The 42,566-nt window shown below is 64.6% G+C and carries 34 protein-coding genes; 16 read left to right on the top strand and 18 right to left on the bottom strand.

The annotated features are described in order from the left end of the window. Nucleotides 1–109: 109 nt before the first annotated feature. Entirely contained in the window at nucleotides 110–553 is a 444-nt protein-coding gene (locus tag LB515_RS27040) for a MarR family winged helix-turn-helix transcriptional regulator (RefSeq protein ID WP_224709527.1), read from the bottom strand. A 128-nt stretch (nucleotides 554–681) separates the two neighbouring features. On the opposite strand from LB515_RS27040, the gene hmgA reads away from it, so the two are divergent. Genes hmgA through LB515_RS27020 form a run of 4 tightly spaced genes read left to right on the top strand, consistent with a single transcriptional unit; the run spans nucleotide 682 to nucleotide 4,526 of the window. Further along, complete coding sequence (gene hmgA, locus LB515_RS27035) at nucleotides 682–1,995, top strand: homogentisate 1,2-dioxygenase (RefSeq protein WP_224709526.1); 1,314 nt, start codon at nucleotides 682–684, stop codon at nucleotides 1,993–1,995. Then, the gene (locus LB515_RS27030) at nucleotides 1,992–2,891 is read left to right on the top strand and encodes an MBL fold metallo-hydrolase (RefSeq protein WP_224709525.1); all 900 of its coding nucleotides are present in this window, start codon (nucleotides 1,992–1,994) and stop codon (nucleotides 2,889–2,891) included. Before hmgA ends, LB515_RS27030 begins: the two co-directional genes overlap by 4 nt. Next, nucleotides 2,888–3,901 carry a fumarylacetoacetate hydrolase family protein gene (locus LB515_RS27025; RefSeq protein WP_224709524.1) on the top strand — a complete coding sequence of 338 codons (1,014 nt, stop codon included), beginning with the start codon at nucleotides 2,888–2,890 and terminating at the stop codon, nucleotides 3,899–3,901. The genes LB515_RS27030 and LB515_RS27025 overlap by 4 nt, the downstream gene beginning before the upstream one ends. A gap of 16 nt (nucleotides 3,902–3,917) precedes the next feature. After that, nucleotides 3,918–4,526: a DinB family protein gene (locus tag LB515_RS27020; RefSeq protein ID WP_224709523.1), complete on the top strand. Its 609-nt coding sequence runs from the start codon at nucleotides 3,918–3,920 to the stop codon at nucleotides 4,524–4,526. On the opposite strand, the gene LB515_RS27015 is transcribed toward LB515_RS27020, so the two are convergent. The 3 genes from LB515_RS27015 to hppD form a co-directional block, all read right to left on the bottom strand. Beyond that, the gene (locus LB515_RS27015) at nucleotides 4,457–4,831 is read right to left on the bottom strand and encodes a type II toxin-antitoxin system VapC family toxin (protein WP_224709522.1); all 375 of its coding nucleotides are present in this window, start codon (nucleotides 4,829–4,831) and stop codon (nucleotides 4,457–4,459) included. The two genes, LB515_RS27020 and LB515_RS27015, sit on opposite strands and share 70 nt — an antisense overlap. Further along, nucleotides 4,828–5,055, bottom strand: coding sequence for a type II toxin-antitoxin system Phd/YefM family antitoxin (locus tag LB515_RS27010; RefSeq protein ID WP_095767794.1), 228 nt, complete (start codon nucleotides 5,053–5,055; stop codon nucleotides 4,828–4,830). The genes LB515_RS27015 and LB515_RS27010 overlap by 4 nt, the downstream gene beginning before the upstream one ends. 62 nt (nucleotides 5,056–5,117) lie before the next feature. Further along, nucleotides 5,118–6,233 (bottom strand): 4-hydroxyphenylpyruvate dioxygenase, encoded by a 1,116-nt coding sequence (hppD, locus tag LB515_RS27005; RefSeq protein ID WP_224709521.1) that lies wholly within the window; start codon nucleotides 6,231–6,233, stop codon nucleotides 5,118–5,120. Between the two features lie 138 nt (nucleotides 6,234–6,371). On the opposite strand from hppD, the gene LB515_RS27000 reads away from it, so the two are divergent. Further along, nucleotides 6,372–6,839, top strand: coding sequence for an Lrp/AsnC family transcriptional regulator (locus LB515_RS27000; RefSeq protein ID WP_095767792.1), 468 nt, complete (start codon nucleotides 6,372–6,374; stop codon nucleotides 6,837–6,839). 70 nt (nucleotides 6,840–6,909) lie between these two features. Here the strand turns inward: LB515_RS27000 and LB515_RS26995 are convergent, their stop codons facing one another. The 4 genes from LB515_RS26995 to aztA form a co-directional block, all read right to left on the bottom strand. Next, on the bottom strand, nucleotides 6,910–7,248 hold the full coding sequence (locus tag LB515_RS26995; protein WP_140723942.1) for a TIGR01244 family sulfur transferase: 339 nt from the start codon (nucleotides 7,246–7,248) through the stop codon (nucleotides 6,910–6,912). Between the two features lie 197 nt (nucleotides 7,249–7,445). Further along, nucleotides 7,446–8,387 carry a zinc ABC transporter substrate-binding protein AztC gene (gene aztC / locus LB515_RS26990; protein ID WP_224709520.1) on the bottom strand — a complete coding sequence of 314 codons (942 nt, stop codon included), beginning with the start codon at nucleotides 8,385–8,387 and terminating at the stop codon, nucleotides 7,446–7,448. A gap of 35 nt (nucleotides 8,388–8,422) precedes the next feature. Beyond that, a complete protein-coding gene (gene aztB, locus LB515_RS26985) occupies nucleotides 8,423–9,298 on the bottom strand; it encodes a zinc ABC transporter permease AztB (protein ID WP_140841086.1) in 876 nt (291 codons plus the stop codon). Further along, a complete protein-coding gene (gene aztA, locus LB515_RS26980) occupies nucleotides 9,298–10,125 on the bottom strand; it encodes a zinc ABC transporter ATP-binding protein AztA (RefSeq protein WP_224709519.1) in 828 nt (275 codons plus the stop codon). Before aztA ends, aztB begins: the two co-directional genes overlap by 1 nt. 220 nt (nucleotides 10,126–10,345) lie before the next feature. Here aztA and LB515_RS26975 point away from each other — a divergent pair, with 220 nt between their 5' ends. Continuing rightward, nucleotides 10,346–10,690, top strand: coding sequence for a RidA family protein (locus LB515_RS26975; RefSeq protein WP_140697768.1), 345 nt, complete (start codon nucleotides 10,346–10,348; stop codon nucleotides 10,688–10,690). 165 nt (nucleotides 10,691–10,855) lie between these two features. Here LB515_RS26975 and hutC read toward each other — a convergent pair whose 3' ends face one another. Next, complete coding sequence (gene hutC / locus LB515_RS26970) at nucleotides 10,856–11,602, bottom strand: histidine utilization repressor (RefSeq protein ID WP_224709518.1); 747 nt, start codon at nucleotides 11,600–11,602, stop codon at nucleotides 10,856–10,858. 13 nt (nucleotides 11,603–11,615) lie between these two features. After that, complete coding sequence (locus LB515_RS26965; protein WP_224709517.1) at nucleotides 11,616–12,971, bottom strand: formimidoylglutamate deiminase; 1,356 nt, start codon at nucleotides 12,969–12,971, stop codon at nucleotides 11,616–11,618. Between the two features lie 97 nt (nucleotides 12,972–13,068). Here LB515_RS26965 and hutI point away from each other — a divergent pair, with 97 nt between their 5' ends. The 8 genes from hutI (at nucleotide 13,069) to LB515_RS26925 (ending at nucleotide 31,269) form a co-directional block, all read left to right on the top strand. Further along, nucleotides 13,069–14,298 carry an imidazolonepropionase gene (hutI, locus tag LB515_RS26960; RefSeq protein WP_224709516.1) on the top strand — a complete coding sequence of 410 codons (1,230 nt, stop codon included), beginning with the start codon at nucleotides 13,069–13,071 and terminating at the stop codon, nucleotides 14,296–14,298. Next, complete coding sequence (gene hutH / locus LB515_RS26955; RefSeq protein WP_095767785.1) at nucleotides 14,295–15,830, top strand: histidine ammonia-lyase; 1,536 nt, start codon at nucleotides 14,295–14,297, stop codon at nucleotides 15,828–15,830. The genes hutI and hutH overlap by 4 nt, the downstream gene beginning before the upstream one ends. A 220-nt stretch (nucleotides 15,831–16,050) precedes the next feature. Continuing rightward, the gene (gene hutG, locus LB515_RS26950) at nucleotides 16,051–16,869 is read left to right on the top strand and encodes an N-formylglutamate deformylase (protein ID WP_224709515.1); all 819 of its coding nucleotides are present in this window, start codon (nucleotides 16,051–16,053) and stop codon (nucleotides 16,867–16,869) included. Nucleotides 16,870–16,900: 31 nt separating this feature from the next. Further along, nucleotides 16,901–18,574, top strand: coding sequence for a urocanate hydratase (gene hutU, locus LB515_RS26945; protein WP_181174759.1), 1,674 nt, complete (start codon nucleotides 16,901–16,903; stop codon nucleotides 18,572–18,574). Nucleotides 18,575–18,690: 116 nt separating this feature from the next. Next, nucleotides 18,691–19,278 carry a HutD family protein gene (locus tag LB515_RS26940; RefSeq protein WP_224709514.1) on the top strand — a complete coding sequence of 196 codons (588 nt, stop codon included), beginning with the start codon at nucleotides 18,691–18,693 and terminating at the stop codon, nucleotides 19,276–19,278. A gap of 270 nt (nucleotides 19,279–19,548) precedes the next feature. Next, on the top strand, nucleotides 19,549–28,128 hold the full coding sequence (locus tag LB515_RS26935; RefSeq protein WP_224709513.1) for a GH36-type glycosyl hydrolase domain-containing protein: 8,580 nt from the start codon (nucleotides 19,549–19,551) through the stop codon (nucleotides 28,126–28,128). A gap of 374 nt (nucleotides 28,129–28,502) precedes the next feature. Beyond that, nucleotides 28,503–30,272, top strand: a complete 1,770-nt coding sequence (locus tag LB515_RS26930) for a glucan ABC transporter ATP-binding protein/ permease (protein WP_095767781.1) — start codon at nucleotides 28,503–28,505, stop codon at nucleotides 30,270–30,272. A gap of 217 nt (nucleotides 30,273–30,489) precedes the next feature. Further along, nucleotides 30,490–31,269, top strand: coding sequence for a heme ABC transporter permease (locus LB515_RS26925; protein ID WP_140841026.1), 780 nt, complete (start codon nucleotides 30,490–30,492; stop codon nucleotides 31,267–31,269). A 218-nt stretch (nucleotides 31,270–31,487) separates the two neighbouring features. Here the strand turns inward: LB515_RS26925 and LB515_RS26920 are convergent, their stop codons facing one another. Then, complete coding sequence (locus LB515_RS26920) at nucleotides 31,488–32,546, bottom strand: D-TA family PLP-dependent enzyme (RefSeq protein ID WP_224709512.1); 1,059 nt, start codon at nucleotides 32,544–32,546, stop codon at nucleotides 31,488–31,490. Nucleotides 32,547–32,750: 204 nt separating this feature from the next. On the opposite strand from LB515_RS26920, the gene LB515_RS26915 reads away from it, so the two are divergent. After that, the gene (locus LB515_RS26915; RefSeq protein WP_095767778.1) at nucleotides 32,751–33,437 is read left to right on the top strand and encodes a D-lyxose/D-mannose family sugar isomerase; all 687 of its coding nucleotides are present in this window, start codon (nucleotides 32,751–32,753) and stop codon (nucleotides 33,435–33,437) included. A 15-nt stretch (nucleotides 33,438–33,452) separates the two neighbouring features. On the opposite strand, the gene LB515_RS26910 is transcribed toward LB515_RS26915, so the two are convergent. Genes LB515_RS26910 through LB515_RS26885 form a run of 6 tightly spaced genes read right to left on the bottom strand, consistent with a single transcriptional unit; the run spans nucleotide 33,453 to nucleotide 39,412 of the window. Next, nucleotides 33,453–34,331: an RDD family protein gene (locus tag LB515_RS26910; protein WP_224709511.1), complete on the bottom strand. Its 879-nt coding sequence runs from the start codon at nucleotides 34,329–34,331 to the stop codon at nucleotides 33,453–33,455. Next, nucleotides 34,318–35,334, bottom strand: a complete 1,017-nt coding sequence (locus LB515_RS26905) for a stage II sporulation protein M (protein WP_224709510.1) — start codon at nucleotides 35,332–35,334, stop codon at nucleotides 34,318–34,320. The genes LB515_RS26910 and LB515_RS26905 overlap by 14 nt, the downstream gene beginning before the upstream one ends. Then, nucleotides 35,331–36,635 (bottom strand): DUF58 domain-containing protein, encoded by a 1,305-nt coding sequence (locus LB515_RS26900; RefSeq protein WP_224709509.1) that lies wholly within the window; start codon nucleotides 36,633–36,635, stop codon nucleotides 35,331–35,333. The genes LB515_RS26905 and LB515_RS26900 overlap by 4 nt, the downstream gene beginning before the upstream one ends. Continuing rightward, the gene (locus tag LB515_RS26895) at nucleotides 36,632–37,588 is read right to left on the bottom strand and encodes an AAA family ATPase (protein WP_095767774.1); all 957 of its coding nucleotides are present in this window, start codon (nucleotides 37,586–37,588) and stop codon (nucleotides 36,632–36,634) included. Before LB515_RS26895 ends, LB515_RS26900 begins: the two co-directional genes overlap by 4 nt. Further along, the gene (locus LB515_RS26890) at nucleotides 37,575–38,789 is read right to left on the bottom strand and encodes a DUF4350 domain-containing protein (RefSeq protein ID WP_224709508.1); all 1,215 of its coding nucleotides are present in this window, start codon (nucleotides 38,787–38,789) and stop codon (nucleotides 37,575–37,577) included. Before LB515_RS26890 ends, LB515_RS26895 begins: the two co-directional genes overlap by 14 nt. Beyond that, entirely contained in the window at nucleotides 38,786–39,412 is a 627-nt protein-coding gene (locus LB515_RS26885) for a DUF4129 domain-containing protein (protein WP_224709507.1), read from the bottom strand. The genes LB515_RS26890 and LB515_RS26885 overlap by 4 nt, the downstream gene beginning before the upstream one ends. 149 nt (nucleotides 39,413–39,561) lie before the next feature. Here LB515_RS26885 and LB515_RS26880 point away from each other — a divergent pair, with 149 nt between their 5' ends. Next, complete coding sequence (locus LB515_RS26880; protein WP_224709506.1) at nucleotides 39,562–40,344, top strand: hypothetical protein; 783 nt, start codon at nucleotides 39,562–39,564, stop codon at nucleotides 40,342–40,344. Between the two features lie 329 nt (nucleotides 40,345–40,673). Here LB515_RS26880 and LB515_RS26875 read toward each other — a convergent pair whose 3' ends face one another. After that, nucleotides 40,674–42,314 carry an ABC transporter substrate-binding protein gene (locus LB515_RS26875; protein ID WP_224709505.1) on the bottom strand — a complete coding sequence of 547 codons (1,641 nt, stop codon included), beginning with the start codon at nucleotides 42,312–42,314 and terminating at the stop codon, nucleotides 40,674–40,676. Between the last annotated feature and the right edge of the window lie 252 nt (nucleotides 42,315–42,566).

Below are 42,566 nucleotides of genomic sequence, written 5' to 3'. Positions count from 1 at the left end.
AGGCCTCGCCAATTTCTGACGTTGCATAAATGAGCGAGGCGTTGAAACAGCTAATCTCCCCCCTTGCGGGGGAGATGTCCGGCAGGACAGAGGGGGGTGTGAAGGATCGCTACGTTGCGGATAACGCCCCTTCCAGCGCAGCCACCCCCCTCGCAATCGCCACCCGCTCCTCCACACTCAGCCTCCCCAGCAGCTCCCTTTCAAACGCCTTCGCCAGCGGCACCATCTCGCGATAGGCGGCTAAACCCGTCTTGGTCAGGGCGAGGTGTTCGACGCGGCGATCATTCTCATCCGGCGTGCGCGTCAACCACCGCCGCCGTTCCAACTCCGCCACCGCGCGCGACACCTTGGTCTTGTGCATGGCCGACTGCTCGCCGAGCTCGGTCGCCGTCATCGTGCCCCGCTCGCCAAGCCCCGACAGCGTGCGCCATTCCGGTCGCGTCAGACCGTGGCGCTCTTTGTAGATGCGCGAAAATTCGCGGCTGACGGTGTCGGCAAGCCGGTAGAGCCGGTAGGGCAGGAAGCTTTCCAGTTCAAGGATATCCGGTTCCATGAAGCGCTCCGGGATGCATCGTGGCCGTTGATAGTTACATTTTCAATGGTTACAAATGAAACCAGTTTGGTCAACCTCGCCTGCAGGCCAAATTCTTGAAGCTTGCAAGTCGGATCAGGGAGGATCGGATGGGCTTTTCCTATATGCCGGGTTTCGGCAATGATTTCGAAACTGAGACGCTGCCCGGATCGCTGCCGCAGGGCCGCAACTCGCCGCAGCGGCCGGCCTACGGCCTCTATGCCGAGCAGCTTTCGGGCTCGCCCTTCACCGCGCCGCGCGGCACCAACGAGCGCTCCTGGCTTTATCGAATTCGCCCGAGCGTAAAGCACACCGGCCGATTCAAGGGCGCCAGCTACCCCTTGTGGAAGACCGGGCCTAATATCGGCGACCACGAGCTGGCGCTCGGCCAATACCGCTGGAACCCGACGCCCATGCCGACCGAGCCGACCGACTTCATTTCCGGCATGCGGACCTTCACCACGGCCGGCGATGCGGTCGGCCAGTCGGGCATGGCGGCGCATGTCTATGTCGCCAACCGGTCGATGGTGGACGACCATTTCTTCAACGCCGACGGCGAATTGCTGGTCGTGCCGCAGGAGGGCGCGCTGCGCTTCGTCACCGAGATGGGCGTGATCGAGCTTCGCCCCGGCGAGATCGCGGTGCTGCCGCGCGGCCTCGTCTTCAAGGTCGAGCTCGCCGACAAGGAGGTGCGCGGCTATGTCTGCGAGAATTACGGCGCCAAGTTCACCATGCCCGACCGCGGCCCGATCGGCGCCAATTGCCTGGCCAATCCGCGCGACTTCAAGACGCCCTGCGCCTGGTTCGAGGAGAAGGAGACGCCCTGCCGGCTGATCGTCAAATGGTGCGGCGCCTTCCACGTTACCGAACTCGGCCATTCGCCGCTCGACGTCGTCGCCTGGCATGGCAACTACGCGCCCTACAAATATGATCTGGCGACGTTTTCGCCCGTCGGCGCCATCCTGTTCGATCACCCCGATCCATCGATCTTCACCGTGCTGACAGCGCCGAGCGGCGAGGAGGGCACGGCCAACGTCGACTTTGTCATCTTCCCGCCGCGCTGGCTGGTGGCCGAAAATACGTTCCGGCCGCCCTGGTACCATCGCAACATCATGAGCGAGTTCATGGGCCTGATCCATGGCCAGTACGACGCCAAGGAGGAAGGTTTCGTGCCCGGCGGCATCAGCCTGCACAACCAGATGCTGGCGCATGGCCCGGACGCTTCCGGCTTCGAGAAGGCGACGCGCGCCGACCTGAAGCCGGTCAAGCTCGACAACACCATGGCCTTCATGTTCGAGACGCGCTTTCCTCAGATGCTGACGCGCTACGCCGCTGAGCTCGGCACCTTGCAGGAGAACTACATCGACTGCTGGGCCGACCTGAAGAAGCGTTTCAACGGCACTCCGGAAGGCGATTGGTCTTGAATACCGAAAACGTGGATCGGCTCGTCCTGCTCGGCTCCAAGGGTGGCCCGGCAGTCCGGCCGGGCGGACCCTGGCCGAGTTCGTCGCTGCTTGAAATCGGCGGGCGCACCATCGTCGTCGATTGCGGGCTGGGCGTCACGCGTGCGCTGACTGATGCCGGCGTCAGCCTGAAGGCGCTCGACCTGATCTTCGTCACGCACCTTCATTCGGACCACGTTCTGGAACTCGGGCCGCTGATCCACACCGCCTGGACGGCGGGTCTGGCGACGCCGGTGACCGTTTTTGGCCCACCCGGCACGGGGCATTACTGGCAATGCTTCTGCCAGGCGATGGAGTTCGACATCGAGATCCGCATCATCGACGAAGGCAGGCCGGACATCCGCGACCTGATCACGGTCGAGGAGTTCGGCGAAGGCTCGATTTTGGACGAGCGAGGTCTGACGGTGACTTCGTTGCGTGTCGACCATCCGCCGGTCACCGACTGTTTTGCGCTGCGTTTCGAGCAGGGCGGCAAGAGCGTGGTGTTTTCCGCCGACACTGCCTTCTTTCCGCCACTGGCTGAGTTTGCCAAAGCTGCCGACATCCTCGTCCATGAGGCCATGCTGGAGGAAGGCGTGGAGCGACTGGTCGCTCGGACCGGCAACGGCGCGCGGCTGCGCGAGCATCTCCTAGCGAGCCACAGTTTTGCCGACGAAGCAGGCCGCATCGCCAGCGATGCCGGGGTGAAGCGGCTGGTGCTCAACCATCTCATTCCAGCCGACGATCCGGCGATCGGCGAGGACGACTGGATCGACGCCGTCAGGAAAACTTGGTTCGGCGACTTGACGATTGCCCGCGACGGCCTTGTTGTGGGGCTAGGCGGTCAGAAGGCCGCTTCAGGAGAGGAAACCGCATGAAGCTTGCCACATTGAAGAACGGGACGCGCGACGGAAAACTGGTCGTGGTCTCGCGCGATCTGACGCGGTTCACCGACGCTTCCTTCCTGGTGCCGACGCTGCAGGCTGCGCTCGACGATTGGCGCCGCATTGCGCCGCATCTGGCGGCCATGGCCGAATCGCTTGAGACCAACGCGGTTCCCTCGGCGCGTTTCCATGAGCACGACGCGCATTCCCCGCTGCCGCGCGCCTATCAATGGGCGGACGGCTCCGCCTATGTGAACCATGTCGAGCTGGTGCGGAAGGCACGCGGCGCGGAGATGCCGGCAAGCTTCTGGACCGACCCGCTGATCTATCAGGGCGGCTCGGACTCCTTCATTGCGCCGCGCGACCCGATCCGCATGGCCGACGAGGCCTTCGGCATCGACATGGAGGCCGAGGTCGCGGTCGTCGTCGACGATGTGCCGATGGGCGCCAGTCTGGAACAAGCGAAGGAGGCAATCCGCCTCATTATGCTGGTCAACGACGTCACGCTGCGCGCCATCACCGGGCCGGAACTGGCCAAAGGCTTCGGCTTCTTCCAGTCGAAACCATCGTCGGCCTTCTCTCCGGTTGCCGTCACCCCCGAGGAGTTGGGCGATGCCTGGGACGGCGGCAAGGTCAATCTCTCGCTGCTGGTCGACGTCAACGGCAAGCCGTTCGGCCGCGCCAATGCGGGCGTCGACATGACCTTCGATTTCCCGACGCTGATCGCGCATGCCGCGAAAACCCGACCGCTCGCCGCCGGCAGTATCATCGGCTCGGGGACCGTCTCCAACAAGCTCGACGGCGGCCCTGGCAAGCCGGTTTCGGCGGGCGGCGCCGGCTATTCCTGCGTTGCGGAACTGCGCATGATCGAGACTATCGAGAGCGGCGAGCCGAAGACGCCCTTCCTGCGTTTCGGCGACACGGTGCGCATCGAGATGAAGGACAGAACCGGCCATTCGATCTTCGGCGCCATCGAGCAGAAGGTCGAGAAATACGAGGGGTGAGGGGAGCATTGAGCCGGTGACCATGCTGGAGCACCTGCGCCGCATGGCGCGCAACAATCTCTGGTCGAACGACCGGCTCTATCGTGCAGTGCTGGCGCTTCAGCCCGGCGAGCTCGAGGCCGGGCGCACCGGCTTCTTTCCGTCGATCAGGGAGACGCTCAACCACATCCTCGCGGTCGACCTTCTCTATCTCGACTTCCTGACGGATGGAGGCCGGGGTGCCGCAGTCTACGACGACTACGTGCCGTTCGACGATGCAGTAGGTCTGGCCGAGGCACAGGCCGATTTCGACCGCAGGCTCGTTGCTTTCTGCGATGCACTTTCAGAGACCGATCTCGATCGCAGCGTCATAACCGACCGGCGCGAGGATGGCATGATCCCCGAAAAGATCGGCGACATCCTCGCGCATGTCTTCCTGCACGACATCCACCACCGCGGGCAGGTGCATGCCATGCTTTCCGGCACTTCCGTTCCGCCACCGCAATTGGACGAGTTCCTGCTCGAGTACGACCTGAAGCTGAGGAAAGAAGAGGTCGAACGGTTGGGACTGGATGATCAGACCAAGGCAACGTCGTGGGCTGCGAAGTGCCGATCCGCAGTGACCATCGTCAGATCTTCAATTTGAGCCTGCGCGATGAGTAGACGGTCGAATGGATCACGATGATGAAGCGGCAGATGCTCAAGCCTCGCTGCGTGCAATTCATTGACGCCGAGGATCGGAATGCCGTTCGACTTCAAGATCTCCACGATATTGCCTGTGAGCGTGACTTTGCCGAGCGATTTCTTGATGGCGATCTCCGCCACCGAGATGGCGCTGACGACCACATCCTCACTCGCAAGAAAGATGTCCCGATGATGGTCCGAAAGGCGTGAATCCGCGTTGAGTACCCAGAGTAGAATATGGGTATCGACCAGATATTTGCGGCTCATTTGATGTACTCGTCCCATTCGGGGCCGAGTTCATCAAAATCATCCGATATCCAAATTTGGCCTTTCAGGGCTCCAAACAGACCCTTGCTCCCCGCAGGCCGGGCAGGGGCGCTCAAGGTTGCCACAATCTCCCCGTGCCGGGTCAGATTGATCTTTTCGCCGGCCTGGGCCCGCTTCACCAACTCGGCGAGTTGGGCCTTTGCTTTTGCCATCGGAACGTTCATTGCCAACCTCTTATGACCAGAATTTAGGTCATAATTGGTCCGGCCGCAAGTAAGCTCAGGCGTTACGCCGCCTTGCCGTCCAGCTTGATCACGCCGCGCTTGATCTGGTCCTGCTCGATCGATTCGAAGAGCGCGCGGAAATTGCCTTCGCCAAAACCTTCATCGCCCTTGCGCTGGATGAACTCGAAGAAGATCGGGCCGATCACGGTTTTGGAGAAGATCTGCAGCAGGATCTTGGTCGTACCGCCGTCGACCACGCCTTCGCCGTCGATCAGGATGCCGTGCTTTTTCATGCGCTCGATCGGCTCGTCGTGGCCGTGCACGCGCTCATGCGACATCTCATAATAAGTGTCGGGCGGGCCGGGCATGAATTTCAGCCCGTTGGCGGCGAGCTTGTCGGTGGCCTCGTAGATCGCATCGGTGCCGACCGCGATGTGCTGGATGCCCTCGCCATTGTACTTCTTCAGATACTCGGCGATCTGGCTGGTCTCGTCCTTGGACTCGTTCAGCGGAATGCGGATCTTGCCGCAGGGCGAGGTGATGGCGCGGCTGACCAGGCCGGTGATCTTGCCGTCGATGTCGAAGAAATGGATCTGCTTGAAACCGAACAGGTCGCGATAGAAATCCCACCACTTGTCCATGTTGCCGCGATAGACATTGTGGGTGAGGTGGTCGAGATAATAGAAGCCGACGCCTTCGGGCTTGGGGTCGCGCTCGCCCAGCCATTCGAACTCGGCGTCATAGGCCGAGCCTTTCTCGCCATAGGCTTCGATGAAATAAAGCAGCGAGCCGCCGATGCCGACGATGGCCGGCACGTCCAGTGCCTTGTCGGTGCCTTCATAGGGCGTGGCGCCCTTTGAGACGGCGTGGTCGAAGGCATGTTTGGCATCGACCACGCGCCACGCCATCGAGGCGGCGCAGGGGCCGTGCTTTTCGACGAACTTCATCGCATGCGAGCCGGGCTCGGCATTGACGACATAATTGATGTCGCCCTGGCGCCAGACGGTGATGTCCTTGCTGCGATGCTTGGCCACCGCGACATAGCCCATGCGGGCAAAGAGCTCGGCGAGTTTTGCCGGCTCTGAATGCGCGAACTCGACGAATTCGAAGCCGTCGGTGCCGGCGGGGTTTTGCTTGCTGATCCTGGCGGGCGGGGCGTCGTGCGGGAACGGGCCCATGGCAGTCCTCCGAAAGCTGTTGCGGCCAAGCTTGGCCATCTTTCGCCATAATAGCGCGGAGCAGCCGCACGGTGCTTGCATTCAACCGCCTGAAATGGTCATCATGTGCGCAAATTATGCATGAATGGAGGATTGCTCGTGGATGATACGCGTCTCGATCAATTTGACCGCAAGATAATGGCGCTTCTGCAGGAGGATGCACGCTATACCAACAATGACCTTTCGGAGCGCGTGAACCTCTCGCCCTCGCAATGCTCGCGCCGCCGCCAGCGGCTGGAGGATGATGGCTACATCAAAGGATACCGCGCCGTGCTCGACCGCGATCGTCTGGGCTTTTCGCTGGTCAACGTCATCTCGGTGACTTTAGCCACCCACAACCGCGACAATGCCCGCCGCTTCGGCGAGCTGGTCGCCCGCCTGCCCGAAGTGCAGGAGGCGCACGCGCTGACTGGCGAGATGGACTACATCCTGAAGGTGGTGACGCCCGACCTCAAATCATTGTCCGAATTCGTCAACGGCGTGCTCCTGCCGCACGAATCCGTGCAGCACGTGAAGACGGCGATCGTACTTGAGACGCTGAAGGAAACCGGCGCGCTGCCGATCTAATTACGCTGACTGAAGGGACGGAGCGCGCGGAGAATCGCCGGCCTGTCAGACTGACTGGCTTTCTAATCCGTCACCCCCGCTGCTGCTGGATCAGCCCATAGAGGTTGGTGCAGCGCGCGCCTGAGCGGCAATAGGCGAAGACCGGGCCTTCCAGCTCGTCGAGCGCAGCGGCCTGGTCCTCGACATTGTCCATGGTGATCTGGCCGCTGATGACCGGGATGTAGCGGAAGCCGAGGCCGGCCGCCTCGGCCGCTGCCTTGACGCTATCGGCCGAAGGCTGGCCCGGCTGCTCGTCGTCCGGCCGGTTGCAGATCACGCTTTTGAAGCCTGCGTCCTTGATGGCGGCGATATCCTGCGGCTGGATCTGGCCGGAGACCGAATAGTCGTCGCTGATCTGGCGGTATTCCATGATGTGGTCCTCGCAATCTCTTTGGCGCAGTCATGCCACCCCGGGGCATAAGCGGCAATCCGTACGAGCGGATTTCTCTGCCAAATAGAGAATGTGCGCCGGAAAATCCAACCGGCTCCCGCAGCGCCGCGTCCCTCTTGGATACGCAATGGACGCTGCGGCAACCCAAGATGCCGGCCCGGTTGATGCCTCGCCGCTCAGCTTCCCAGGATCGCGCCTTTGATCTGCGTAATGTTGTTGCGCATCATGTCGACATAGGTCGAGGCCGGTCCATCGGACCCCGACAGCGCGTCCGAATAGAGCGTGCCGCCGACCTTGATGCCGGTCTCGCCGGCGATCTGCTCGATGAGCCGCGGATTGGTGATGTTTTCCACGAAGATCGCCGCCGCCTTGTCCTGCTTCACTTGGCTAACCAGCTTGGCGACATCGGCCGCCGAGGGCTCGGATTCGGTCGAGATGCCTTCCGGCGCGAGGAAGGTCAGCCCGTATTCATGTTCGAAATAGCCGAAGGCATCATGCGAGGTGATGACCACGCGCTTGGCTTCCGGGATCGACTGGATCGCCGCCTTCACTTCGCCCTCCAGCCCATCGAGCTTGGCAATATAGGCGGCGGCATTGGCCGTGTAGCTGTCGCAGCCTGCGCTATCGGCCGTGCAGAACGCGTCGGCGATGTTCTTCACATAGATCTTGGCGTTGGCGATCGACTGGAAGGCATGCGGATCGGTGACGGTCTTGCCGCCGCCGGTGCCAGCACCTTCGGCGGCGTCCGCATCGGCGAATTCCGGCTTGAAGTCGATCGGCGTCACGCCCTTGGTCAGCGTCACGATCGCGGCCTTGGTGGCGCTGGCGTCGACCAGGCGCTGCAGGAAACCCTCGAAATGCAGGCCGTTGACCAGCACGACATCGGCTTTGGCCATCGCCACCGCGTCCGCCGGGCTCGGCTCATAGACATGCGCGTCGCCGTCCGGCCCGACAATGGTGGTGATGTTAACCCGGTCGCCGCCGACATTTTTCGCGAAGTCGGCAATCACAGTGAAGCTCGCCACGACCTTGAGCGGCACCGCGAAGGCTGACGAGGTTGCGAAGGCGCTTAATGTTATAACGCTCAACGCCAGGGCGGCTCGGAAGGATTTCAGCATTGGCAACGTCTCCTTTTAAGGGGTGGGAATGAGGGTCAGGCGGTGCGGTGCCGGTGATGCACGATGCGGGCGCGCAGCACGCCGCGCGTGCCGAACAGGATCGAGCAGAAATAGACGACGCCGGACGAAAGGATGATCGCCGGACCGGAAGGCAACGAGGCGTGATAGGACAAGAGCAGCCCGGCGATGCAGGAGGCGAAGCCGATCAGCACGGCGAGCGCGCACATCGGCTCCACGCGCGCCGTCCAGAAGCGGGCCGCGGCGGCAGGCAGCATCATCAGTCCCACCGACAGCAGCGTGCCCAACGCCTGGAAGCCGCCGACGAGGTTGAGCACGACAAGGCCCAAGAAAATGAAATGCACCGGGCTGCCCATGCGGCTCACCGAGCGCAGGAACAGCGGGTCGAGGCACTCGGCGACAAGCGCGCGCCAGAAGATGGCGAGACAGGCGAGCGTCACCGCCACGATTCCGCCGATCAGGATGAGCGCCTCATCGTTGAGCGCCAGCACCGTGCCGAACAGCACATGCATCAGGTCGACGCTGGAACCGCGGATCGACACCATCAGCACGCCGACGGCCAGCGAGATGAGGTAGAAGGCCGCCATCGAGGCGTCCTCGCGCTGGATGGTGAAGCGAGAGACGGCACCCGCGCCGAGCGCCACGATGATGCCGGCGATCAGCCCGCCGATGGTCATCGGCAGGATTTCGAGGCCATAAAGCAGGAAGCCGGCGGCAGCGCCGGGCAGGATGGCATGCGCCATCGCGTCGCCCGACAGGCTCATGCGCCTGAGCATCAGGAAGACGCCGACCGGGCAGGCTCCGAGCGACAGCATCAGCGAGCCGAACAGCGCCCGCTGCATGAAGGCGAAGTCGGCGAAGGGCGCGATGAACAGGCCGTAGAGGAAATCCATCATGCCGCCCTCGGTCCGGAGCCGTGATGATGGTCGTGTCGGTGGTCACGCCCATGATCATGATCGTGCGCGCGATCATGGCTGTGTTCATGCTCACTCGGCTCGCACCACGGCGCGTTTTCTTCCCACGCCTCGTGGAAGCGCCTTGCCTTGAGCAGATTTTCCGGCCGCAGCGTGTCCTTGGTGTCGCCCCAGGCGACAGGCTGGCGGGCAAGCAGCAGCGTCTCCGGGAAATTCTGCCGCACCAGGTCGAGGTCGTGAATCACGACCATGATCGTGCGCTCCTCGCCATGCCAGCGCTTTATCAACTGGATGAGATCGCCCACGGTCTTGGAGTCGACCGCGTTGAACGGCTCGTCGAGCAGGATGAGGTCGGCGTCCTGCAACAGCACGCGGGCAAACAGCGTGCGCTGCAGCTGTCCGCCGGACAGCGTGTCGATCGGCCGCTTCTCGAAGCCGCCGAGCCCGACCGCCATCAGCGCCTTGCTGACGGATTCTCGGTCCTCTTTGGTGTAGCGCCCGAGCATGCCGCGCTTTGGCCATAGGCCGAGCGAGACCAGATCGACGACGCGCGCCGGAAAGGAGCGGTCGAGCTCCGACTGCTGCGGAAGATAGGCGATGCGGACACCCGGCATGCGGACCACCGCGCCTTCCATCGGCTTCAGCACGCCGACGATGCCCTTCATCAGCGTCGATTTGCCCGAGCCGTTGGCGCCGACCACCGCGGTCAGCGAACCTTTGCGGACGGTGCCGTTCAAATGATGGATGGCCGCGTGGCTGCTGTAGCCCAGCGTCAGGTCGCGGAAAGTCAGGCAGGCATTGGTCATCGGGCGGCGGTCCGCGAAATCGAGTGAGCTGTCGATATGTGATGTTATTACATTAGTCAACACGCCAGGCTGGCGCAATTGTGTCACGACCGGTCAACTCGCCGTGTAGGTGGGCGGCAGAGATCGGACACTTGGCTCAATTGGTTTCGCGTCCGCCGGCCTTGCCCCGCGTCCGCCCGGACTCTAAAGAGCAGCGACCCCCATAACGAAGGAACCTCCAATGAGCATTCGTCGCATCGATGTCGGCCCGCGCATGAGCCAGATCGTCATCCATGGCAACACCGTCTATCTGGCCGGCCAGGTCGGCGAGCCCGGCGGCAACGTCGCCTCGCAGACCCGCGACATCCTCAAGACCATCGACGAATTGCTCGCCAAGGCCGGCACCGACAAGACCAAGATCGTCCAGGCGATCATCTGGCTTGCCGACATGGGCACCTTCGCGGAAATGAATTCGGAATGGGACAAGTGGGTGCCGCAAGGCCATACCCCGGCGCGCGCCACCGGCGAGGCCAAGCTCGCCGCCCCGGAATATCTGGTCGAGATTATTGTGACTGCGGCGATCTGAGGCGCCGACTTTCCCTTCTCCCCTTGTGGGAGAAGGTGGCCGCGAAGCGGCCGGATGAGGGGTGCTCCAGGGAATGCCCGCGTCTCACTCGCTGGAACACCCTTCATCCGTCTCGGCGCTGCGCGCCGATCCACCTTCTCCCGCAGGGGAGAAGCCAGAACCGCGCTACCCCTGCGATGGGGTAAACCGCGCCACCAGCGTGTGGCTCTCCGCCGGATAGATGAACCGTACATGGGTCACCGGATGCTCGGCGCTCCAGGTGCGGCGTTCGACCACCAGGCAGGGCGCGCTCGCGTCGATATCCAGCGCGTCGGCGATTGCTTCGTCCGCGGCCATGGCGCGGATGCGGTGCTCGGCCTCGCTCCACGGCACGCGGCCGATCAGCCACGGGCCTGGCGCGATGTCGAGAAATTCCTCCTCGGCTGCCTCGGCCACCGCAGAAAGATTGATCAGCCGCTGCTCTAGCGCGAACGGACGTTCGCCGGCAAAATGCAGGCCCTCCAGCGCCAGCACCGGACCCGGCGCGGAAAGCCCGAGACGCGCACGGTCCTCGGCGCCACTGCGCCGCTTGAAGCGTTCCAGTCGCTCATAGCGATAGGGCAGGCCGAGCGCCTCGACCTCGATCCTGATGTCGTGCAGCTCCAGCACCGCCGCCTGCGACTGCGGCTGGCGCACGAAACTACCGGAGCGGCGGCGGCGCTCGATCAGCCCGGCCTTGGCCAACTGCGACAGCGCCTTGTTCACCGTCATGCGCGAGCAATTGTAGTGAGCCGTCAGCTCATGCTCGAAGGGGATGCGATGTCCGGGCGCCCAGGCGCCCGACAGGATCTTTTCGCGGATATCCGACAGGATGCGCTGATGCAACGAGAGGATCTCGCCGCCCTCGACATCGTCTGTCTCGACAAGGCTCATCGGATGTTCCTGTTCAGGCCTGCGACAATGCTGTCATGACTTCGCGGAACCGCTTGGCGACCGCCTCGCGCTTCGCATGCCTGCCGCCGCTGACCTGCTTCTTGCCATGCACCCAGACGCAATCGACCTTGCTGCCATTGGCAAAGATCCAGGCGTCGAGGATCGCATCGCCCGTCTTGCCGGCCAGCGAGGGGTGGCCAGCGTCGAGCGAGACGAGATCGGCGGGGCCGCCGGCGGCAATCCGCGACTGGCCGGCGCCGAGCGCCTGGCTGCCGCCGTCGAGCGAGGCGTCGAACAGGGCGCGTCCCGTCGAGCCGCCGGCGCGGGCCAGCACGTTGCGGGCGCGATGGGCAAGGCGCTGCGAATATTCGAGCTGCCGAAGCTCGTCCGGCAGGCCGATCAGCACGTTGGAATCGGAGCCAACGCCAAAGCGGCCGCCATGCTCGATAAACAAAGGTGCCGCAAAAGTGCCGTCACCGAGATTGGCTTCGGTGATCGGACAGAGCCCTGCGACAGCGCCCGTCCGGGCCATCGCGACCGTCTCGGCCTCGGTCATATGGGTGGCGTGAATCAGGCACCAGCGTTTGTCCACCGACGCTTGGCTAAGCAGGAACTCCACCGGCCGCTTGCCCGACCAGGCGACGCAGTCCTCGACTTCCTTCATCTGCTCGGCGACATGGATGTGGATCGGTCCATCCGGTGCCATCGCGGCGACCGCATCGAGCTCGTCCGGCGTCGCGGCGCGCAGGCTGTGCGGCGCGACGCCGACGACGACCTGCTCCAACGAGCGAACGCCCTCGCGGCTTTTCTCAAGCAGGCGCGCGAAGCGCTCGACATCATTGATGAATCGCCGCTGGCCTTCGTTGGGCGCGGCGCCGCCGAAGGCGGAATGGGCATAGAAGACCGGCAACAGTGTCAGGCCAATGCCGGTATCTGCGGCGGCAGCCGCGATCCGCTCCGCCATTTCGGCGATGTTGGCGTAAGGCTTTCCGTCGCGATCATGGTGGAGGTAGTGGAACTCGCCGACGCGCGAAAAGCCGGCCTCCAGCATTTCGACATAGAGCTGCGCCGCCACAGCCTCGACCTGGTCCGGCGTCATCGACAGCGCGAAGCGGTACATCACTTCGCGCCAGCTCCAGAAACTGTCGGCCGAAGGTCCGCGCAATTCGGCCAGACCCGCCATGCCTCGCTGGAAGGCGTGGCTGTGCAAATTGGGCATGCCGGGCATGACGATGGCGTGGCGCTCGTCGCCGGCTTGCGCGGCAGCGCTGGCCTCGACCTTCGAGATGCGGCCATCCTCGAAGACTATCCTGACATTGCTTTGCCAGCTCTCGGGCAGAAGCCCCTGTTCCGCAAAGATCGCCGTCACCTGCGTCTCCAAATCTCGATGCGTGAGCGACGATATTGCTTGCGTCGCGTTTCAATATGTATATACATAATCGCCGTCCTTTCAAATGGAAAAGATGATGGGTGGAGCAAACAACAGGAGCGGCCATCGGGTCTGGCGCAATGCGCGCCTGGCGACCATGGCCGAGGGTGCGGCCGGTCTCGGCATCGTCGAGAAAGGCGCGGTCGCCGCGCGCGACGGGCTGATCGTTTATGCCGGCCCCGAGGCCGATATACCGGGCGCGGCCGGGCAGGGCGCCGAGAATGTCGATTGCGCTGGACGCTGGATCACGCCCGGCCTGATCGATTGCCACACGCACCTCGTCTATGCGGGAAACCGCGCCAACGAATTCGAGATGCGTCTGGCCGGCGCCACTTATGAAGAAGTGGCCCGCGCCGGCGGCGGCATTGTCTCCTCGGTCAAGTCGCTGCGCGCAGCGAGCGAGGATGATCTAGTCGCTGAGACGCTGCCGCGGCTTGACGCGCTGATCGCCGAGGGCGTCACCACTGTCGAGGTCAAGTCCGGCTACGGCCTTGATGCCGATAATGAGAAGAAATCGCTGCGCGCAGCCCGCCGTCTGGCCAATGAGCGTCCGGTGACGATCCGCACGACATGTCTCGCCGCGCACGCGTTACCGCCGGAAGCCAAGGGCGACAAGGATGCCTTCATCGATCTCGTCTCCGGCACGATCCTGCCGCAAGTCGCCGCCGAAAAGCTCGCCGACGCGGTCGATGGGTTCTGCGAGGGCATCGCCTTCTCGCCGGAGCAAATGGCGCGCGTGTTCGATAAGGCCAAGGCGCTCGGCCTGCCGGTAAAACTCCACGCCGACCAACTCTCCAACCTGCATGGCGCAGCGCTTGCCGCCCGCTATGGCGCGTTGTCCGCCGACCACCTCGAATATACGGACGAGGAAGGAGCCGACGCGATGGCCAAGGCCGGCACCGTGGCGACCATCCTGCCCGGCGCTTACTACTTCATCCGCGAGACCAAGAAGCCGCCCGTCGATCTCTTCCGCCGCCACGGCGTGAAGATGGCTGTCGCCACCGACTCCAATCCCGGTACCTCGCCGCTTACTTCGCTGCTGCTCACCATGAACATGGCCGCGACGCTGTTCGGCATGACCGTCGACGAGTGTCTCGCCGGCGTCACCCGCGAGGCCGCGCGGGCGTTGGGCTTGCTTGAACAGACCGGCACGCTGGAAGCCGGCAAATCGGCCGATCTCGCCATCTGGGATATCGAGCGTCCGGCCGAACTCGTCTACCGCATGGGCTTCAACCCGCTCCATGCCCGTATCTGGAGAGGACAATGACGGAACTTACCCTGAAGCCCGGCAACGCGACGCTTGCCGACTGGCGCGCCATCTATCGCGGCGCCGTGCCGCGGCTTGACGCCGCCTGCCGGCTGAAGATCCGGGACAGCGCCGAGGCCGTCGCCCGCATCGTCGCCAAGGGCGAGCCGGTCTATGGCATCAACACCGGCTTCGGCAAGCTGGCCAGCGTCCGCATCCCGGCTGACGACCTCGAAACGCTCCAGCGCAACATCGTGCTCTCGCATGCCGCCGGCGTCGGCGAGCCGATGCCTGTCGCCGTGGTGCGGCTGATGATGGCGCTGAAGCTCGCCAGCCTGGCCCAGGGCGCATCCGGCGTGCGGCCTCAGACCATAGAATTGCTGGAAGCAATGCTCGCCAACGACGTCATTCCGGTGGTGCCCGCGCAAGGCTCGGTCGGCGCTTCCGGCGACCTCGCGCCGCTTTCGCATATGACCGCCGTCATGATCGGCGTCGGCGAATGCTTTACCCCGCATGGCCGGTTCCCGGCCAAGGTGGCCTTCGTCTCGCATGGACTGGAGGCGGTGACATTAGGCGCCAAGGAGGGTCTCGCACTGCTCAACGGCACGCAGTTCTCCACCGCCTTCGCGCTCGCCGGCCTGTTCGAGGCCGAGGTTCTCTACCAGTCGGCGCTGGTCGCCGGCGCGCTGTCGACCGATGCGGCCAAAGGTTCGGACGCACCCTTCGACCCGCGCATCCATCTGTTGCGCAAGCATCGCGGCCAGATCGAGACGGCGGACGCGCTGCGCAACCTCATGGCCGGCAGCGCCATTCGTGAATCGCACCGTGTCGGCGACGAGCGCGTGCAGGATCCGTACTGCCTGCGCTGCCAGCCGCAGGTGATGGGCGCTGCGCTCGACGTACTGCGCAAGGCCGCCGACACGCTCGAGACGGAAGCCAACGGCGTCACCGACAACCCGCTGATCTTCGCCGAGGACGACACCGCGCTCTCGGGCGGCAATTTCCACGCCGAGCCGGTGGCCTTCGCCGCCGACATGATTGCGCTTGCCGTCTGCGAGATCGGCTCGCTGTCGGAGCGTCGCATTGCCATGCTGGTCGACCCGGCATTGTCCGGCATGCCGGCCTTCCTCACGCCGAAGCCCGGTCTGAACTCCGGTTTCATGATCCCGCAGGTGACGGCGGCGGCCCTCGTTTCCGAAAACAAGCAGAAGGCCTACCCGGCGAGCGTCGATTCCATTCCGACGTCGGCCAACCAGGAAGATCATGTCTCGATGGCCGCCCACGGCGCGCGCCGGCTGCTCGGCATGATCGAGAATGCGACCGCCGTCATCGGCATCGAATTATTGGCCGCCGCGCAAGGCTGCGATTTTCACGCGCCGCTTGCATCCAGCGAGGCGCTGGAGGCGGTGCGCAAATTGGTCCGGGCCGAAGTCCCGCATCTCGACAATGACCGCCATTTCCATCCCGACATGGAGAAGGCGATCGCCATGGTCCGCAGCGGCGCCGCAGTGAATGCGGCGGGTGCCGTGAAGCTGCCGGGGATCGCGTCGTGAGGCTTCACGCTATGAGAGGTCGAGTTCCTTCGCGCCCCCCTCTGTCCTGCCGGCCATCTCCCCCTCTAGGGGGGAGATCAGCAGCGGCTTTGGCGCCGCTCTTCCTTCAACGCAGGCGATTGGCGAAAGCCGTCGTGACATCTGATTTCCCCCCAAGAGGGGGAGATGCCCGGCAGGGCAGAGGGGGGCGCCGTAGGGCGCCAACGTGTGGAGGTCTCTCATGACCTCGCCCAATTGGCTCACCGTCACCCAGGGCACCGCGCCGCTGCTGGTTTCGATCCCGCACACCGGCATCGACCTCGCCGGCCTCGACTCGCGCCTCGTCTCGACTTGGCTCGGGCGGCGCGACTGCGACTGGTGGATCGACAAGCTCTATGATTTCGCCGCCGACCTCGGCGCAACCGTCGTGCACACCGCCATCTCGCGTACCGTTATCGACGTCAACCGCGATCCGTCGGGCGTTTCGCTCTATCCCGGGCAGGCGACGACCACCCTTTGCCCGACAGACACGTTTGACGGCGATCCGCTCTACCGCATGGGTGAGGAGCCGAGCCCATCCGAGATCGACCAGCGCCGCGAGACCTATTTCGAGCCTTACCATGCCGCCCTGCAGGCCGAGATCGACCGGCTGCGCGGCATACATGACAAGATCGTGCTCTATGACTGCCATTCGATCCGCTCGGTGCTGCCGCGCCTGTTCGACGGCACGCTGCCGATCTTCAACCTTGGCACCAATGACGGCAAGAGCACCGATCCCGTGCTGCAGGAAAAAGTGGCCGCCATCCTGGCCGCGACCGGCGAGACCTGGGTGGTCAACGGCCGCTTCAAGGGCGGCTGGATCACCAGAAGCTTCGGCCAGCCCGGGAACGGCGTGCATGCGCTGCAGATGGAGCTCTCCAACCGTGGCTACATGCGCGAGCCTGCGGAAAAAGGTTCGCCGGAAAATTGGCCGGTGCCTTACGACCCAAGCTATGCCGCGCCGATCCGCGCCGCGCTGAAAACAATCCTCGAAACCGCCATTGACTGGGCCGGGCGCTGACCCGCGCCGCCCGCCTTGCTTGAAAGGGACAATGATGACCGATCCTCGTCACAACATCCGTGAAGTGCGCGCCCCCCGCGGCGACAAGCTCAACGCCCGCTACTGGACGACGGAAGCGCCGCTGCGCATGCTGATGAACAACCTCGATCCCGAGGTCGCCGAGAACCCGAACGAGCTCGTCGTCTATGGCGGCATCGGCAGGGCGGCGCGCACCTGGAACGATTTCGACCGCATCGTCGCTTCGCTGAAGACGCTGGGCGAGGACGAGACGCTGCTGGTGCAGTCGGGCAAGCCGGTCGGTGTCTTCAAGACCCATTCCAATGCCCCGCGCGTGCTCATCGCCAACTCCAACATCGTGCCGCATTGGGCGACCTGGGAGAAGTTCAACGAGCTCGATAGAAAAGGCCTGATGATGTACGGCCAGATGACGGCCGGCTCCTGGATCTATATCGGCACGCAGGGCATCGTTCAGGGCACCTACGAGACTTTCGTGGAAGCCGGCCGCCAGCACTACAATGGCGACCTCAAGGGCAAGTGGATCCTGACCGGCGGCCTCGGCGGCATGGGTGGCGCCCAGCCCTTGGCGGCAGTCATGGCCGGCGCTTCCTGCCTCGCGATCGAGTGCAACCCGGACTCGATCGACTTCCGCTTGCGCACCCGCTATGTCGACGAGAAGGCCGAGACGCTCGACGAAGCGATGGAGATGATTGATCGCTGGACCAAGGCCGGCGAAGCAAAATCGGTCGGGCTTCTCGGCAACGCCGCCGAGATCGTGCCTGAGATGTTCAAACGCGGCATCCGCCCCGACATTCTTACCGACCAGACCTCGGCGCATGACCCGATCAACGGCTATCTGCCCAAGGGCTGGACGATGGCCGAGTGGCGCGAGAAGCGCATCTCGGATCCGAGGGCCGTCGAAAAGGCCGCCCGCGCTTCGATGCGCGAGCATGTCGAGGCGATGGTGGCGTTCTGGAACGCCGGCGTGCCGACACTCGACTACGGCAACAACATCCGCCAGGTCGCCAAGGATGAGGGTTTCGAGAACGCCTTTGCATTCCCGGGCTTCGTGCCGGCCTATATCCGGCCGCTGTTCTGCCGCGGTATCGGCCCGTTCCGCTGGGCCGCTCTCTCGGGTGATCCGGAAGATATCTACAAGACCGACGCCAAGGTGCGCGAGCTCACTCCCGGTAATACGCATCTCCACAACTGGTTGGACATGGCGCGCGAGCGCATCTCGTTCCAGGGATTGCCGGCGCGCATCTGCTGGGTCGGTCTCGGTGATCGCCATCGCCTCGGCCTCGCCTTCAACGAAATGGTCGCCAAGGGCGAGCTCAAGGCGCCTGTCGTCATCGGCCGCGACCACCTCGATTCCGGCTCGGTCGCCTCGCCGAACCGCGAGACGGAAGCAATGAAGGACGGCTCCGACGCCGTTTCCGACTGGCCGCTGCTCAACGCGCTGCTCAACACCGCGTCGGGCGCGACCTGGGTGTCGCTGCACCATGGCGGTGGCGTCGGCATGGGCTTCTCGCAGCATGCCGGCATGGTCATCGTCGCCGACGGCACGGCTGACGCGGCAAAGCGCCTGGAGCGCGTGCTGTGGAATGACCCGGCGACCGGCGTCATGCGCCATGCCGATGCCGGCTACGACATCGCTATCCAGTGCGCCAAGGAGCACCAACTGAACCTGCCGGGCATTCTGGGCTAGAGCATGATGCCGAAAAGTGTGAAGCGGTTTTCGGGCAACATCATGCTCCTCACCAAAAAGACAGAGCCGGATGATTTCAGGTCGAATCGACTTGAAATGGTCCGGGTCTGAGCCGAATGCGCATCTTTCGTGCCGCCGATTACCGCGTCATGCCGTGGAAGAATGGCGGCGGCACGACGACCGAAATCGCCGTTTCGCCCGACGGCGCCGGGCTCGACGATTTCGACTGGCGCATCTCGATGGCCCGGGTCGAGACGAGCGGGCCGTTCTCAAGCTTCGCAGGCATAGATCGAACACTGTCGGTGCTGGAAGGCGAAGGGATCATTCTCGACATTGCCGGCCAGGCGCCGGCGCGGTTGACCATGGCCTCGGCGCCGCTCGCCTTTCCGGGCGACGTGCCGACTGGCGCGGCGCTGATCGGCGGACCGATAACCGATCTCAACATCATGACCCGCCGTGGCCGCATGGCCCATGAGGTCGAGCGCCGGTCTTTCACCGCCGAGATTCGGATCGCGCCGCGCGCCGACACCACCCTCGTTCTTGCCGTCGGCGCCGGCGCCGCGCTCTTCACGGACGATGCGCCGAGCCTCGGATCGCTCGACACGCTGATCCTCGACCGCGACAGCCCGGAAATGCGGCTTCAGCCCAAGGGGCAGGGCCTGCTTTTCGTGATCGGGCTCCACCGCCTCGCCGCCAACCATTAACGGCTGTTGCCAAACATGATCGCGGCTCGGGCGAATTATCGCTCGGCCCCTTGCATGTATCACGAAAAAGCCCGAATCCTTGCCCTGATCCAACCGGGGGCGGAGAGCGAGGGGCGTTCGCCCACGAGCTGTCGAAAGGGCACGCCCCGGTTGTGGTGCGCAAAACAAACTTTCGGCCGATCAGTGATGCAACCAATTGCAATTGAACCGGTTTTAGGGCCATTGCCGTGGCGGTGACGCCGCATTGCGCCCCCGCTTACGGAATTTTCAATGAACATTCAGACCAATCCCAACAAGATCGAACTGACAAGCGCCGGCTTCCCGACGGCGACGGACGCGCCGATACGCTCCAATTTTCTGCCTGAGGACCGGCTGCGTGCCTTGGGCGTCGCGCTCGCCAAGGGCGAGGTCAAGGAATTGTTCGGCCTCGCTCCGTTCGAGTTTCAGGCCCGCATCCGCGACAGCGCCAAGAAGATTCTCGAAGTCTACCGCTCGACCAATGCGGCGCAGGCCAAGGGCGAGACCATCACGCCGGCCGCACAATGGCTGCTGGACAACAATTACCTGGTCGAGGAGACCATCTTCCAGGTCAAGCGCGACCTGCCGCGCCGCTTCTACCGGCAGTTGCCGACGCTCACGCTCGGCGACGGCACGGTGCTGCCACGCGCCTTCGTCGTCGCCTGGAGCTATGTCGAGCATTCCGACAGCTCCGTGTCGGCCAGCATGTTCAAGGCTATCGTCGAAGGCTTCCAGTCGGTCGAGCCGATGAAGATCGGCGAGCTCTGGGCGCTTCCGTCGCTGCTGCGCTTCGTGCTGATCGAGAACCTGCGCCGCATCGCCGTGCGCGTCGAGCGCACCAGGCAGATGCGCCAGACCGCCAACGAGGTCGCCGACCGGGTTCTGGCGACCGACGACAATGCCGACCGCACCAGGATTCTGTCCAACTACAGCGCGCATGCGCAGGACACCACCTTCGCCACCCAGCTGCTCTACCGCCTGCGCGACGGATCGCAGAACGCCGGCCGCGCGCTGGAATGGCTGGAAGGCGAGCTCGAAAAGACCGGCTCCGACGCCGAGGAGATCATCATCTCCGAGCATCAGACGCTGTCCTCGGGCAATGTCACCACCGGCAACATCATTCGCGGTCTGCGCCTCATCAATGACGTCGACTGGACGGTCTGGTTCGAGGGCGTCAGCCGCATCGACACGCTGCTGCGCGACAAGACCGATTTCGCCAACCTCGATTTCTTCTCGCGCGACCAGTACCGCACCGCGATCGAACAGCTGGCGCGCCGCTCGCATCTCTCCGAGTACCGTGTCGCGGAAAAGGCGATCGAGCTTGCCGGCCACACGCCCGGCCTCACCGATGCGTCCGGCGTGCCGGAAACAGCGGACCCCGCCGTGCACACCGATGTCGGCTTCTTCCTGGTCGGCCCGCGCCGGCAGGAGCTGGAAAGGGCGATCGGCTACCGGCCGCCTTTCTACGTGACCTTCAAGCGAGGTTTTGCCAGCTCCGGCTGGCTTGGCATCGTCGTGCCGGTTTTCCTTTTGACGGCGCTGCTGCTGGTGCTGTCGGGCAAAGCGCTCGCCAATCTCGGCCTGTCGGTGGAATCGATCACGCTGATGCTGGCGCTGTTCGCCGTTCCGGCCAGCGAAGGCGCGCTGGCCTTCTTCAACACCGTGGTGGCGCTGTTCCTGAAACCGACAAGGCTTGTCGGCTACGATTACAACAAGCACGGCATCCCGGCCGAATCGCGCACCTTGGTCGTGGTGCCTTCGCTGATCGGCTCGCGCGACGACGTCGAGGAAAACATCCGCAACATCGAGGTGCATCACCTCGCCAACACGGCGGACGAGATCCGTTTCGCGCTGTTGTCCGACTGGCCGGATTCCAAGACCGAGATCGACGTCGCCGACATCGAGATCCTGCAATATGCCCGCGACGAGATCGCCAGGCTCAATGCCCGCTATCCGTCCGAAGGTTCGCCGCGCTTCTACCTCTTGCATCGCCGCCGGCTCTACAACCAGGCGCAGGGCTGCTGGATGGGCTGGGAGCGCAAGCGCGGCAAGCTGCATGAGCTGAACCTTCTTTTGCGCGGCGACAGCGATACCACCTTCCTGCCGCTCGACGTGCCGCTGCCGGAAAACGTCGTCTATGTGATGACGCTCGACGCCGACACGCGCACCACGCGCGACGCGGTTTCGGACCTTGTCGGCAAGCTCGCCCATCCGCTGAACCGCCCGCATTTCGATCCAGTCAAGCGCATCGTCACCGCCGGCTACACTATCCTGCAGCCGCGCATCACCGCTTCGCTCACCAGCGGCGACGATGCCTCCTTCTTCCAGCGCGTCTTCTCTGCCAATCGCGGCCTCGACCCCTATGTCTTCGCCGTCTCCGACCTCTACCAGGACGTCTTCGGCGACGGCTCCTTCACCGGCAAGGGTCTCTACCATGTCGACGCCTTCGAAGCGGCCCTGAAGAACCGCATCGACGAAAACACCATCCTCAGCCACGATCTGCTCGAAGGCGCGCTGGCACGCGCCGCGCTGGTCACCGACGTCGAGCTGGTCGAAGACTATCCGACCCGCTACTCGGTCGACGCCTCGCGCCACCACCGCTGGGCGCGCGGCGACTGGCAGCTGCTCGGCTACATCTTCGATCCGCGTTCCGGTGTGCCTGCGCTGTCGCGCTGGAAGATGGTCGACAATCTGCGCCGCTCGGTCACCCCGATCTTCTGGGTCATGGCCTGCGTCGCCGGCTGGACGCTGCTGCCCTTCACCCAGGCCGCGCAGTGGCAGGCTCTTATGATCCTCAGCCTGTTCATGGCGCCGACCTTCGACATCGTGAACGGCATCCTGCCGAAGAGCGGCGATCAGACGCCGCGCGGCCATTTCTCCGCTTTGGCCCGCGATACCGTGTTCGGCACCGCGCTCGTGGCGTTAAAGGTGCTTTTGATGGCGCATCTCGCCTGGATGATGGGGGATGCCATCATCCGCACCATCTATCGGCTCTTCGTCAGCCGGCAAAATCTTTTGGAATGGCGTACCGCCTCGCAAGCCGCCAAGGGCGGCAACGATCTCGGCGCCTATTACGGCATGATGTACGGCGCGGTGATCATCGGCGTCGTCGGCCTGGCGATTCCGGTGCTGGCCGATTCCACCGGTGCCTTCGTCGCCTTCTTCTTCGCCATCTTCTGGATCGCTTCGCCCGCCGTCGCCTGCTGGATCAGCCGCTCGGCCGAGACCGAGGACAGGCTGCGTATCTCGACCGCCGACATCCACGCGCTGCGCACCTTCGCGCGCCGCACCTGGCACTATTTCGAGACCTTCGTGACAGCCGAGCAGCATCACCTGCCGCCGGATAATTTCCAGGAAAGCCCGGCGCCGGTTGTGGCGCCGCGCACCTCGCCGACCAATATCGGCGTCTATCTGCTCTCGGTGGTGTCGGCGCGCGATTTCGGCTGGATCAGCCTGTCGGATGCCATCACCCGCATCGACGCCACGATGACGACCATCGAGAACATGCCGCGCGATCGCGGCCATCTCTATAACTGGTATGACACCACGACGCTGAAGCCGCTCTATCCGCTCTACATCTCAGCGGTCGACAGCGGCAATCTCGCTGGACATCTCGTCGCGGTGGCGGCGTCCTGCGCCGAATGGGCCGAGGCGCCTTCCGTGCATCTGCAAGGCGATTTCGAAGGCATCATCGACACCGTCACCATCCTCGACGAGAGCCTGGACGAGCTGCCGGACGACCGCCGGCAACTGCGGCCGCTGCGCCAGCGCCTTGCCGACCGTCTCGACGGCATGCGCCGCGCGGTGGCGACCATCAAGGCGCAGCCTGAGATGGCGTCGATCCGCACCATCAATCTTGCGGTGCTGGCCGGCGAGATCCGCAAGCTCGCCACCGCCATCCACACCGAGGCGGCATCGCCGAAGAGCGATGTCATCGCCGATTGGGCGGCCAGGCTGGAAGCGACCTGCGAGGCGCATGTGCACGACTCGCACAATGACGATAGCGCGGTCGCCGCTCTGCGCGCCAAGCTGCTCGCCTTGCGCGAGCGCTGTCGCCGCTACGCCTTCGAAATGGATTTCTCCTTCCTGATGCGGCAGGAGCGCAAGCTGCTCTCGATCGGTTACCGCGTCGAGGAGCGCCAGCTCGACGAGAGCTGCTATGACCTGCTTGCTTCCGAAGCACGGCTCACCAGCCTGTTCGCCATCGCCAAGGGCGACCTGCCGACCGAGCACTGGTTCCGTCTGGGACGGCCAATCGTCGAGATCGGCTTCCAAGGCGCGCTGATGTCCTGGTCGGGCTCGATGTTCGAGTATCTGATGCCGCCGCTGGTGATGAAGGAGCCGCAGGGCTCGATCCTCAACCAGACCAGCAAGCTCATCATCAAGCGCCAGATCCAGTATGCGCGTTCCAAGAACGTGCCCTGGGGCATTTCGGAAGCGGCCTACAACGCCCGCGACCGCGAGCTCACCTATCAGTACACCAATTTCGGCGTGCCCGGGCTCGGCCTGAAGCGCGGCCTTGGCCAGAACACCGTGATCGCGCCCTATGCGACGATCCTGGCCGCACAGTTCAATCCGCGCGAGGCGGTGCAGAACCTGCAGCGGCTGCGTTCGATCGGCGCGCTTGGCCGTCACGGCTTCTACGACGCGGTCGATTTCACGCCGCAACGCGTGCCCGAAGGCACCGACCACGCTGTGGTGCAGAACTACATGGCGCACCATTCCGGCATGACGATCGCGGCGGTAGCCGACGCTATTTTCGAGGGCCGGCTGCGCGAGCGTTTCCACAGCGACCCGGTGATCGAATCGGCCGAGCTTCTGCTGCAGGAGAAGGCGCCGCGCGACATTCCGACGGCGACCGTCAGGACGGAAGCCGACGAGCGCTCCAAGGACGAGACCGAGGCCGAGAGCCCGGATAGCCGTGTCGTGCTCGACCCGATCAAGGCGCTGCGGGCGACCAACGTCATGTCCAACGGCCGCTATTCAGTCATGGTCACCGCCACCGGGTCCGGCTACAGCCGCTTCGGCGAGCTTGCCGTCACCCGCTGGCAGCCGGATCCGAGCGAGGATCGCCTCGGCTCCTATATCTTCCTGCGCGACGCGGCGACCGGCGACTGGTGGTCCGCCACCGCGGAGCCGAAGCGCGCCGAGGGCGAGCGCGTCCAGACGCTGTTTGGCGACGACAAGGCGAGCTTCACCAAGACGGTGGGTTCGCTGCGTTCGGAAGTCGAATGCATCGTCATTTCAGAAGGCAATGGCGAAGGCCGCCGCATCACGCTCTACAATGACGGCGCCACCGACCGGCACATCGAAGTGACCTCCTTCGCCGAGCTGGTGCTCGGCAACGAGACGTCGGACAACGCGCATCCGGCGTTCTCCAAGATGTTCGTTGAGACCGAGATCGCGCCGAACAACAGCGCGATCTTCGCCACAAGGCGCAAGCGCGACAACAACGATCCCGATCTCACCATGGTGCATTTCGTCACCGACCCGTCCGGCCCGTCGCGCGATGCCGAGGCCGAGACCGACCGGCGCGCCTTCATCGGCCGTGGCCGCACCATCGCCGATGCCGTCGCCTTCGACCCCGGCGTCAGGCTTTCGGGCAGCCAGGGCTTCACGCTCGACCCGGTAGCGGCGCTGCGCCGCCAGGTGCGCGTTCCGGCCAACAAGAAGATATCGCTGACCTTCTGGACCGCCGTCGGCGCCAATCGCGGCGAGCTCGACGAGGCGATCGCCCGTCTCGACCACCAGGAGAGCTTCGCTCGCCAGGCCATGCTTGCCTGGACGCGCAGCCAGGTGCAGACGCGCCATCTGGGGCTCAGCCTCACCGACGCCGCCAATGTGCAGAAGCTGGCGCGCTATTTGATCTATCCCGATCCGTTCCTGCGCCTGCCGGCGGAATCCATAGCGTCGGGCCTCGGCCGCCAGTCGAGCCTGTGGCCGACCAGCATCTCCGGCGATTTCCCGATCTTCCTCGTGCGCATCGGCGACGTCGCCGATCTCGAGATCGTCGCCCAGGCGCTCCGCTTCCAGGAATATATGCGGGCGCGGGGCATGATGATCGACTTCGTCGTCGTCAACGAGCAGGCCTCGTCCTATGTGCAGGACCTGCAGCGCGCGGTGGAGACGCTGTGCGAGAACAGCCGCCTGCGCGGCCGTGAGCTCGGGCCCCGCCAGCATATCTTCGCGGTGCGCCGCGACCTGATGGACGAGCCGACCTATAAGACGTTGCTATCGGTGGCGCGCGTCGTGCTGCACACCCGCAACGGCACGATCTTCGATCAGCTCGAACGTGCCGAGACGGCGGCGCTCCAGGCCCGCGACGCCTTGATGCAGGCCGAGGGCGGCACGCCGCGCGAGCCCGTTCCGCCGCTCCCCGTGCCGGTGCCGGCAAGCCGAAGCGGAGCCGACATCGCCGCCGACGGCAGCGGTCTCAGCCTCTGGAACGGCTTTGGCGGCTTCGACGGCGACGGCCGCCACTATGTCACCCGGCTGACCGGGCGGCGTTCGACGCCGCAGCCTTGGATCAACGTGATATCCAACGCCTCGTTCGGCTTCCATGTCTCGGCCGAAGGCGCCGGCTTCACCTGGAGCCGCAACAGCCGCGACTACCAGCTGACGCCGTGGTCGAACGACCCGGTGTCGAACCGGCCGGGCGAAGGCTTCTATATTTTCGACCAATTGAGCGGCAAGGCCTTCTCGCCGATGGCCGCGACGGTTCGCGATCCATCGATGACCTATGAGACCTGGCACGGCCAGGGCTTCTCGACCTTCCGCTCCAAGCGCGGTTCGCTGTCGATGGACCTGACGCAGGTGGTCGATCCCACCGATCCTGTGAAGATCACCCGGTTGCGCATCCAGAATGCCGGCCCGGCGCCGGCGCGGCTGCGCATTTACGCCTATGCCGAATGGGTGCTGGGCGGCCATCGCTCGCGCACGGCGGCGACCATCGTGCCGTCGCGCGACGCTGCCACCGGCGCTATGCTGGCGCAGAATCCCTATGGCCTCGACTTCGGCGAGCGTGTCGCCTTCCTGGCAGCCAGCCATCCTGTCCATTCGGTAACCGCCGACCGCAGCGAGTTCATCGGCAGGCACGGCACGACCGAATATCCGCAGGCCGTGCTTGGCGGGCTAGCGCTTTCCGGCCGCATCGAGGCGGGCGACGATCCCTGCGCTGTCGTCGCCAGCGACATCGACATTCCCGCCGGCGGCGACGTGACACTGTCCTGGCTGCTTGGCGATGCTGCCACGCCCGCCGAGGCGAGCGCACTGGTGCAGACCCATCGCAGCAAGGATTTCGATCAGCGCCTGGCCGATAACGAGCGCGTCTGGCGCGGCTTCCTCGACACCATTCAGGTCGAGACGCCCGACGAAGCGATGAACGCCATGGTCAACCATTGGCTGCCTTACCAGAGCCTGGCCTGCCGCATCCGCGCGCGCTCGGCCTTCTACCAGGCGAGCGGCGCGTTCGGCTTCCGCGACCAGTTGCAGGACACGCTCTCGCTTCTGGCGCATGACTCGAAGCTGGCGCGCGACCAGATCCTTAATGCGGCGCGCCGGCAATTCCCGGAAGGCGACGTGCAGCATTGGTGGCTGCCGCGCACCGATGCCGGGGTGCGCACGATGATCTCGGACGACGTAGTCTGGCTGGCGCATGCGACGGCCCGCTACATCGAGGTGACGGGCGACGCCGGTATCCTCAAGGAGCAGTTGCCCTTCATCGACGGGCAGCAGCTCGGCGAGGGCGAGCACGACGCGTTCTTCACGCCTGAGATCACCAAGAACACCGCGCCGCTCTATGAACATTGCGCGCGGGCGCTCGATCTCGCGATCAAGCGCAGCAGCCCCGCCGGCCTGCCGCTCATCCTTGGCGGCGACTGGAACGACGGCATGAACCGTGTCGGCGAGGGCGGCAAGGGCGAGAGCGTGTGGCTGGGCTGGTTCCTGCTGAAGACGCTCACCGACTTCGCGCCTGTCGCCAAAGGGCAGGGCGACACCAAGCGGGCGCAGGCCTGGACCAAGCACGCGGACGCGCTGAAACGGGCCCTGGAAAGCACCGCCTGGGACGGCCAGTGGTACCGGCGCGGCAGCTTCGACGACGGTACGCCGCTCGGCTCGCACAATTCGGACGAGTGCAGGATCGATTCGATCGCCCAGTCCTGGAGCGTGCTGTCGGGCGAGGGCGATCCTGCCCGTTCGACGACGGCCATGGAACAGGCGACCAAGATGCTGGTCGATGACGAGCTCAAGATCGTCAAGCTGTTCACGCCGCCCTTCTCGAAAAGCGAGAAGGATCCCGGCTATATCAAGAGCTATCCGCCGGGGGTGCGCGAGAATGGCGGCCAATACACCCATGCCGCGACCTGGTTCGTGATCGCGCTGGCCGAAATGGGCCGCACCGACGAGGCTTATCGCTGCTTCTCGATGCTGAACCCGGTCAACCACGCTTCGGACGAGGCGGCGGCCGAGCACTATCGCGTGGAACCCTATGTCGTGGCCGCCGACATTTATGCCGGCGAAGGCAAGGGCGGCCGCGGCGGCTGGACCTGGTACACGGGCTCGGCCGGCTGGCTTTACCGCGCCGCGGTGGAGGGCATTCTCGGTATCGAGCGGCGCGGCAAGGAGATCACGTTTAGGCCGAAGCTGCCCGGGCACTGGGACGGCTACGCCGCGACGCTCAAGATGTTCGACGGCGAGATCAAGCTTCGTGTTATCCGCGACAAAAAGACCAAGTCGATCTCGCTAGAAGTCGATGGTTCGAAGAAAAAATCGGCCTCTTTCGAGCCGAAAGCCGGCGACAAGACCGAGGTCGTCGTCAGGATACCTGCGTAAAATCAAAGGTTTGGTTCGTTGGCCGCGCATCTTTCGGGGTGCGCGGCCGACGCCCTTTTTACTTGGCGCGGCCTCTCGCGCCCGATCGCGCGCCTTCCTTTAGAGCAGCCTAAGCAAGCAGCTTGTGATTAAAAATGTGGCAGCGCCAGGCAGGTGCCATTATTTTGCCGCAAGCCTGACATTTCACCTTTTATCTCAAACCGTTAGGTGATCACGTCAGATTTCGTACCGTCGTCATCTTTTGTTCGCTAAATGGGAACGGAAGCGATAGACGACGCATTGTTTCGCGACACGTTAACCGATACGTGTCAGAAAATGGTGCGGTGCACAATTCGGGCATTGAGCACAGACAAGAGTTTGGCGGAGTAGCTGAAGTGTCACTTCTGCAGATCTACTTTAGAGCGCTGGGTTATCTGGCGTCCGACAAGAAGCGCGTTGCGCTGATTTGCGGCGCCAACGTCGCGCTCGCGGCGATCGCGATCCTTGAGCCCATCCTGCTGGGCCGGGTGATCGGTGCCATCTCCGAAAAAGGCGCGGTGTTTTCGACGCTCGCCGTCTGGGCCGCTCTTGGTGCCTTCAACGTCGTCGCCTTCGTGCTGGTGGCGCGCGGCGCCGACCGCTTCGCCCATGCCCGCCGCTCCGAAGTGCTGTGCCAGTCCTTTGAGCGCGTCATCACCATGCCGCTTGCCTGGCACCATCAGCGCGGCACATCCAATTCGCTGCACACGCTGCTGCGCGCGGTCGAGACCCTGTTCAGCCTGTGGCTCGAATTCATGCGCGTGCATCTCTCGACGGCCATCGCGCTGGTGCTGCTGGTTCCGACCGCGCTGTCCATGGACATCCGCATGTCCGTCGTGCTGCTTGGCCTGGGCGTGCTCTATGTCGGTATCGGCCGCCTCGTCATGCGCCGCACCAAGTCGGGGCAGACTGCCGTCGAACGCCACTACCACACCGTGTTTGCCCACGTGACCGACAGCGTCAGCAACGTTGCCGTGCTGCAGAGCTACAATCGCATCGGCCACGAGACTGCGACGCTGAAGCGCTATGTGAAGGATCTGCTCGACGCCCAGAACCCGGTGCTCGACTGGTGGGCGATCGCCAATGCGCTGAACCGTCTGTCGTCGACCATCTCGATGATGATCGTGCTCTCGATCGGCGCTTATCTCGTCACCCGTGGCCAGCTCCGCGTCGGCGATGTCGTTGCCTTCACCGGCTTTGCCGGAATGCTGATCGCCCGACTCGACCAGATGTCGGCCTTCACCACCCAGATTTCCGAGGCTCGTGCCAAGCTCGAGGAGTTCTATCGCCTCGAGGATTCGGCTGCCGAGACCGCCGAGCCCGACGGATTGCGCGAGTTGACCAACGTCACCGGCCACGTCCGCTTCGAGGATGTCAGCTTCGAGTTCGCCAATTCGGGCCACGGCATCGAGGACGTCTCCTTCGAGGTCCAGGCCGGCCAGACGGTCGCCATCGTCGGCCCGACCGGCGCCGGCAAGACGACGCTCATCAACCTCTTGCAGCGCGTCTTCACGCCCGCCAGCGGCCGCATCCTGATCGACGGCATCGACACCCGCACGGTGACCCGCAAGTCGCTGCGCCATTCGATCGCTACCGTCTTCCAGGACGCCGGCCTGCTCAACCGCTCGATCGAGGACAACATCCGTGTCGGCCGCGCCGATGCCAGCAATGACGAGGTTCACGCCGCCGCCAATGCCGCCGCCGCCCAGGACTTCATCCTGGCCAAGAGCGGCGGCTACGACACCGTCGTCGGCGAGCGCGGCGGCCAGCTCTCGGGCGGCGAGCGCCAGCGTATCGCCATCGCCCGCGCCGTGCTCAAGGATGCGCCGATCCTGGTGCTCGACGAGGCGACCAGCGCGCTCGACGTCGAAACCGAGGATCGCGTCAAGGAGGCCATCGACGAGCTGCGCCGCAACCGCACGACCTTCATCATCGCCCACCGCCTGACCACGGTCCGCGACGCCGACCTCGTCGTCTTCATGGACAAGGGCAGGGTGGTCGAGATGGGCGGCTTCACCGAGCTGTCGCTGCGCAACGGCCGCTTCGCCGCCCTGCTGCGCGCCGGCGGCCTGCTCAACGACGAGGAAGTCCGCCGCCTCAGCCGTCCGGTGACGGAAGCGGCGTAAGGCAGAACGCTTCTCCCTTCTCCCCTTGTGGGAGAAGGTGGATCGGCCCGATAGCGCCGAGACGGATGAGGGGTGTTCCAGCGGAGTGAGACGCTGGCTTTTCCTGGAACACCCCTCATCCGTCGCCTTCGGCGACACCTTCTCCCACAAGGGGAGAAGGGAAAGCGCGACACTCCCCCGATTGCCCCAGGCCAATCTCCGGTCTATTTAGGTCGGCATGAGCGACACCACCTCACGCTTGAGCGCCTGGGCCGATCTCGCCAATCCGACGCGCTTCGTCGGCTTGGCGGACAAAGTCGTTCCATGGCTGGCGGCGGTCGCGGCGATCCTGCTCGCCGTCGGCCTCTACATGAGCTTCACCGCGCCGGAGGATTTCCAGCAGGGCATCACCGTGCGCATCATGTATATTCACGTGCCTTTCGCCTGGCTCGCCATGATGTGCTACACGATCATGGCGATCTCGGCGCTGGGCACGCTGGTCTGGCGCCATCCGCTGGCCGATGTGGCCCTGAAAGCGGCGGCCCCGATCGGCGCCACCTTCACCGCGCTGGCGCTGATCACCGGCTCCATCTGGGGCAAGCCGATGTGGGGCACCTGGTGGGTATGGGACGCGCGGCTGACCTCGGTCTTCGTGCTTTTCCTGATGTATCTCGGCATCATAGCGCTGACCCGCGCGCTGGATGATGCCGGCCGCGCGGCCTGGGCCGCCGCCATCATCACGCTGGTCGGCTTCATCAACATCCCAATCATCAAATTCTCGGTCGACTGGTGGAACACGCTGCACCAACCGGCCTCCGTGTTCCGGCTCGGCGGCCCGACCATCGATCCCTCGATGCTGTGGCCGTTGGCCGTGATGGCGCTCGGCTTCACCGTGCTGTTCTTCGCGCTGCACCTGATGGCGATGCGCACGGAGATATTCCGCCGCCGCGTGACCGCGATGCGCAGAGTTGCCGCGCGGCAGGCGGAGCGGGCTCCCCCTTCTCCCCCTGTGGGGTGAGAAGCGGTCCGCATTTGCGGACGAAAAGCCAATTGCTTGGCTTTTCGAGCTTCGAACGCCCTGAGCCTGCGAAGGGCCGGGCGGTGTCGCCGAAGGCGACGGATGAGGGGTGTTCCAGGGAAAGCCAGCGTCTCACTCCGCTGGAGCACCCCTCATCCGTCTCGGCGCTAACGCGCCGATCCACCTTCTCCCCAAGGGGGGGAAGGGAAGGGCGCGTTTCACCCCATCCGTCCCCTTGCCGCTACCGGCAGCGTTTCCAGCACCTTGTCGCCGTCGATCAGATGCACCTGGTCGAACAAATTCGTCACCACGCAGCAATGATCGGGAACGACGCGCACGCGTTCGCCGATGCGCAGCTTGGCGCCGTCCGAAAGCGTGACGGTGCCGTGCTCTTCGCTCAAGACCGTGACGCGGGCGCCCGGCACACCGAGCAGCTCGCCGAACTCCAGCAGGCCGAGCGTATCGGACGACAGCGCCTTGCTGCCGCTGTCGAGGATGGCGCGCGTCGCCGTGGGATGGCTGACTACGGTTGCCAGCACGGTCAACGCGCAGTCGTCCAGCGTGCCGACGCCTTTGGCGACCTGGTAGCGGTCGAGATAGATGTAGGTGCCGGGCCGGTATTCGGTGACGACGCTGTCCTCGCCGGAGCGCCACATGTCCGGCGTGCCGCCGCTGGAGATGCGTTCGCATTCGAGCCCGGCCGTGGCAAGCGCGCCGCGCGCTGCCTTCAGCCATGCCTCCGCTTCGGCGGCGCGCCCCGCCGCCGGATAGGTCATCAGCCCGCCGAAGGCGAGACCCTTGGCTTGGTCGATGATCTTCGCCAGCGCCAGCGCTTCGTCGGCGCTCTGCACGCCGCAGCGGCCCATGCCGGTGTCGCACTCGACCAGAACGGACAACGGATGGCCGGCATCGGTGAAAGTGGCGGCAAGCCCTTCCAGCGTCTCGTGGCTGTCCGCCGTCACCGAAAGCGCGACGCGGCCATGCAACGCCTTCAGCCGCCCCAGCTTGGCGCGGCCAAGGATGTTGTAGGGCAGGAAAATATCCTCAAGCCCGGCATCGGCCATCACCTCGGCCTCGCCGATCTTCTGGCAGGTGATGCCGACGGCGCCCGCCGCCACCTGCTTCTTCGCCCAGTAAGGCAGCTTGTGCGTCTTGATATGCGGGCGGAGCTTCAGCCCGTGAGCATCCGCATGGGCCTGCGCTTTCTTGATGTTCGCCTCGGCGCGGGCAGCATCGATGAGGATCGCCGGTGTGTCGAGATCGGCTATGCTTGCCATGAGATCACCCGTCCGAGCATGTCTTCCGCGCGGCGATCCGCTGTGGGACAAAGACATTGCGTTAAAACAAATCAGTTGGGTTATGGCCCCGAACGAAGCCCATGTCACGGAGCCAGATCCGCCGGTTTGCGTCGACAGAGGACCGGCATTGGGCTATTCGGAAGGACGGATTTCAGCAGGCGGCGGCCGGAAGGAAGAGAACCCATGAAGCGCTCCAAGATCAACGACATCATCCGCGAAGCCGACGCCTTCATCCGCTCCTTCGGCTATATCATGCCACCCTTCGCCTATTGGTCGCCGGAAGAGATGAAGGCGCATAAGGGCGACTCCCCGGCCATCTTCACCTCCCGTCTCGGCTGGGACATCACCGACTACGGCCAGGAGAAGTTCGACGAGCTCGGCCTGTTCCTGTTCACAGTGCGCAACGGTCGTTACGAGGACATGAAGCTCGGCATGGGCATGCTTTATGCCGAGAAGATCATGATCTCGCGCAAGGACCAGCTCTCGCCCATGCACCGCCACAACATCAAGGCCGAGGACATCATCAACCGAGGCGGCGGCAAGCTGGTGCTGGAATTATTCATGCACGACCGCGACGGCGGCATTGACCCCAAGGCCGAAGTCTCGGTGCCGGTCGACGGCACCATGACCAGACTGCCGGCAGGCGGGCTGCTGAAGCTCGATCCGGGCCAGAGCGTGACGCTGCTGCCCGGCGTCTGGCACGCCTTCTGGGCCGAGGGCAAGGATGTGCTGATCGGCGAGGTCTCGACGGTCAATGACGACCTCACCGACAATGTCTTCCGCGATCCGATCGGCCGCTTCTCCAACATCGACGAGGACGTCGCCCCGCTGCACCTGCTGGTGTCGGATTACGAGAAATGGGTGGGGTAGGCGAGGGACGCTCCGCTACCGCGCGTACTTATCCGCCTTGCGGTTCCCCAGCAGCAGCTTGCGCTCCAGATGCGCCCGCAGCTCGCCGTAATAGGCGGTGAGAAAGGCTTTTGAATCGACCGGCTCCACCCTGGCGCCGATCTTGCGGGCAATGGTTTCCGCCACCGCCTTCAGCGCCGAATAATCGTCGCGGCGCAGCACTTCCTCCAGCTTCTGCAACTCGGCGATGCCATAGGCGTCGAGCTGCGCGGGGCTGAACTGAAAGCGGGCCGCGACCGGATCCTTGCGCTGCGAAAGGTCTTCGACCAACGCCATTTTCGGCGCCTCGACCACCCAGGTGCCGGCGAGCAGGTCGCCGATCCTCAGCCGGTCGCGGTTGAACAGCGGAAACAGCGAGAACAGCAACGCCCAGACAAGACCGAAGATGGTCGTCAGCGTGTCGGCGACATCGGCGCTGGCGCGCGCGGCGAGGATCGACAGCGGCAGAAAAACTTCGATCTCGCGCATCAGATTGCGCGCGATGACTTGGTCGATGGTGAGGCCGGCGCCGCTGCGCGACGCGACCCTCACGCCAACCATGCGCTTGCCCGGCGTGGCTGCCCGCCGGCCCGCCTCGAAGGCGATGAAATAGACGTTGCGGAGGAAGAAGATGAAGATGATCCAGACGATGAACAGCGGCTGCGCATCCTGGATACCAAGCCCGGCAAGGCCGAAGATCATCACCAGCGAGACGACCACGCCCGTGATGACGATGATCACCACGTCGAGCAGGAACCCGGAAGCGCGGGTGCCGGCATCCGCCAGCTTGACCCGCAGGTCCACGCCTTCCGGCGTCACCAGCGGACGTGTCAGCGCGGCAGGGTTCTTTACCTTGGCTGTCCTAGCGGTCGCCATGCCGCACCATCCGCAACAGGTAGAAATATGAGATCCAGAGCGCCAGCATGCCGCCGCCGATCGAATAGCGGGCGAGGTCGCTGGTGATCGTCTGCCGGCCGATGCCTTCCAACAGTCCGGCGAAAAGCAGCATCACCGTGACGCCGATCATGGCGGTCGCCGCCACGCGCCCGGCTTGGGCGGCGGCGGCCATGCGGGTGAGTTCGCCGGGAAAGGCGATGCTGGTGCCGATGCGCATGCCGGCCGCGCCCGCAATGGCGATGGCGAACAGCTCCGTCGTGCCGTGGATCGAAAGCCAGCCGCCGAGCTCGAAGCCCAGGCCCTTGGCGGCATAGATCTGGAAAATGGCGCCGAGCATGCAGCCATTCATCAGGATGATCAGCACGCTCGGCACGGCGAAGGCGAAGCCCAGCGCGAACGCCAGGATCGAGACCTGCGTGTTGTGCGTGAAGAGATAGGCGGCAAAGCCCGACAGGAAATGATCGCCGCCGCCGTAAAGCACGCTGCGCAGCGTCTCGGCCGACGAATCCGGGTTGCGCCCGCCCGCCAGGCTCGGCGCGATGATGGCGTCGTACCAGCGCTTGTCCGAAGCGACCAGCCAATAGCCGGCAATGGCACCGATGACGGTGAGCCCGACCGATGTCCATACTTCGCGCCAAAGGTCGCGGATCGCCGCCGGCCAGTCGTGCAGGAAGAAGTCGCCGATGCGCGTTCTCAAGCTCCGCCGCGCGCCATAGAGATAGAAATAGCCGCGCAGGCAGAGTGCCTCGAGATAGGCGATCAGCGCGCTGTCGAGCGAGGTCGCGCGCGCCACCGAGAGCGACGACAGCGCCGAACGGTAGAGGAGCGGCAACGACAGTAATTCGTCTTCCGATAGCGCGCGCGGCGCGCGCTTCTCGACGCGCGCAAGCAGCGCCTCGAAGGCTATCCAGTCGGCCTCGCGCTCCTGGCGGAAGCTTGCCAGCGACTGGCGCACGGAATCGGTGCCGGCCGACAGCGTCATAAAAGGTTCTCCTCCTTGAGCTGGATATAGCGCTCGACCAGCGCCGGGCCGAGCCGCTGGTGGTCGGCCTCGATGACATGCGCGCCGAGCAGCCTGAGCCTGCCGATCACCACCTGCCGCTGCCGCAACAGATCGCCGGCGGTGACGGAACGGGCGACATCCTCGGGCGCCGCCGGCGCCATGTCGGCCAGCGTTTCGAGTTCCACATCCTTCATCAGCATGAACAGCACCAGATGCCGCTCGGTCAGCCGGCCGACGGTGCGCAGCATCAATTCGGCGCTGATCGGATCGACGAAATCGGTGAAGACGATGACCAGCGAGCGCCGGTCGAGCTTCGCCGAAAGCGTGGTGAGCGCCAGGGTGAAGTTGGTCTCCTCCGTCGAATAGTCGATCTCGGCGGCGCGCTTCTGGATCATGGTGAAGCTCGGCGAGCCGCGCACCGCGCCGCTCGATACGCGCGGCCTAGCATCGAAGGAAAACAGGCTGACGAGGTCGCCGCCCTTGAGCGCGATGAAGGCCGACAGAAGCGCCGCCGTCACCGCGCGGTCGACCTTCGGTACCCCGTCGACCGGCTCGCACATCAGCCGGCCGCTATCGATGGCCAGAACGATGTTGTTGTTCTCCTCGATCCGGAACTCGCGCGCCAGAAGCTTGCCGTGCCGGGCGCTGCGCTTCCAGTCGATCATGCGCCGCCCCATGCCGGGCTGGTAATCCTTCAGCGCTTCGAACTCGCGGCCCTGGCCGGCACGCTTCTGCGTATGGCCGTCGGCAAGGGCGGAACGCTGCAAGAGCGTGATCGCCTCGTCGCGCGCGCTGTTGACATTGGGCAGCACCGCGACCTTGCGGTCGACCGGCAACACGACCTGATTCCAGATCAGCCCGAATGGACCCTGCCAGCGCAGCCAGAGACGGTCGAAGCCGGCGATGCCGCGGCGGATGGCCTCGAATTCGAGATCGAGCGTGCCGCCATTGGCCGGCAGCGCGCCGCCGGTGCCGGCTAATGGCTGGACCCGCTGGTCGTGCCCGACACGCGCCTGCAGGCGGCGCAGCCTTGCGCCGGCACCGGCCGCGATGTGCAAGGTGAAGCGCCCGCCGATACCCACCTGCGGCGGCGCCGTCAGTGCGGCGTTGAGCGAGGCGCGACCCCTGCCTGCGGCTGCGTCCACCGCCAGGAAGGCAAGCAGCAGGCAGATCCACAACAGGCCGAGATACCAGACATGCGGCAATGCAAGCGCGATCAGGAAGGCGGGGATCGCCCCCGCCGCAGCTGCCCAGACCGCTCGGCCGCTCGGATAGATCAACGCGGCGCTTCCGTATTGTCGACGAGGTCTGAGACGATCTGCTCGACCAGCCGCCCGTCGATCTGCGCGGCCGGCGAGAGAACGACACGGTGACGCAGCGCCGGTACTGCCAGCGCCTTGACGTCGTCGGGGATGACATAGTTGCGGCCGTCGAGCGTCGCCCGGGCGCGCGCGGCTCTCGCCAGCATGGCGCCCGCGCGTGGACTCGCTCCCACTTCCAGGTCAGGGCTTTCGCGCGTGCCGCGCACAAGTGCCGCGATATAGCCGACGACGTCGTCGACCAGCGTGACGTCGCCGACCGTGGCCAGCGCCGCTTCCAGCGTCTCGCGGTCGGTCCGCGCCTTGATGCCGTATTGCTCGATATCGTGCGAGGCCGAGCCGCCGCCGTGATGGACGATGATGGCGCGCTCTTCGGTGAGATCCGGATAGCTCACCCGATGCTTGAACAGGAAGCGGTCGAGCTGCGCTTCGGGCAGCGGATAGACGCCCTGGTGCTCGATGGGGTTCTGCGTCGCCACCACCATGAAATTCCGGCCGAGCGAATGCGTGGTGCCGTCGAAGGTGACGGCATGCTCCTGCATGGCCTCGAGCAGCGCGGCTTGAGTCTTCGGCGGCGTGCGGTTGATTTCGTCGGCGAGCAAAAGGTCGCAGAAGATCGGGCCGCGCGTCAGCGTGAACTGCCCGGTCTGGAAGTTATAGATGTTGGCGCCGACGATATCGCCGGGCATCAAGTCGGGCGTGAACTGGATGCGGCCATAGGCGACGCCAAGCGCCTGCGCGAAGCAGCGCGCCGTCATCGTCTTGGCGGTGCCGGGCGGGCCTTCGAGCAGGATATGCCCGCCGGCAAACAGCGCCGTCAGCATCAGGTCGACCGTGTCGCGCTGGCCGGTGATCGCTTTTGCCACTTCTTCCCTGATCGCGTTCGCCAGGGTCTTCACTTCATCGACGTTCAATGAGCCTCCTTGCCGTCCAGTCATGCAGCTTTTCGGCTGCTTCGTGCATTGCGGCCAGATTGTTGGAATCGTGTACTGCCCTGAAGCGGGCGGTGAAGCCGTGCTGTTCTTCCTTGTCGCGGGAATCGAGCCAGCGGTCGAGCGCCTCGCCCTGCAGCCCGTGCGGCGCGCCGAGCAGGACGGCCGCGCGCTGGCGCATCAGCGTTGCGTAACGGTCGCCAAGCTCCTGCAGCCGTCCGGCGCGCTTCAAAAGCATCGCCGTGGTGTCGACCAGCGCCCGCTTGCCGAAGGCGATGGCGCGCCCTTCGGCGCGCGGCGGACCGAAGCGGCCGAGCCCGTGCAGGAAGGCGAGCGCGGCCGCCACAAGCACCGACAGCGTCAGCGCCAGGAAAGGCGGTTCGATCAGCAGCTTGGCGAGATCGTGGTTGCCGCCGATGCCGTGCAGCGTCAGGTCGAACATGACGGCGCCCTTGGCGGGCTCCAGCATGGCGATGATGTCGAGCGCGGCGACCGCCTTCTGCTCGTCCTTCAGCGCGGCATTGTTGAGGAAATCGGGATCGGTGAGGATGTAGAAGGGTTCGTTGTCGAACTCGGTCAGGATAGCCCTGCCGTCGCCCGCCGCGATCAGCGGATGGTCGTCCGCCACCCATTGCAGTTCCTCCGGCGCGGCCACCATGCGGCCGGCGATGTTGATCTGCGAGAGCGTGTTCTTGGCCTCGCCGAGCTTGGTCTTGGCGATGCGGCCGAGCCAGTCGTTGACGACGTTGTTGGGCAGCCGCTCGACCTTTTCCTCCCAGCCTTCATGGCTGAACAAGGGAAAGGTCTGCCATTTGGGCAGCACGAACAGCGTGTCTTTGCCAGAGCGCAGCTTGATAAGGCGATCGAGCGCGGCCGGGTCGCTGCCCGGCGCGATGGTGACGACGAGCAGGAAGGTCGACGCCAGGGGGGACGCGAGGTCCTTCTCGCCGCGCTCCATCGGCGGCGCCTGTCCGTTGGTGAGCTTCAGCCATTCGACAAGCCCGGCATAGCCGGTGCCGCCCTTCGAGAACGGCGTGGCACCGCCCTGGGGCTGGCGGAAATCCGGCGCATAGGTGGACAGAAGGAAAAATCCGGCCGCCGCCAGCAGGCTGGCGAAAATGCCCCAGAACAGGGTCTTGCGGCTGAACGGTTCTTGCACTGCGCCTGTCATCTGCGCGGTCATGCCCAAGCATCCCGGAAGGCGAACCGCTCATAGGCGCCGCGCGCCTGCTGCCAGCCTTCGACCCCGACGGGTCGGCGGGCAAACAAGGCGGTCTCGACGATGCGGGCGATCTCGCTGAAGGCGGCGCGGGGCCGGGTGGGGATGGAGCCGGCGGCGGCGATGTCGCGTGCGGTGAGCGATGGGCGCAGGAAATCGGGCAGCCGGGTGGCGATGTCGGAGACGCTGCGGCGCAACAGAAGATGCACCGCCTCGTCATACTCGCCGCGCGCGGCGAGCGCATCGGCCTCGGAGAGCAGGACCTGGGCAGCCCCCACGTCAGGGCGCCACTCTTCCTTCGCTTCGGTCTCTCCGCGTTTCCGCCGCCATGGCAGGCGCCAGGCAATGCCTTTCGCCTCGAGGAAAAGCAGAAAAGCAATGATCGCGACGCCGATGATGACCGCGCCCCAGAAGAGATAGATCATATAGGGACCGAGCTTCGCCAAGCCGTCCAGAAGCGGCTTCAGCCACTCCGGCGGCTCGGGCCGCGCATAGGTCGGCAAGGCGAACTGGATCGAATCGTGCCTGAGCAGTTGCTTGTGCAGCTGCGCCAGCCGTCCGGCCTCTTCCGTCCCTGCGGCTGTCACCCGCTCGTTCCCCCTGCAACCTGCGGTTTGGGGCCGACACTGGCAATACGCCATGACAATTGCAAGCGCACTGGACGTAGCCTTTCAATCTTGGCAAATTTACTTTGAAGTCGCCGATGAACGCAGCGGTGACTCGGGGGAAAATTATCATGACGACTGCAACATTGGGACGACCCGGCCGATTCGAGATCGGCAGGGTATTCAGCAACACCTTCGGAGTGATTGGCCGAAACCTCGGACTTTGCGTTGGGTTGGCGGCTTTGTTTTCGGGTCTGCCGGCATTGCTCATCAGGCTGTGGACCCAGCCGCAGATCGACGCCATGATGCAGCGCGACCCCGGCACCATGGCCGACCCAGGCGCCATGTTTGGCAATTCCTACATCACCATCATCGCCGGATTGATTTCGTTCGTGTGCGCGCTGCTGCTGCAGTCGGCGCTGGTGCGGGCGACCATCGAGGACCTCAATGGCAAGCGTCCGTCCTTTGGCGACTGCATCCAGATTGCGATCCGCTTTCTGCTGCCGACGCTTGGCATCGGCCTGCTCGTCGGTCTCGGTGCGGGTATCGGCCTGATGCTGTTGATCGTGCCGGGCATCATCCTCTGGCTCGGCTGGTCGATGTCGGTGCCGGTCCTGATCCAGGAGCGGCGGGGCGTGTTCGGCTCGATGTCGCGCAGCCGGGTCCTCACCAAGGGCAGCCGCTGGGGACTTTTCGGTCTGTTCCTCATTCTCGTCATCATCGCGATGATCATCCAGTGGGGGATGCTGCTCGTTCTGGTGCTGTTCGGAGGCATCATCGCCGGGATCGGCGCCGCGCTGGTGCAGACGGTGGTCTCGATGGTGCTCTCGATCGCAACCGCGGTGAGCTATGTCGAGCTGCGCCAGGCGAAAGAAGGCGCAAGCATCGACGAACTGGCGGAGATATTCTCCTAGGCAGCAGAGATCACCCGATGGCTTTAGAAAGCCCAGGTGCAGCCGGTAAATTCCGGCTGGGCGGGGTAGTCGGCAATGCGCTCTCGTTCATCGGACGGAATCCAGTTCTCTCGCTGGCGGTCGCCGTGTGCTTTTTCGCCCTGCCGTCGCGACGACCACATACACAGCCTTGCGGCGGGCGAAGGAGGGCGGTGGCGTCGACAAACTGTTGGCCGTCTTTTCCTAGCAATCGGCGCCGCCGACGCAATCTGAGCTGAAGGCAATCGCTGGCAAATGGCAGACGGCCGACGCGACGGGAAGGTCGCGCCGGCCGCTCGCTCCTGGGAGGATCAGGACTCCAGCCACACCGTCTCGAAATGCTGCTCGAGCGCCTGGTGCTGTTCGCAGCCCTGCACGCCCTTGCGATAGGTGCGGTAGACCGAGCGCCAGTAGGGCTGGACGATGATGCCGGAGTCGCGCAGGTTGGTCTCGATCTTGGCCATGATCTCCTTGCGCTGGGCGGCATCCGGCGTTGCAAGCGCCTTGTCGAGAAGCTCGTCGAACTCCTTGTTCGAATAGGCGCTTTCGTTCCAGGCGCCGCCCGATTTGTAGGCCAAAGCCAGCACCTGCACGCCAAGCGGGCGGCCGAGCCATTCGGTGCAGGAATAGGGGAACTTGGCCCAGTCGTTCCAGAAGGTCGCGGCCGGCAGCACGGTGCGCTTGATCTTCAGGCCGGCCTCGCGGATTTGCGCGGCAATCGCGTCGGCGGTGCTCTTTTGCCATTCGACGTCGACCGAGATCAGCTCATATTCGTGGTCGGCCTTGCCGGATTCCGAAATAAGCTTCTTGGCCTGTTCGACATCGCGTTTGGCCGGGCCGATATCGGCGAATTCCGGATGCATCGGGCCGACATGGTGGTTGTCGGCGGGCTTGCCGCGGCCGTCGAGCCCGAGCTTCAGGACGGCCGCATTGTCGACGGCAAGCTGGGCGGCGCGGCGCACCTTGAGGTCGTCATAGGGCGCGTTGGAGACATTGAAGCGCGCGACGATGGTCGAGCCGGTGGCGATCTCGGAATTCTGCAGGCCCATCTGATCGGTCTGCGACACGGCATCCGCCGTGGTCTCGTGGTCGGTGTCGATCTCTCCAGACTCGAAGGCGGACAGCGTGGCGTTGGGATCGGAGCCGTAGTCGACCCATTTTATGCCGTCGAGATAGAACTCGCCCTTCCACCACGGCTTGTCCTTGCGCTTCACCTCCGCACCCGTTTCGGCGTCCCAACTCACCAGCTCGCAAGGGCCGGTGGTGATGGCCAAAGCCTTCTTCGGATCGGCGTCGCCCTCATAGGAGCGGTGCATGATCAGCGCCGGATAGTCGGCCATGCCGGCGATCAGCGAGATGTCGGGCTTGGGCAGGTTGATCTTCACGGTGTAGTCGTCGACCTTCTGGATGCCTCCATCGACCAGCTTCTTGGTGTCGGCATTGACCAGCGCGCCCATGCGCGCGGCGACCGAATTGCCGGCGACCGAGGCATCGCACCAGCGGTTGAGGTTGTGGATCACGTCCTCGGCGTTGAAAATGTCGCCGTTCGACCAGGTGATGCCCTTGCGCACATTGAGGGTGATCGTCTTGGCGTCGTCGCTGGTCTCCCAGCTTTCCAGCAGCCAGGGCTCGAAGGAGAAGTCGGTTTTCCAGCGCACCAGATATTCGTTGCACTGACGCGCGACATTTGACATCTCGACGCCGTCGAAGGTGCGCGGATCCTTAAAGCCCTTGACGTTCATCGCGACGCGCAGCACGCCGCCCTTTTTCGGCTCGGCGGCGCGGGCAGGCGAGGCAGCGATCCCGCCCAGGGCGAAGGCCCCTGCGGTGCTGACGCCGAAGCCGGCCATCAAGGCCAGATATTCGCGCCGGCTGATCGCGCCCTTCTTGAAATCGTCGGCGATCGGCTTGGCACGCGGGTGCAGTTTTCTGTCGGTCAGCATGAATTTCATCGTCGTTCCCTCTGTTGTTGGGCGCTCCGGGCCGCCATGCGGGGGCGGATGCGTCCGCTGAGCGCCGTTGCCTGCGAGGGAATGATAGGTCCGCTTTCCGCCACGAAATGGTTTGGTTTCCGCAGTTCTTGTGCGCTGTTCCGCAGGTAACCAAGGTTAGGTTCCTCTCCCCCGCCGAAGGCGGGGGAGAGGTGTCCGCGAAGCGGACGGAGAGGGGGCCTTCGTAGGGCGCTCCCCTCTCCGTCTCCGCGT

The sequence above is a fragment of the Mesorhizobium sp. CA15 genome (assembly GCF_020165215.1).
Lineage (GTDB): Bacteria > Pseudomonadota > Alphaproteobacteria > Rhizobiales > Rhizobiaceae > Mesorhizobium.
The sequence above is the reverse complement of the archived record's forward strand: the minus strand, read 5'-3'. Positions and strand labels throughout refer to the sequence as shown.

What these genes read in the sequence shown, in the direction of transcription:
- LB515_RS27040 (WP_224709527.1), bottom strand. Translation starts at nt 553, where the DNA reads ATGGAACCGGATATCCTTGAACTGGAAAGCTTCCTGCCCTACCGGCTC.
- hmgA (WP_224709526.1), top strand. Translation starts at nt 682, where the DNA reads ATGGGCTTTTCCTATATGCCGGGTTTCGGCAATGATTTCGAAACTGAG.
- LB515_RS27025 (WP_224709524.1), top strand. Translation starts at nt 2,888, where the DNA reads ATGAAGCTTGCCACATTGAAGAACGGGACGCGCGACGGAAAACTGGTC.
- LB515_RS27015 (WP_224709522.1), bottom strand. Translation starts at nt 4,831, where the DNA reads ATGAGCCGCAAATATCTGGTCGATACCCATATTCTACTCTGGGTACTC.
- LB515_RS27010 (WP_095767794.1), bottom strand. Translation starts at nt 5,055, where the DNA reads ATGAACGTTCCGATGGCAAAAGCAAAGGCCCAACTCGCCGAGTTGGTG.
- hppD (WP_224709521.1), bottom strand. Translation starts at nt 6,233, where the DNA reads ATGGGCCCGTTCCCGCACGACGCCCCGCCCGCCAGGATCAGCAAGCAA.
- LB515_RS26995 (WP_140723942.1), bottom strand. Translation starts at nt 7,248, where the DNA reads ATGGAATACCGCCAGATCAGCGACGACTATTCGGTCTCCGGCCAGATC.
- aztC (WP_224709520.1), bottom strand. Translation starts at nt 8,387, where the DNA reads ATGCTGAAATCCTTCCGAGCCGCCCTGGCGTTGAGCGTTATAACATTA.
- aztB (WP_140841086.1), bottom strand. Translation starts at nt 9,298, where the DNA reads ATGGATTTCCTCTACGGCCTGTTCATCGCGCCCTTCGCCGACTTCGCC.
- aztA (WP_224709519.1), bottom strand. Translation starts at nt 10,125, where the DNA reads ATGACCAATGCCTGCCTGACTTTCCGCGACCTGACGCTGGGCTACAGC.
- LB515_RS26975 (WP_140697768.1), top strand. Translation starts at nt 10,346, where the DNA reads ATGAGCATTCGTCGCATCGATGTCGGCCCGCGCATGAGCCAGATCGTC.
- hutC (WP_224709518.1), bottom strand. Translation starts at nt 11,602, where the DNA reads ATGAGCCTTGTCGAGACAGACGATGTCGAGGGCGGCGAGATCCTCTCG.
- hutI (WP_224709516.1), top strand. Translation starts at nt 13,069, where the DNA reads ATGGGTGGAGCAAACAACAGGAGCGGCCATCGGGTCTGGCGCAATGCG.
- hutH (WP_095767785.1), top strand. Translation starts at nt 14,295, where the DNA reads ATGACGGAACTTACCCTGAAGCCCGGCAACGCGACGCTTGCCGACTGG.
- hutG (WP_224709515.1), top strand. Translation starts at nt 16,051, where the DNA reads ATGACCTCGCCCAATTGGCTCACCGTCACCCAGGGCACCGCGCCGCTG.
- hutU (WP_181174759.1), top strand. Translation starts at nt 16,901, where the DNA reads ATGATGACCGATCCTCGTCACAACATCCGTGAAGTGCGCGCCCCCCGC.
- LB515_RS26940 (WP_224709514.1), top strand. Translation starts at nt 18,691, where the DNA reads ATGCGCATCTTTCGTGCCGCCGATTACCGCGTCATGCCGTGGAAGAAT.
- LB515_RS26935 (WP_224709513.1), top strand. Translation starts at nt 19,549, where the DNA reads ATGAACATTCAGACCAATCCCAACAAGATCGAACTGACAAGCGCCGGC.
- LB515_RS26925 (WP_140841026.1), top strand. Translation starts at nt 30,490, where the DNA reads ATGAGCGACACCACCTCACGCTTGAGCGCCTGGGCCGATCTCGCCAAT.
- LB515_RS26920 (WP_224709512.1), bottom strand. Translation starts at nt 32,546, where the DNA reads ATGGCAAGCATAGCCGATCTCGACACACCGGCGATCCTCATCGATGCT.
- LB515_RS26915 (WP_095767778.1), top strand. Translation starts at nt 32,751, where the DNA reads ATGAAGCGCTCCAAGATCAACGACATCATCCGCGAAGCCGACGCCTTC.
- LB515_RS26910 (WP_224709511.1), bottom strand. Translation starts at nt 34,331, where the DNA reads ATGGCGACCGCTAGGACAGCCAAGGTAAAGAACCCTGCCGCGCTGACA.
- LB515_RS26905 (WP_224709510.1), bottom strand. Translation starts at nt 35,334, where the DNA reads ATGACGCTGTCGGCCGGCACCGATTCCGTGCGCCAGTCGCTGGCAAGC.
- LB515_RS26890 (WP_224709508.1), bottom strand. Translation starts at nt 38,789, where the DNA reads ATGACCGCGCAGATGACAGGCGCAGTGCAAGAACCGTTCAGCCGCAAG.
- LB515_RS26880 (WP_224709506.1), top strand. Translation starts at nt 39,562, where the DNA reads ATGACGACTGCAACATTGGGACGACCCGGCCGATTCGAGATCGGCAGG.
- LB515_RS26875 (WP_224709505.1), bottom strand. Translation starts at nt 42,314, where the DNA reads ATGAAATTCATGCTGACCGACAGAAAACTGCACCCGCGTGCCAAGCCG.